Here is a 57429-nt window from a genome sequence, read left to right on the forward strand (position 1 = left end):
GCAGGAAACCCAGCACCTCGGCGCCCGCGCGGGAGTCGAGATTGCCGGTCGGCTCGTCGCCGAAGATGATCTCGGGTCGGGCGGCCAGCGCCCTGGCCACGGCCACGCGCTGCTGCTGGCCGCCGGAGAGCTGGGTGGGCCGGTGCTTGAGGCGGTCGATGAGGCCGACCGTCTCGACGACCCGGTTCAGCCAGGCGGCGTCCGGCTTGCGGCCGGCGATGTCCATGGGAAGCGTGATGTTCTCCAGGGCGTTGAGCGTCGGCAGCAGGTTGAAAGCCTGGAAGATGAAGCCGATCCGGTCCCGGCGCAGCTGCGTGAGCTTCTTGTCCTTGAGCTTGGTGATCTCGGTCTCGTCGAGGTAGATCTCGCCCGACGTGACGGTGTCGAGGCCGGCCAGGCAGTGCATCAGCGTCGACTTGCCGGACCCGGACGGACCCATGATCGCGGTGAACTGCCCGCGGGCGATGTCGACGTCGACATGGTCGAGCGCGACGACGCGGGTCTCCCCGGAGCCGTACGCCTTGACGACCTGCCGCCCTCGCGCGGCGACGGCCGTACGCCCTCCGGTGTCCCCGTGCCGGGGAATGGTCACAGCCGTTGTCACGGTATGTCTCCTAAATCGGTGATGAGTTGGTGTCGCCGCGTACGGTCCGCGTACGGGTGCGAGTACGGATGCGAGTACGGGTTCGAGTCTGTCGGCGGAAGCGGTCCGGCGCGCTGGTGCGCAGCGCAGTCTTGAACCGGGGGTTTTCCCCACCCCCCGGTGGTGCGGGCCTCAGCTGCGGCCTTAAGACCAAGCTAAGGAATTGACCCCCGCCCCCTCGTCGTCCCCCGGGACGAACCACCCCTGGCCATGAGTAAGGAGGAGCCCCTAGGGGGACTCCACCTCCGGGTGGAACGGCACGGGTCGAGCCTGCACCCTCCCCCTGCGTGAGGCTCAAGTGAGAGGCTGTCCCGGGAAATACGTGCAGGGGGAAAGGATTCAGGGGTGAGTGCCACGGGCGGCAGTACGGGCAGTACCGGCGCCGACGGCGAGACATCCGGGGCGGCGAGCGGGGCGGCGGCCGCGGCATCGGAGGCGTCCACGTCGGAGGCATCCGCGGCGACCGCCGCCCCGCGCGGCCGCCGCGGCCGGGTCGTCGCCGCCCTGATGCTCGGCATGGCGCTCGCCGCACTGGACGGCACCGTCGTCTCCACCGCCGTACCGCAGATCGTCGGCGACCTCGGCGGATTCTCGGTCTTCTCCTGGCTCTTCTCCGGCTATCTGCTCGCCGTCACCGTCTCTCTCCCCGTCTACGGAAAACTCTCCGACACCTTCGGCCGCAAGCCGGTACTGATCGCCGGCATCATCCTCTTCCTCGCCGGCTCGCTGCTGTGCGCCGCCGCCTGGAACATGGCCTCGCTGATCGCCTTCCGGGTCGTGCAAGGCCTGGGCGGCGGGGCGCTCCAGGGCACGGTGCAGACCATCGCCGCCGACCTCTACCCGCTCAAGGAACGCCCCAAGATCCAGGCGAAGTTGTCGACGGTGTGGGCGGTCTCGGCGGTGGCGGGGCCGGCGATCGGCGGGCTGCTCGCCGGGTACGCCGACTGGCGCTGGATCTTCCTGATCAATCTGCCGGTCGGGGCAGTGGCGCTGTGGCTGGTCGCCCGCCATCTCACCGAGCCAGTACGGGAACGGGGACCCCGCCCCCGTATCGACTGGCCCGGCGCACTGGCCGTCTTCCTCACCGGCAGCCTGCTGCTCTTCGCGCTCGTGCAGGGCGGTATCGCCTGGCCGTGGCTCTCCACCCCGTCGCTCGCACTGCTCGGCGGCAGCGCGGTCCTCGTCGCCGTGACCGTCGTCATCGAACGGCGGGCCGCGGAGCCGATCATCCCCGGCTGGGTCTGGCGCCGCCGCACGATCGCCGCGGTCAATCTGGCGCTCGGCGCGCTGGGCCTGCTCATGGTGGCCCCGACCGTCTTCCTCCCGACGTACGCCCAGTCAGTACTTGGCCTCGGGCCGATCGCCGCGGGATTCGTACTCTCCGTCATGACACTGAGCTGGCCGATCACCGCGGCGCTGTCGAACCGGGTCTACACCCGGATCGGCTTCCGGCTCACCGCGGTCGTCGGGATCACGCTCGCGATGCTGATCCTGCTGGCCTTCCCGCTGCTCCCCCACCCCGCCGAACCCTGGCAGCCGGCCCTGATCATGCTGCTCCTCGGCGCGGCGCTCGGCCTCTTCCAACTCCCGCTGATCGTCGGCGTCCAGTCGACGGTCCCCTGGGCGGAGAGGGGTACGACAACGGCGTCCGTCCTCTTCTGCCGCCAGGTCGGCCAGAGCGTGGGCGCGGCCCTCTTCGGTGCGATCGCGAACGGAGTGCTGGCGGCTCGCCTCGGCGGCGGCGACCTCGACTCGGTGGCACGCACGCTGGCGACGGACGAGTCGGCGGACAATCTGCGGCGTGCGGTCGCGACTGCGGTCGACTACGTCTACGTGGGCGCGGCAGCGGCGGCCGGAGTCGCCCTGCTGGTCCTGGTGTTCGTCGCCCCGCGCCGCTTCCCGGTCATCGCGGACAAGCCCGAGAAGTAGCCACCGCGTGCGTGCTTCAGGAAACGGCCCGGGGAGGATCGGGTTGTGCGATCTTCGTGAAGTTCTCACCGCTCCGGGCTTGCCCGCTTGCCATTCGCACATGATGCCCGACTACGGTGGAACGGAGTGAAGTCATGCACATCACAAGAGTTATGACGGGGGCAGGCCATGGCGTGGGACGAGTGGGAGCAGGCCAAGTCCGGTTCGGCACAGACACGGCTCAATCAACTGCCCGCCGAGGGCGGCGGCGGAGGCGGCGGGCAGAGTGATCTGACCGTCCACGACGACGAGCTGGGAAAACTCGGCGACATGGCACGCTCCCTGCGCGAGCAGCTGTCGACCGACGGCGACCACGCACGCGTGGCCACGTTCGAAGCCTCCAACGAGCTCTTCAACGGCGGCCTGGACATGGGGGCGGGCCTCCTCGAGGTGCACGACGCCTGGAGCACCAAGCTGGCCACCCTCAAAGAGGCCTGCGGGCACATCTCCAACCACCTCGACTATTCACGCTCCACACATGCAAAGCAGGAGACAAAGATCAACCTGGGGATGCAGGCCCTGGACGGCAAGACGATGACTGTGTCGCGCATCTACGACCAGATCAAGTAAAGACGAGGGCAACGGGGAAACGGGGAGCTCGACATGGTGACGTGCTGGGAACTGCAGGATCTGAACCTCGGCAAACTGAACACCGCGGTCACGCAGTGGCAGCAGATGCTCAACAAGCTGATCACGCTCGCCGACGGGGGCGACGGCGGCATCAACGCCGCCGACCTGGAGCGCAAGGCCAACGCCGCGGACTGGAAGGGCGACAACGCCGCCGTCACAAAGGCGTTCACCACGGCGACGGCGCGCCAGTTCGACGACATGGTCACCGAGGCCCGCAGCATTCACAAGATCCTGCAGGAGGCCCACTCCGACCTCAAGAAGCACAAGGAAGACATGCGGACCACCATCGACAAGTGGTCCAAGAGGCACATCTACATCAATGAAAAGGGCGGAGCGAGCTCCGCCCTCCCGCCGTCCGCCGTCTCGGGCAACGCGAAGCTCGAACCGCCGACCCAGGAGGAGGTCGACACGGCCGCCGCCGAGGTCGGCAGGATCCTGGCCCGCGCGAACGAGACCGACCGGATCGCCGCGCGGGCGCTGCGCGAGCACGCCGAGAGCAAGTACGACTTCGACGAGAAGGGCTTCAAGGGCCTCAAGGACGCCGACCGGCAGCAGGGCATCGAGGACGCCGACGAACTGGCGAGGCTCGCCGCCAAACGCGACAAGATGACCGACGCCGAGCTGAAGCACTTCAACGAGATCGCCAAGTACCAGCGCGACAACCCTGCCTTCGCCGAGCGTTTCGCGACCAAGATGGGCCCCGAGGGCACGCTGCAGTTCTGGCGCAGCCTCGCCGACCCGGGCCATGGGGACACCCCGACCGGCGACCGCGCGAAGATCCTCGCCACGGTGCAGGACAACCTGGGCATCACCCTGGCCACCGCATCGCATGTTGACTCCCGCGACATGCGGGAGTGGAAGGACGGCATCATCGCGGCGGGCGACGACCGCATCAAGCACCCCGGGATCATGAGCGCCCCGTATGGCTACCAGGTCATGAGCAGCCTGATGACCAAGGGCAAGTGGGACACCGACTTCCTCAACACGTACGGCGAGAAGCTGGTCGACTTCGAGCGCAGCAACAGCAAGATGGGCGGCCCGCACTGGGTCTGGGACAACCCCGCCCACCCGGCCCAGCTCAACTACCCGCCCGGCTCCACCAAGCCGGACAGCGACCCGGTCGCCGGATTCCTGGAGGCCCTCGGCCGCAACCCGGAAGCCTCGATGGACTTCTTCAACAGCTCCTCCGGCCGCGGCGCCAAGGACGACCTCGAAACCCTCAGCAACTGGGACTACCTGGTCGACAAGGACAGCCAGGACGCACGCGAGTGGCCGACCGACGACGACGGCAAGACCACGGGATACACCAACCTCGGGCATGCGCTGGAGTCGGCGACGCTGGGGTACGCGTACGACGACAAGAATCCGTCCATCCCGCCGATGGACACCAAGGAACAGATCGCGGCGCGTGACCAGCGGACCGAGCTCATGGAGCGGGTCGTGGACCACTACAAGACGGCCGACACCATCGACAAACAGGATGGAGTCCGCGACAGCCTGGCGAACATGGCGGCCGGGCACATCGACAGCCTGAACTACTCCACTGCCAACTTCGGCGGCAGCGGAGAGCGCTCCGGGCGGGACGACCTCTTCGGCGCCGGCAAGAACCATCTCCGCGACTTCGACTCGATGGACAGCACGAGCTTCTTGAGGGCGCTGGCGTCCGACAAGGATTCGTACGACACGGTGTCCACGGCCCAGCAGATCTACGGCGCCAGCGCGATGGCCGCGCAGGGCGACGACTTGGGCGACGCGAAGCGCGTCGGCATGCACAGCATCAAGATGCACGGGCTGCTGGACGAGGTTCGCTCCGAAAGCATCGGCCAGGAATTCCACGATGTGAAGGAGGACCGGAACAGGGAACTCGAGAAGCAGGGCGAGTGGCGCAATTTCGCGGCCGAGGCCGTCATCGGGACAGCCGCAGGCGTGGGCGCGGCCGTTGTCGTTCCCACCGGTGCCGCCGCGGCCATCGCCGTCCCCCTTGCCTTCGAGGTGGTCGGGGGCGCTGCGGAAACCCAGTTTGCGACCCAGACGATCGACTGGCTCAAGGAGAACGAGTTCGACAACACCGACGAGTCGCTCGAGGGCATCGCCAAGGCGAGGGATGAGGGCGAGCGCAACGCGATGACTCCGCTCCTGAATTGGGCGGAGCAGCACGGCATGTCAAGCGATGACATATGGGATCTGTCGGTCGAAGCGGAGAAGGAACACCAGGCCGGCAGGGCTCGCAGTGACACCGACAACGCCCGAGGATACTGATGTTGAAGACCGTCCGATTCCCCGTCCTGGCGCTCTTGCTGCTGGGTATGACTGCATGCACCGCCGACAAGAGCAAGGACGCTGCAGCCGCCGAGCAGGCCACCTGCAGGGAACTCCTGGGCAGCGCCGGCGTGAACTGGCTGGAAGAGCGTACGGGAGGCCCGGGGAAAGCCCGTATGAAGAGCAACGTCGATCTGAAGAAAGCCCGTTCGTTGTTCTACGAGCAGGTGGGCAATTGGGATCCGGACAGCACCGGGATCCCTTCGTTCGCGGAAGCCGACGTATGCAGGGCGAGTATGGACGTCGATGATCCGGGAAAGGAGCTCGCCATTGAGTACGGCCCCTCCATTCTCGCTTTTGATGTCCCCTTCCCCGATTCCGGGAAGGAGGGCAAACCGACTGTGACACCTGTGAACTCCGACGTGAGACTGATCCGTCGACCTTTCGAGGACGAGGTCCGATACTTCGTGTTCGTCAAGTGCAAGATCCCCGGCACGCCTGCGAAGCAGGAGAACGGCGTACCGATCGAGGGGTCGATGTCGGACACCCTCACCGAGGACACGAGCGCCCGCACCCACTTCACCCACCTGCTGCACTCCGCCCGGGTCGTGGCCAAGTCCTTCGGCTGCCAGAACAAGCCCGTCGTCCCGGTGGAGCCGCCCGCCTCGGTGAAATGACAAGCCCCGCGCAATCGGCGGAGGGCCCCTCAGCCCTCCGCCGCCGCGCGGCCTGTCAGGGCCGCCAGGCTGTTGCTGATGTGCGCCATGTGCGCCTCCATCTCCTCGCGGGACTCCTCGTGTTCCCGCAGCAGCCGCTCCGTCTCGCGCGCGATCCGCTCCGCGCACGCCCGGGCCTCGGCAAGCAGCTCTGCGGCCCGGGCCTCCGCGTCCTCCTGGCCGTGGCGGGTGTGCTCCTCCGACTCGGCGAAGATGCACTTGGCCTCCGAGAGACCCGCCTCCGCGTCAGCGGTGAGTTCGGCGTGGCGCGCGTCCAACTCGGCTGAGCAGTCCGCAAGTTCGCGCTCCAACGCCTCCCAGCGGCCGGCCTGCTCCGTCTCCAGGTCGGCCAGGGCGCTCTCGGTGCGCAGGCGCATCTCCTTCCACGCGGCAACCGCCTCGCCGCGTCGCTCCTTGACCTCGCGGCGGGCCTCGATGCGGGTCTCGTCCGCCGTGGCCTGCGCGGCCAGCAGGATCTGCTGGGCTCGCGCCTCGGCGTCCGCCCGTACCGAATCGGCGTGCTCGCGGGCCGCGTCGCGCATCCGGCGGGCGGCCGCGTCGGACGCCTCGATCACCGCCTGCGCCTCGTCCTGGGACGTGGCCCGCAGTTCCTCGGACGCCTCAACGGCCAGCGCCAGCAGGCACTCGGCGCGTCGGCCGAGCGTCTCGTACGTCGGCGGGGCGAGCGCCGCGACCCTCTCGCGCAGACCGGCCGCCTCCGTCTCCATCTCTCTGGCGAGGACGGTGAGGCGCGCCGCGCGTTCCCAGGCGTCGTCGCGGTCCTGGGACAGGGAGGTGACGTAGGCGTCGGTCTCCTTCAGCGGGTAGCCACGGCCACGTACGGTGGCGAAGCCGTGAGGTGACACCGATGCAGCACTCATCCCAATCTCCTTGCGGGTAAACCCCCGGTTTCAGCCGGGGCGGGAAACGCATCCTTGGCCCGGAGCCGCGAAGCGGCGGTGTGTCGTTGCATCTCTGTTCTGACGCTTCGACCTCTCACCAACTGGCCTATAGTTTGTGAGATATGAAGACCGAGTACGTGAAGCGGGCGTTCAAGTACCGCTTCCACCCGACCGATGCGCAGGCAGCCGAGCTGTCGCGCACGTTCGGGTGCGTGCGCAAGGTCTACAACTTGGCGCTGGAGGCCCGTACCACGGCGTGGTTCGGCGAGCAGCGGCGTGTGAACTACAACGAGACCTCGGCCATGCTCACCGCGTGGAAGAAGACCCGGGAACTGGCCTTTCTGTCCGAGGTGTCGTCGGTTCCGTTGCAGCAGACGCTTCGTCACCTGCAACACGGGTTCTCGAACTTCTTCGAGGGACGGGCGAAGTATCCACGGTTCAAGTCGAAGAAGAAGACACGCCGCTCCGCGGAATACACCCGCTCCGCGTTCAAGTACCGGGACGGTCAGTTGACGCTGGCCAAGGTGGACGGCCCGCTGGCGATCGCGTGGTCGCGTCCCCTCCCGAAGGGTGCTGAGCCGTCCACGGTCACCGTGTCGCAGGACAGCGCCGGGCGCTGGTTCGTGTCCATGCTGTGTGAGGACCCCGGCGTCCAGCCGCTCCCCGCCACGGATACGGCAGTGGGGATCGACGCCGGGATCGCCACCCTCGTGACGCTCTCCACCGGGGAGAAGATCGCCAACCCCCGGCATGAGCGCAAGGACCGCGCCCGACTCGTCAAGGCCCAGCGTGTGCTGGCGAAGAAGGAGAAGGGCTCCGCGAACCGGGCCAAGGCCCGGCGCAAGGTCGCCAAGGTGCACGCCCGGATCGCCGACCGCCGCAGGGACTTCCTGCACAAGCTCACCACTCGACTCGTTCGTGAAAACCAAACGATCGTGGTCGAGGACCTGACCGTACGCAACATGGTCAAGAACCACACCCTGGCCCGCGCGATCTCGGACGCGGCCTGGACCGACATGCGCTCCATGCTGGAGTACAAGTGCGCCTGGTACGGACGGAATCTGGTCGCCATCGACCGCTGGTTCCCCTCCTCCAAGCTGTGCTCCGAATGCGGCACCATCCGAGACACGCTGCCCCTGAACGTCCGGACATGGACATGCGACTGCGGAACAGTCCACGACCGGGACGTGAACGCAGCGAAGAACATACTGGCCGCCGGGCTGGCGGTGACAGTCTGTGGAGACGGTGTAAGACCTCAACGGAGCACTCCTGAGAGGCAACTGTCAGCGAAGCAGAAAGCCCAACCCGCAAGGGAAGGAATCCACCCCCGCCAGGGGGTGGAGGATGTCAACCTTCAAGCCTCTCTCGAGAGTGACAGACAATGACAGACATCGTGATTTGCGCACATCCTGCTGGATCGGACTGAAGTACTCATAACGCAACACTCCACCTCACCACGCTCAGAAATGCGCCATTTGGTGAAAGAAGTCGGAGTCGAGGGCAAACAGAGGGGCGCCCGGTCTGCCGCAGCAGACCGGGCGCCCCGGTGATCCATTACGTCAGCGCCTTACAGCAGTCCGTCCCACATCTGCTCGAGCAGCACCGACCACCAGCTCTCCGGCGACCCCAGCGCCGCCGGGTCCAGCGCGGCGAGCTGCGCCTGGAAGTCGACCGTCCAGCGGCCGGCCTGCTCAGGGTTGAGCCCGAAGCGCAGCCGCCACATCCGGCCGAGCAGCGCCAGGCAGCGGGTGAATTCCGGCAGCCCGCTGTTCACGAACTGCGGCGCCACCGGCTGACCGCCCGGGCCCGCCTCCACCGGCACCGCCACGATGTGCGCCGTGCCGTACTGAACGCAGATCGCGCGGCCGAAGTCGCTGCCCACCACGAGGTACGAACCCGCGTCGGAGGCGGGCTGGATCTGCCGCTGTGCCGCCAGCTCCGCGAGCGTCGGGACGACCGGCTGGGCCGGCTGCGCCCAGAAGAACGGGTTGAAGTCGCCCGGCAGCCCCGCCCACACCAGCGTGGCCGCGACAATCTCCGGCACTCCCTGACGCGAGACGGCCCGCTGGTCGAAGCGGCAGATGCCCTGCGGCCCGAACGCGCCCACCAGTTCCTGCGCGATCCCCTCCGGGGGGATCGGCGGGGCCGGCGCCACCTGCGGCAGCGGCGCCCGCACCGGCGCGGGCCGCGCCGGGCCGTCCGCGACCTGATGCAACTCGCCCTGGTGGGTGAGCAGATGCTGCATGCCCTGCTGCCGGCTGGCGTGATCCCTGCCGTACGGAGCGACAGAGGTGATGCGCACCTGCGGCCAGGTCTCCCGGATCATCCGCGCGCAGTAGGCGCCGGGCAGCTCGCACGACTCCAGCTCGGTGTGCAGCTCCAGCACCTGCTGCGGCGGCACGTTCATGGCGCGCAGCTCATGCAGGATCTGCCACTCCGGGTGCGGAGTGCCGGGCGCCGAACGGCGGATCAGCTGCGCCTCTGAGCCGTCGGGCGCGCGGTAGCGCAGCACGGCCTGGTAGCCGGGGCCGACGGTCGGCATGCCGGACGGCGGCTGCTGCGGATAGCCGTACGCGGGTGGCTGCGGCGCATGCTGTACGGGACCACCGGGCGGGCCGGGAGGCTGTGGCGCACCGGGGCCTGTCTGGGCGGGTCCGGCGAGCATCGTCGCGGCATGGTGCACGCCACCACCGGGCGGACCGGGGGGCGTCGGCGCACCGGGCGGTCCCGGGGGCTGCGGCGCACCCGGGCCCGTCTGAGCGGGTCCGGCGAGCATCGTCGCGGCATGGTGCACGCCACCACCGGGCGGCGGCGTACCACCAGGAGGGCCGGGCGGACCAGGAGGCTGCGGAGCCCCAGGCGCACCCGCAGCACCCGCGGCCCCCGGAGCGCCGGGCGGACCGGGGGGCTGTGGCGCACCGGGGCCCGTCTGGGCGGGTCCGGCGAGCATCGTCGCGGCATGGTGCACGCCACCACCGGGCGGACCAGGGGGCGTCGGCGCACCGGGCGGGCCCGGAGGCGTCGGAGCAGCACCGGGCGGGCCGGGCGGCTGCGGCCCCTCCGCACCCAGTTGCGAGACGAGCTGCGTCGGCAGATAGCCGGCCGCCGGAGCACCGGGAGCACCCGGCCCCGACGGCGGCGGCGTCGCCCCCGGCCGCGCGCCCGGAGTGCCGGGAGCGCCGGGCGGCGGCGGAGTCGTCGGACCGCTTCCGCGCGAGCCACGCGGCGGCAGGACCGCCTTGCTCGTCGCCGCGTCGGCGATGTCGGCCGCGCCCGGACCGGCAGGTCCCCCAGGCTGCTGGTTCAGCGCCGGGGCGACTGCGGTCCGCGGCAGCTGGCTGCCGCCCGACATCAGCGCGGTCGGCGCATCCGGGCCCACCACGGGCGGCGGGGTGTCATCGTCGTCGGTGCCGGAGATCGGCGGCGCGAACACCGTGGCCGGCAGCGGCACGGACGCGTCGTCCGACCCCGCGGCGTTGGTGTCCGTCCACGCAGCGGCCCCGGACGGCGTGGCGGGCACACCGTCGGATGCCGTCGGCTCGTAGTCGCCGCCACCGGCGCTGGGCCACAGCGACCCGCCCTGCGAGGCGTCGCCGCCCGAGGACCCGGCCGCGGGCCACGCCGCCCCGGAGGCGGACGAACTCCCGCCCGCCTGCGACGCGTTGGGGCCGGTGGCACCGGAAGCGGCAGCCGGGGCCGACCAGTCGGCCCCGGACGACGGCGCACCCGCACCCGCCGGTTCCGGCGCACCCGGACCCGAAGCCGAACCCGAAGCCGCCGCGCCGGACTCCGGCGACCGCCGGTCCGGGATCCCCAGCTTGTCCGCCGCCTCCTGGAGCCACTCCGGCGGGCTCAACAGGAACGACGTCTGATTCAGGTCGATGCGCTGCGGCGGCTCGGGCGCGGCAACGGCCTCCTCCTGGATCCCGTACTCCTCCTCGTACCGGCGGATCACCTCACCCACCGGCAGCCCCGGCCACAGCGTCGCCTCACCGCTGTCGCGGGCGATCACCAGCCGCTGCTGCCCGCCGTCGGAACGGGCGCCGCCCTCGCGGTCCTCCGCCCAGACCACGAAGCCCAGCTCGAACTCCCGCACACGCACCTCACGGTGCTGATACGCGGGCACATCGCCGTTGACCCACTCTTCCGCGCGCTCCTGCGCCTGCGCGAAGGTCACCATCGGACCGTCACCCCTCGTCCGAGATCGGGACGGCGTGCGCAAAGCCGCCGTCCACCATCAGGTTCGCCACGGTCTCCAGCTCCGGCGGATTGCCCGCCAGGCGCTGCAGAAAACCGTCGAAGTCGTCGCCGCACGGCAGCAGCAGCCGCTCCACGCGCTCCTGCACGCTCCAGCCGTCCTGGTCCCGTGCGTCGTCGTACGCGCAGAACCACACCGAGCCGACCGCCGAGCCCTTGACCTTCACCGCCAGGATCCCGCCCTGGACGAACGCGACGCCCAGGTAGTCCTTGGTCAGGTGGTCCCGCAGGCACTTGTTGACGTACACCAGGTCATTGGCCCCGGCCTCGTCCCGCACGGTGAAAAACGGCTGGTCGACCAGCAGCCCCAACTCGGCGTCGAGCGCCGCGCCGACCGGGGCGCAGCCGCCCGCCGCCTTGAGGAAGGAGCGGTAGGCGCCCGGCAGGCGGTAACCCAAGTCCTCCTCGACGCCGAGCAGTTGATGCTCAGTCACCGACAGCCCGCCCTTGGGCAGGCCGAAGTGCGCGGGCCGGGTCTCCTGCAGCGGGCGGGTGCCCCGCTTGCTCTGGTCCACCGGTGTCGTCGCCAGGCCGCCGTGATGCCGCAGCAGCGCCTTCACCTCGACCGGGACCAGCTCGAGACGGCGGGTGCCCGGCACGTGGTGCCAGGTCCAGCCGTGCGGCGTGGCGACCGCGGGAATCGTGTCCCACAGCGCATGGCCGTCGGCGTGCAACGCCGCATTCGCCGATACGTAGTCCGTGAGCCGCAGTTCATCGACGCCGAAGCCCTCCGGGGGCTCGGCAATCTGCGCGGCCGCACGCGCGTACGGCGAAAAGTCCGGATAGCCGTTCTCGTCCACGCGCACACCTCTAGGGTGGCGGGAGGCCCGGACCGGATCCGGGAAGTTCACGACCTGCCCGGCGTAGGCCGCGTTAGGTGGCGCGGTTTGTCCCCCGGCCCGGGGGCCGGGAGGTGCCCCCAGCCCTTGCCGACCTGTCGTCATGGCGGTATGCCCCCTGCTGCGTTCCGGCTGGTTCAGGACAGCCTATGCGGTGGGGCAATAGGGAGAACCGGCGCTCCGGTTCCGTCACGAACAGTCACAATCGAGTGACCGTTTGCCGACGGGTCGACACGTTTCAGTGCCCCAGCTTCCGCACCCCCAGCCCCATTTGGCAGGCTGTCCCCGCAACTCGGGGGATTGCAGGGGAGGGGACGACAGCACCATGCACACAGCGCAACCAAGTACGTCTGGCACCTCAGGTGATCCACGCCTCAGTTGGAGCAGCACCGAGGCCCACCGCCCGCCCGCCCTGAACCACCGCCGCGACGGCATCCTGCCCGCCGTCGCCGCGGCACTCTCCGTCCGCGGTGAGACCCTCACCTGCACCGCGGGAAAGGGCGACCAGCCGCCCGTACTTCACGCGCTCGTACAGGATTTCCTCGATACCCTCACCAGCGGCCAGCGCGAACGCTTCACCGGCCGCTGCCCCGAGGCGATCCTGCTCTCGCGCCATCTCACCGCCGCCGAGTCGCAGCGCTCGAAGCGGGCCCAGCGCAAGCCGCTGACCCACAGCGAGGCGCGGCGCACACTCAAACAGTCGAAACTGACCGCGCGCCGCATCCGGGAGGACGGCGACCCGCTGCACGGCAGCTACGCACCGCCCTGCCGTTCCTGTATGGCGATGCTCGACCACTTCGGGGTCCGCCCCGTCGCCCCGACCGCACCCGAGAACGGCTGAACCCGCACCGATGCCCGACCACCTCAGCACCACCCGGTTCCCGGTCGCGGTCGACGCCGCCCTGCGCGAGGCGGGTTGGCAGCCCGGCCGCTGGGACATCAAGCTGGCCGAGCACTGGGCGGACACGCTGCGCGCGTACGCCTCGCCGGCCGGCCACCGGCACGCGGTGTTCCCCGCGGCCGTCGAGGCCTGGGCGGAATTCGGCGGGCTGCGCGTCACGGCGCCCGGCCCCGGCCGGCAGACGGCCCCCACGCCCGTGCGCTTCGACCCGCTGGCCGGGCTCCACCTCGCCCGTACCCTCGCCGATCTGGGGCGCGCGCTGGACACCGAGATCTCCCCGCTCGGGGAGGAGGGCGACAACCAGGCGGTACTGGCCATCGACGTCGAGGGCCGGGTCTACAGCCTCGACCACACCGGCGACTGGTACCTCGGCCCGGACATCGACCAGGCGCTCGCCACGCTGGTCACGGGCGCCCAGCCGGCCCGGCTCACGCTCGGCTGAGCCCGGGGGCCGAACAGGCCCGACGGGGGCCGACCGGGGCCGATCAGTACAGGTCGGTACAGGCCAGTACAGGTCAGAGCTGCTGCTCGCCGTACCCGTCCCGGTCCGGCAGCACCGCCGAGACCCGGAAGCCGCCCACGTCGGTCGGCCCCGACACGAACACCCCGCCCAGCCCAAGCACCCGCTCCCGCATCCCCACCAGGCCGTTGCCGCCGCTCGGCAGCCTCGCGGCCGCTGCCGCACCGTCGGCGTCCGGAGCGCCGTTCTCCACTTGCATGGCGACCTCGGCCCCGCGGTGCGCGAGCCGCACCATCACCTTCGCGCCGGCCGCGTGCTTGTGGACGTTCGTCAGAGCCTCCTGGACCACGCGGTACGCGGTCTGCTCGACCTCCGGCGCGTACTCCCGCCCCTCGCCCTGGACCACGAGCTCGACCACCATCCCCGCCTGCCGCGACTGGCCGACCAGACCTTCCAGGTCGGCGAGACACGGTCCGTCCTCGGCGGCGGCAGCCGCGGCTGCGGCCGCCGCGACGCCCACCGCAGCCAGCGGCACCGGCTTCGCAGCCCGCTGCTCGTCGTCGCCCGCCCGCAGCACGCCGAGCATCTCGCGCAGCTCGGTCAGCGCCTGTCGGCCCATGTCTCCCACCAGCGCGGCGTTCTTCACGGCCTTCTGCGGGTCCTTGAGCGCCACCGCCTGCAGCGCGGCCGAGTGCACCACCATCAGGCTCACCCGGTGGGCCACGACGTCGTGCATCTCCCGCGCGATCCGGGTCCGCTCCTCCGTACGCGCCCACTGGGCCCGCTGTTCGGCCCGGTCAGCCAGCAGCGACAGCTCCTGCTCCAGGCTGTCCGCGCGCTCCCGCAGACTCTCCATCAGCCGGCGTCGGGCCCCTATGTAGAGACCGAGCAGCACCGGCGGCGCGGTCAGGCCGAGCGACATGAAGCCCGCCATCGTCGGTACATACCAGGCGCCGGGCTCCGGATCGAAGTCCGCGGACTGCACCTCCTGGCGTACCCGCACGAACGACACGATCAGCGTCGCGGTCAGCGACATCCCGGCGAGCGTCGCGGTGATCCGGCGCGGCACATCGGACGCGGCGAGCGTGTAGAGCCCGACGATGCCCATCAAGAAGCCCATCTCGGCGGGCGTGGTCGCGATCGACACCAGCACCACGGCGATCGGCCACCGCCGCCGCAGCACCAGCACGGACCCGACGACCAGCCCGAACAGGACCCCGACGGGCACGGGAATCGCGGCCTTGTCCGCGAACCCCACACCCTCCAGAGCGCACTCGAAAGCGGAGACGATCCCCAGCCCCACGTCCAACGCGACACTGCGCCGCCGTCTCCACCACAGCCGGCCACGGGCGGTCGTGCCCGTGCCGGCCTGGTGTTCCCCCGTTGTGGTCATGCCTTCCAGCCTACGGGCGTGTGCGACTCATTTTCCTGGGAGTACGGCAGCACGGAACGAGTTCGAACACGCACGAAACAGGTAGTGATCGCACGATCCGGTGAATCGAGCGGGCTTTCGACCCCGGACGTCCGCATTCCGGACGACGATCGCCGTATGACATCGATCCACGGCAAGTACGCCGACTTCGAGGGCCTCCGAGAGCAGGCGATCGCGCTGCGACGGGAGGGCCTCAGCCGTCGCCAGATCCGCGACCGGCTCTTCGTCGACAACAACGACATCCTGAACCGGCTTCTGGAGGGCGAGCCGTCACCGGAGTGGACGAAGCGCCCGAAGGACGACCTGCGGGAGAAGGCGCGGGAGTTGCGACTCAAGGGCATGACGTACGACCAGATACAGGTCGAGCTGGGTTGCTCGAAGAGCTCGATCTCATTATGGGTGCGGGATCTCCCGAAGCCGCCCCCGCGGCGAACACCTGCCGAGCAGGCGAAGCTCGCCTCCCGCAAGCGCTGGGACCATGAACTCGCCATCCGCGACGCGGAACGGCAGAAGACCAAGCAACAAGCATTCGATCAGATCGGGCGGCTCTCAGACCGGGAACTACTCATCGCCGGGGTCACGCTCTATTGGGCCGAGGGCGGCAAGGACAAGGCCTACGACCGACGCGAGAGCCTCAAGTTCATCAACAGCGACCCAAATGTGATCAAGCTGTACTTGCAGTGGCTCGATCTGCTCCGGGTCCCGCGCGAGCGCTTGCCCTTCGCCGTCAGCATTCACGAATCGGCCGACGTGCCCGCAGCCGAACGGTTCTGGGCGGAGATCGCAAACGTCAGCCCGGAGGCCTTCCGCAAGTCCATGCTCAAGCGGCACAGCCCAAAGACCATTCGCAAGAATACGGGTGAGACATACCGGGGCTGCCTGGCCGTCTACGTGACACAGAGCGCCGATCTCTACCGTCGCGTGGAAGGCGCTTGGTACGGCATAGTGTTGGGTGCCGATCCGGCGACCTGACCTAATGTCCGGTTTAGCTGGATTTCATCCCCCATGGTGTAATCAGGCAGCACTGCGGTTTTTGGTACCGTATGTTCAGGTTCGAATCCTGATGGGGGAGCCCAGACACACGGGTCCTAACCTCCACGGTCAGGACCCGCCCTTATTTCACTCCTGAAACCCCCCGGTATCCTTCGGATGTCCACCACCCGAAGCCGAAGGGCATTCCCGTGAGCGCCAACCGCCCGGCAGCCGTCGTCGTCCTCGCAGCGGGTGAGGGCACCCGCATGAAGTCGAAGACCCCCAAGGTCCTGCACGAAATCTCCGGGCGCTCGCTCGTCGGACACGTCGTCTCCGCCGCGCGCGAGCTGGACCCCGAGCACCTCGTCGTCGTCGTCGGCCACGCCAGTGAGCAGGTCAAGGGACATCTCGCCGAGCAGTACGCCGGCACCCGCACCGCCTACCAGGCCGAGCAGAACGGCACCGGGCACGCCGTCCGGATGGCCCTCGAAGAGCTCGGCCGGACCCCCGAGGGAACCGTCGTCGTCGTGTGCGGCGACACCCCCCTGCTCTCCGGCGAGACGCTCACGGCGCTCGCCGCGACGCACGCCGCCGACGGCAACGCCGTCACCGTGCTGACCGCCGAGGTCCCGGACTCCACCGGCTACGGCCGGATCGTGCGGGACAGCGTCACCGGCGCCGTCACCGCGATCGTCGAGCACAAGGACGCCACCGAGGAGCAGCGCGCGATCCGGGAGATCAACTCCGGGGTCTTCGCCTTCGACGGGCAGCTGCTCGCGGACGCGCTCGGCAAGGTGCGTACGGACAACAGCCAGGGCGAGGAGTACCTCACCGACGTCCTCGGCATCCTGCGCGAGGCCGGTCACCGGGTCGGTGCGTCGGTCGCCGGCGACCACCGGGAGATCCTGGGCATCAACAACCGCGTACAGCTGGCCGAGGCGCGCAAACTGCTCAACGAGCGCCTCCTGGAGCGGGCGATGATGGCCGGTGTCACGGTCGTCGACCCGGCGTCGGTGCTTGTGGATGTGACGGTGACTTTCGAACCGGACGCGATCGTGCACCCCGGGACGCAGCTGCTGGGCGCGACCCATCTCGCCGAGGGCGCGGAGGTCGGCCCCAACTCGCGGCTGAAGGACACCACGGTCGGCGCGGGCGCGCGGGTGGACAACACGGTGGCGGACAACGCGGAGATCGGGGAGTCGGCGTCGGTCGGCCCGTACGCGTATCTGCGTCCCGGCACCCGGCTCGGCCTGAGGGCCAAGGCCGGTACGTACGTGGAGATGAAGAACGCCACGATCGGGGAGGGCACGAAGGTGCCGCACCTCTCCTACGTCGGCGACGCGACGATCGGCGAGTACACGAACATCGGCGCCGCGAGCGTTTTCGTGAACTACGACGGCGAGGCCAAGCACCACACCACGATCGGCTCGCACTGCAAGACCGGCTCGGACAACATGTTTGTGGCTCCCGTCACGATCGGGGACGGCGCGTACACCGCGGCGGGCTCGGTCATCACCAAGGATGTACCGGCCGGTTCGCTGGCCGTCGCCCGCGGCCAGCAGCGGAATATCGAGGGTTGGGTGGCTCGGAAGCGCCCCGGAAGCGCCGCCGCGCAAGCGGCGCAGGTGGCAACGGAACCGGTCGCCGACGAGAACTGACCGGAAACGGGTGCGTCGATCTCGGCGTACCGTGATACGTGCACACAAATTCGGCTGGCTCACGCTCAGTACGCCCGTGGCCAGAGAACACGTCTGAGGAGACAGTGCTGTGACCGGGATCAAGACGACCGGCGAGAAGAAGCTGATGCTCTTCTCCGGCCGCGCCCACCCCGAGCTGGCCGAGGAGGTCGCACACCAGCTGGGTGTCGGCCTGGTGCCGACGAAGGCCTTCGACTTCGCGAACGGCGAGATCTACGTCCGCTTCCAGGAGTCGGCCCGCGGTGCGGACTGCTTCCTGATGCAGAGCCACACGGCTCCCATCAATAAGTGGATCATGGAGCAGCTGATCATGATCGACGCTCTGAAGCGGGCTTCCGCCCGGAGCATCACTGTGATCATCCCGTCGTACGGCTACGCCCGTCAGGACAAGAAGCACCGTGGCCGCGAGCCGATCTCGGCCCGGCTGATCGCCGACCTGCTGAAGACCGCGGGCGCCGACCGTATCCTCACGGTCGATCTGCACACCGACCAGATCCAGGGCTTCTTCGACGGCCCGGTGGACCACCTCTCCGCGCTGCCGGTGCTCGCCGACTACGTGGGCGCGAAGGTGGACCGCAACAAGCTCACCGTCGTCTCCCCCGACGCCGGCCGGGTGCGCGTCGCCGACCGCTGGTGCGACCGCCTCGACGCCCCGCTGGCGATCGTCCACAAGCGCCGCGACAAGGACGTCGCCAACCAGGTGACCGTCCACGAGGTCGTGGGTGAGGTCGAGGGCCGCGTCTGCATCCTCGTCGACGACATGATCGACACCGGTGGCACCATCTGCGCCGCCGCGGACGCGCTCTTCGCGCACGGCGCGGAGGACGTGATCGTGACGGCGACGCACGGCATCCTGTCCGGCCCGGCCGCGGACCGTCTGAAGAACTCCAAGGTGAGCGAGTTCGTGTTCACGAACACGCTGCCCGACCCGGGCGACCTGGAGCTCGACAAGATCACGGTGTTGTCGATCGCGCCGACGATCGCGCGTGCGGTGCGTGAGGTGTTCGAGGACGGTTCGGTGACGAGCCTCTTCGAGGAGCAGGGCTGAAGGACGTACGAGAAAGGGCCGTTCCCGCTGGGAGCGGCCCTTTCTCATGCCCTGCCGGTGGCTGGGCTCGGGACCTCTTGATCGAATTGGGTGGCTCGGGGCACTCCGAGTAGACTGTCGAAGTTGCTCGGCGAGGGAGGCCGCACTTTTCGGTGCGGCGGTCCGTTATCGACGCGCTCTTCGTAGCAGGCCTGTCGTGGCCGGGTGACCGCCACCAGAGTTTTTTCTGCAATACGAGGAGTGCACATGTCCGAGGTGAAGCTCGCCGCCGAGATCCGTACCGAGTTCGGCAAGGGTGCGGCCCGTCGCGTCCGCCGCGAGAGCAAGGTTCCCGGTGTTCTGTACGGCCACGGTTCCGACCCGATCCACATCACGCTGCCGGGCCACGAGCTGCTGCTCGCCCTGCGCACCTCCAACGTGCTGCTCGCCGTGGACGTCGAGGGCAAGACCGAGCTGGCCATCCCGAAGGCCGTGCAGCGTGACGCGATCAAGGGCTTCCTGGAGCACGTCGACCTGCTCATCGTGAAGCGCGGCGAGAAGGTCAACGTCGAGATCCCCGTGCACACCGAGGGCGAGCTGGCCCCGGGTGCGTACCTGGTCGAGCACGTGCTGAACGCCCTGCCGGTCGAGGCCGAGGCCACGCACATCCCCGAGTCCGTCACGGTCTCCATCGCGGGCCTCGCGGCCGGTGACTCCATCCTCGCCAAGGACGTGCCGCTGCCGTCCGGCACGACCCTGGCCGTCGAGGACGACACCGTCGTCCTGCAGGTCCTGGCCGCGCAGGCCGAGGAGCCGAGCGCCGAGGCCGAGGCCGAGGGTGAAGAGGCCGCCGAGGCCTGAGCCGTAAGCTCTGCCTGAGCTTGGCTTGACGGGGTGGCGGGCTGCGGCCCGCCACCCCGTTTCCCTGTGGGTACGAATGCCCTTACGCCTTACGCGAGGAGACGCAGCGCAGATGTCCGAGGTGAACAGCCCCTGGCTCATCGTGGGCCTCGGCAATCCCGGGCCCGACTACGCCGCGAACCGGCACAACGTCGGGTTCATGGTCGCCGACCTGCTCGCGGAGCGCATCGGCGGCAAGTTCAAACGCGCACAGAAGGCGCAGGCGCAGATCGTGGAGGGCCGGATCGGCGCGCCCGGTCCTGAGAACCGGCGGGTGATCCTCGCCAAGCCGATGTCGTACATGAATCTGTCCGGCGGCCCGGTCAGCTCGCTGCGCGACTTCTACAAGGTGCCGGTCTCCAACATCGTTGCGATCCACGACGAGCTGGACATCGACTACGGCATGCTGCGGCTGAAGCTGGGCGGCGGCGACAACGGGCACAACGGCCTGAAGTCCATGACCAAGGCGATGGGCGCGGACTATCACAGGGTGCGGTTCGGGATCGGCCGCCCGCCGGGCCGGATGCCGGTCGCGGACTTCGTACTGAAGGACTTCTCGTCCACGGAACGCAAGGAACTCGGCTACCTGGTGGACCGGGCGGCGGACGCGGTGGAGTGCCTCATGGCGGAGGGCCTGGAGCGGGCGCAAAGTACGTACAACTCCTGATAAGGCCGGGCCCTGGGTTGACCGAGCGCGGTCACATGGCCAAGGATCGCGCGTTGTGAACCGGACTCACTTGCTCCTCTACGGCCGCCGGGCGGCCATGGCCTGTGTCACCGCGCTGCTACTGGTGGCCGGTTTCTGGTCGTCGTGGGGCACGGCCCAGCACGTCCTGCTCGCGAAGGGCCGGGAACACGGCACGCTCACGGTCGCCGGCTGCGGCGCGGACACCTGCACAGGACCGTACGACCCGGAGGGCTCGGCCGCGCCCCGCACAGGCATGACGATCGAGAAGTCGATAGCCGTGAAGAAGGGCGCGAAGCTCCCGGTGGTGGTGAAGCCGGGCACGGAGGAAGTGGTCCGCACAGGCACAGCGGGTGCCCTTCACGCCTGGCTCCCGTTCGGCGGCGCACTGCTCCTCGCCGCCCTTGTCATCGGCGGCGGCCTCAGGCTGACCCGGCTCGCCTGGGCGACTGCGGCGGCGGGCGGCGCGCTGCTCGTGGGAGCGTTCTTCGCGCTCTGAGCCCGGACTCCCGGAGCCCCCAACCCCCTTGCCCGAACCGCGCATTCACCTGATCGTTATCCAGGATTATCGGGACAAGTGCCGACTCTTGGTGCAGATGCGTCAATAGTTGCCTTGACGGGCGCGCGAGTTCACAGGACGCTGAGCCGCCCCCCACGGCACCCATCCTCTCTACACGTTGGATTGCCCATGCGCACCCTTACGTCCACAGGCGCCCTGGTGGCAGCAGCGGCGCTCTCGCTGTCGGCCGCTCCATCCGCGTTCGCCACCCCGCCCGGCGACAACGGCACCGTGAAAATCCACGACGCCAAGACCGGCGAAGAGCTCCGCAAGAACGAGCCGCACGTCTGCTCCTTCTACCTCGACGCCTTCGGTTTCGACGGCGGCCAGGAAGTCGACTGGAAGATCGTCGAGATGCCGCCCACCGGCACCAAGGGCACGGTCGCTGACAGCGGCTCACTGACCCTGGACGGCGAGGGTCACGGCCGCACGGACGACAAGACCCTGCCCGACGGGCACTACAAGCTCGTCTGGAACTTCGACGGTGAGCACGGCAAGGCCAAGCACAAGGTCTTCTGGACCGACTGCGAGGACGACGGCGAGCCGAGCGGGGAGCCGACCGGCAAGCCCTCAGAGGAGCCCTCGGAGGAGCCGACGACGAAGCCCACCTCCTCCACCTCCGCTTCCACGGCTCCGACGGCCGCCCCGTCCCCGTCCCCGGCCGGCGGCGGTGACCTCGCCGAGACGGGTTCGAGCGCCCCGGTCGGCGCGATCTCGGCGGTCGCCGCGGCCCTGGTCGGCGCGGGCGGCTACCTGATCGCGCGCCGCCGCAAGGCCCAGCAGCACTGACGAGTGCCAAAGCACTGACGCGCACCAGGAACGGCCCCCTCCCCGCGCGGGGAGGGGGCCGTTTCGCGTGTCGTCAGCCGGTGTTGCGCAGCCCCGCCGCCACGCCGTTGACCGTCAGCAGCAGCGCACGCGACAGCAGCGGGTCCGGCTCCTCGCCCTTCTGGGCCGCCTGGCGCTGACGCGCCAGCAGCGAGACCTGGAGGTAGGAGATCGGGTCCAGATACGCGTCGCGGATGCCGAACGTCTGCTGCAGCACAGGGTTCGAGCCCAGCAGCCGCTCGCCGCCCGTGACCTTCAGGACTTCGCTGACCGTCAGCGCGTGCTCCGCCTCGATCGTGGCGAAGACATGCTTCAGGTCATCGGGGACGAGCGTGTCCACGTAGTGCCGGGCGATCCGCAGGTCCGTCTTGGCCAGCGTCATCTCGACGTTCGCGATGAAGTTCTGGAAGAAGTGCCACTGCTCGTGCATCTCGTCCAGGACCGTGTCCAGACCCGCCTCACGCAGCGCCTTCAGGCCCGAGCCGACGCCGAACCAGCCCGGCACGATCTGCCGCGACTGCGTCCAGCCGAAGACCCACGGGATGGCCCGCAGACCGTCGAGGCCCGCCCCCGAGTCCGGCCGGCGGGACGGCCGCGAGCCCAGGTGCAGATCCGCAAGCTGGTCCACCGGCGTGGAGGCGAAGAAGTACGCGGGCAGGTCCGGGTCCTCGACCAGGCGCCGGTACGCCGAGTGCGCCGCGTCCGAGACCGTGTCCATCGCCGCGTCCCAGCGCGCCAGCGCCTCGTCCGACTGGCGCGGGGCCGTGTGCAGCGCGGACGCCTGCAGCGTCGCCGCGACTGTCAGCTCCAGGTTCTCCCTGGCCAGCGACGGGATCAGATACTTGTCGGAGATGACCTCGCCCTGCTCGGTCACCTTGATCTCGCCCTCCAGCGTGCCCCACGGCTGCGCGAGGATCGCGTCGTGCGAGGGGCCGCCGCCGCGGCCGACCGTGCCGCCGCGGCCGTGGAAGAGCCGCAGCCGTACGCCGTACCGGTGCGCCACATCACGCAGCCTGCGCTGCGCGCGGTGGATCTCCCACTGCGAGGTGGTGATGCCGCCGAACTTCGACGAGTCGGAGTACCCGAGCATGACCTCCTGGACATCGCCGCGCAGCGAGACGAGCCGCCGGTACGAGGGGTCCGCCAGCATGCCGTCGAGGATGACGTCCGCGGCCTTCAGCTCGTCCGTGGTCTCGAGGAGCGGCACGATGCCGATCTTCGCCCAGCCCGCGTGCAGATCGATCAGTCCGGCCTCGCGCGCCAGCACCGCCGCCGCGAAGACATCGTCCGCGCCCTGGCACATCGAGATGATGTACGACTCGATGACCTCCGGCCCGAAGCGCTCGAAGGCCTCCTTGACGGTGTGGAAGACCCCCAGGGTCTTCTCCCCCGCCGCGTCCAGCGGCGCGGGCGTCGGCGCCAGCGGCCGCCGCGAGCGCAGCTCCTTGGCGAGCAGCTTCTGCCGGTAGTCGCGCGGCATGTCGGCGTAGCGCCAGGATTCCTCGCCGAGGCGGTCGAAGAGCTGCCCGAGCGCGTGGTGGTGAGCGTCCGCGTGCTCGCGTACGTCCATCGTCGCCAGCTGCAGTCCGAAGGCCGCGAGCGTACGGATCGTGCGGTCCAGGCGGCCGTCGGCGAAGAGCCCGCCGCGGTGCGCGCGCAGCGAGGTCTGGATCAGGGTGAGATCGTGCAGCAGCTCGGCAGTGCCGAGGTAGTCGCGGCCCTGAGCGTGCGGTGTGCCCTTGGCGAGGCGCTCGCGGGTGTTGACGAGCTTCTGCCGGATGCAGGTGGCCTTGAGGCGGTACGGCTCCTCGGCGTTCAGGCGCTTGTAGCGGGGGCTGATCTCCGGCAGCAGCTCCAGGTCCCGCTGGAGCGAGCTCAGCAGCTCCTCGGTCGCGCCGGTGTAGCGGATGGAGTTGGAGAGCAGTCCGCGCAGGCCGTCGATGGCGTCGAGCGCGTCGGTGATTCCGTGCTCGTGCTGGAGGATCAGCACCTCCCAGGTCACCGCGGGGGTGACATTGGGGTTGCCGTCACGGTCGCCGCCGATCCAGGTGCCGAAGGTCAGCGGCCGGGTGCCCGCGGGCAGTTCGACGCCGACCCGCTCCAGCTCGGCGGCCAGGTCCTCCAGGACGTCACCGACGGCGCCCGCGTGCAGCTCGTCCAGGTAGTAGATCGCGTTGCGTGCCTCGTCGGCCGGCTCGGGCCGCACCACCCGCAGCTCGTCGGTCTGCCAGATCAGATCGATGTTCTCGGCGAGCCGCAGATCGTGCCGCCGCCGGTCGGCGGGGCTGACCGGGGTCTCCAGCAGCTCGGCGATCCGGCGCAGCTTGTTCAGTACGGAACGCCGGGCGGCCTCGGTCGGGTGGGCGGTGAACACGGGCCGGACGTTCAGATTCCTGACCGTCTCGCGCAGATGCTCGGGGTCGGCGTCCTTGAGCCGGTCCGCGGTACGGGCCAGCAGCCCGCCCTCGGCGGCCCGCCGCTCACGCATCTCATGGCCGCGGTGCACCTGCTCGGTGACGTTCGCCAGATGGAAGTAGGTGGAGAAGGCGCGCACCAGCTTGGCCGCGGTCTCCAGGTCGGTGTCGCCGAGCAGCTCGGCGGCGGCCTCACCGTCGCTGCGCGTCAGGGCCCGGACCCGCTCGACGAGCTCCAGGAGTCCGGGGCCCTCCTGGCGGACGAGGGTCTCGCCCAGAAGGTCGCCCAGTCGGCGGATGTCGGCGCGCAGTTCGGTACTGGCGGTGGGAGTCTGGTCGGCACTGCTCACAGGTGCGGCTCCTTGCAGTGTTTGAGCACGTCTGGAGGGGTCTGGAGGCTGCGGACCGCGCTGTCCGACGACACCCAGGATAGGTGTCCATTTCCCTGACGTTATCCACAGGTCTCTTGCTGCGAGGCTGCACACTGCCATACTTACGATGCCGTAGGTTACGCATCCGTAACGCGGTATCTGTTGTGATCTCTCACCCCACAGGGGACCCCATGACGACAAGCCCCGATCTGCTGAACGACGCCCCCGAGACGCCGTCGGCCGACCTCCCCTACGCAACGCTCAGCGGGGACAGCAAGCGGTCGATCGAGCAGATCGCCCTGCTGCTCTTCATCACGGTGCCCTTCGTCGCCCTGCTCGCGGCCGTGCCGCTGGCCTGGGGATGGGGGGTGAGCTGGCTCGATCTCGGCCTGCTCGTGGCCATGTACTACATCGGCTGCCACGGCATCACGATCGGCTTCCACCGCTATTTCACCCACGGCTCCTTCAAGGCGAAGCGCCCGCTGCGGATCGCGCTCGCGGTCATGGGCTCGCTGGCCGTCGAGGGCCCGCTGGTGCGCTGGGTGGCCGACCACCGCAAGCACCACAAGTTCTCCGACGCCGAGGGCGACCCGCACTCGCCCTGGCGTTTCGGCGAGAGTGTCCCCGCGCTGATGAAGGGCCTGTGGTGGGCACACATCGCCTGGATGTTCGACGAGGAGCGGACGCCCCAGCACAAGTACGCGCCGGATCTGATCAAGGACCCTGCCCTGCGCCGGATCTCCCGCGACTTCATCTACTGGACGATTCTCTCGCTGGCCGTCCCGCCGCTGGTCGGCGGTCTGGTCACAATGTCGTGGTGGGGGGCGTTCACCGCCTTCTTCTGGGGTTCGCTGGTCCGCGTCTGCCTGCTGCACCACGTCACGTGGTCGATCAACTCCATCTGCCACGCGGTCGGCAAGCGCCCCTTCAAATCCCGTGACCGCTCGGGCAATGTGTGGTGGCTCGCGGTGCTGTCCTGCGGCGAGTCCTGGCACAACCTGCACCACGCCGACCCGACGAGCGCACGCCACGGCGTCCTGCGCGGCCAGATCGACTCCAGCGCCCGGCTCATCCGCTGGTTCGAGCAGCTGGGCTGGGCGTACGACGTGCGCTGGCCCGATGCGTCCCGCATCGACGCCCGCCGCAAGAGCGACACCGCCGACGCGGCATGATTGAAGACGTGGCGATCGACGGCAGTACCAGCAAACCGGACAAGAGCCGGCCCTCCGGGAGCCGGCGCGCGCGCCGGGTCCGGATGACCGGGGCGGAGCGCCGGGAGCAGCTGCTGGACATCGGCCGCACCCTGTTCGCCGAGAAGGGTTTCGAGGGCACGTCGGTCGAGGAGATCGCCGCGAAGGCGGGCGTCTCCAAGCCGGTGGTGTACGAGCACTTCGGCGGCAAGGAGGGGCTGTACGCCGTCGTGGTGGACCGCGAGATGCGCCAACTGCTCGACATGGTGACGAGCGCGCTGACCGCGGGGCATCCGCGGGAGCTGCTGGAGCAGGCGGCGTTTGCGCTCCTCGACTACATCGAGAGGTATACGGACGGGTTCCGCATCCTCGTCCGGGACTCTCCGGTCGCCCAGTCGACCGGCACCTTCGCCTCGCTGATCAGCGATATCGCCACCCAGGTCGAGGACATCCTCGGCCTCGAGTTCAAGGCCCGGGGCTTCGACCCGAAGCTCGCCCCGCTGTACGCGCAGGCGCTGGTCGGCATGGTCGCGCTGACCGGCCAGTGGTGGGTGGACGCCCGTCGGCCGAAGAAGGCGGAGGTCGCGGCACATCTGGTGAATCTGGCGTGGCACGGCCTGGACGGTCTTGAGCAGAAGCCGCGACTGATAGGGCACCGCAAGAACTGACGCCCCTTCGGACCCCTGTCCATCTACCGGCCCGGATTCCACAGTTGTAGAATTTGCGATTATCCGGGGAACGGTTCGCCACTCAAAAAGAGCAACTGCGAACGTCTTCAACCCGGTTCCACCATTTTCCCCAGGGGGGGACCTTGTCTTCAGTGGAACCCGGCCGTCCCGTCGGCGTGCGCTTCAGACGCGCCCGCAGGATCGCGGCCTGCACGGCACTCGCCGTCTCGGCAGGCATGCTACTCGCCGTCCCTGCGGCGGCGGACGACAGCGTGCCGCCGCCCGCGCCGGTCGAGCAGACCAGGCCGAGCATTGAGCAGCCGAAGCTGACGCTTCCCGAGCACGGCGCCAAGCAGCACTCCGCGGCGGACGCGGCCGACGTCCCGGTCGCCAAGCCGCGGAGCGACATCGACGGCGACGGCTTCACCGATCTTCTCTACCGTGCCGGCAACGGCAGGATCTATGTGGCGCCGACCAGCGGTACCACTTCCTACGAGTACCTCTTCGACACCAGTGAGGCTGCGAACGAGACGTTCAAGGACGTCTTCTCGGTCGCCGGTCTCGAGGCGGCAGGACCGGTCCACTTCACCCTGCTGTCGAGCGGCCGGCTCTCGGCCTACCGGAGCTCCCCCGACCACGGCACGATCATCTGGTCCGGAGTGGGCTGGCAGGCGTACAACAAGGTCTTCTCGCCCGGCGACCTGACCGGCGACGGCAGCGGCGACATCCTCGCGCGTACGCCGTCGGGCGACCTGTATCTGTACCGGACGACCCCGGGAGCAGCCGCCCCCATGGCCGCCCGGGTCAAGGTCGGCTCCGGCTGGGGCGGGTACGACCAGCTCATCGGCGTGAACGACGTCAACAGCGACGGCATCGCGGACCTCTTCGCCCGTACACCCGGCGGCGAGCTGTTCTTCTACTCCGGCAACCCCAACCCCGACTCGCCCTTCAAGGGCCGCGTCAAGGTCGGCAACGGCTGGAACGGCTACAACCAGATCCTCAGCCTCGACGACCAGAGCGGCGACGGTCTCGGCGACCTCGTCGCCCGTACGCCTTCGGGCCTGCTGTACACCTACGAGTCCACGGGGACGGGCGCGTTCCTCCCCCGTGTGTCGGGTGGGTCGGGCTGGAACGCGGTGGCGCAGTTCGCCGGCGCGGGCAACAACCCGCACCTGGGCAAGGACGAGGTCCTCGGGCTGGACACCAACGGCACGCTGTTCACCTACTACGCGCTGAACAACGGTCTGCTCAGCGCCCGTGACCAGGTCAGCGAGATCGGCGGTTTCAAGGGGACGAAGCTCACCTTCACCTCCTCGCTCGACTCCAACGGCTTCGCCGACCTTCTCGAGCTGTACAACGGCACGCTGTACAACCTCAGCCACTCGTCGGGCGAGGTCCACGTCATCGGCAGCGGCTGGGGTGTCTACAACCTCCTCACCGGCCCCGGCGACCTGAACGGCGACGGCAAGGGCGACCTGCTGGCGCGTGACGGCTCCGGTGCGCTGTATCTGTACCGCGGCGACGGCACCGGTTCGAAGTTCGCCGCCCGGCTCAAGATTGGCACCGGCTGGAACGGGTTCAACAAGCTGGTCGGCGCCGGTGACGTCAACGGCGACGGCCGCAGCGACCTGATCGCCCGCGGCACCGACGGCAGGCTGTATCTGTACGCCGGTACGGGCGTCGCCTCGGCGCCGTTCAAGGCGAGGACGCTGATCGGCTCGGGCTGGAACACGTACACCAAGCTGTCGTCCCCCGGCGACCTCGACGGCGACGGACGCGCGGACCTGGTCGGCGCCAACGCGGCGGGAGAGCTGTACCGCTACACCGCAAAGGCCACGGGCGGGTACAACACCAAGGCCAAGATCGGCAACGGCTGGAACACGTACACCAATCTGTACTAGAGAACACCGGAGCGCCCCGTCTCACGGTCTACGACCGGGGGCGGGGCGCTCCCGCGTGCTCAGCACGCCGTCACACGGTCGACGATCGGCATCACGACCCCCTTCGTGCGACGGCGAAGATCCGGCGGAACGGGAACACCGTGCCGTGCGGGCCCGGCGGGTATGCCTTGCGGAGCAGATCGCGGTACTGGGCGAGGAATTCGTCCGCGGCGTCGGGCTCGTCCGCGAGCTCGGTGAGGACCGGGCGCAGGGCGGTGCCCTTGACCCAGTCCAGCACCGGGTCGTCCCCGGTGAGGAGTTGGTAGTACGTGGTCTCCCAAGTGTCCGTCCGGCAGCCGAGGTCAACCAGGCGGGCGAGATAGTCGGCGGGCTCCAGTATGTGTACGAAGCGGCGACCGTGGTCGCCGAGGCGGGCGCGCCACTGCGGGGTTTCGCAGAGCTCGCCGAGGAGTGCGTGGCTGGGTGAGGTGAAGTTGCCGGGGACCTGGAAGGCGAGGGTGCCGCCCGGGGCCAGGTTCTCGATCCAGAGAGGAAACGATTCGGGGTGGTTGGGCACCCATTGCAGGGCCGCGTTGGAGACGATCAGGTCGTAAGGCTCGTCGGGTGTCCAGTGCGCGGCGTCGGCGGGCCTGAAGTCGAGCCAGCCGCCGCCGAATGTGGTGCCGGCGTGCTCTTTGTCGGCGATGGCGAGCATCTCGGGCGAGAGGTCGAAGCCGGTGATGTGGGCGGTGGGCCAGCGGTCGGCGAGGAGTGCGGTGACGTTTCCGGGGCCGCAGCCGATGTCCGCGATACGGGCGGGCATATCGCGATTCGGTAGCTGCGGTATCCGGGCGAGCAGATCGATGAACGGGCGGGTGCGATGCCCGGCGTGTCGCAGGTATTGATGTGGATCCCAGGTTGGTACGGAATGCATGTTCGAGCCCCCTTGCAGGAACGGTGCGCCGAAACGGAACGATGTCCCGGCCCGACCATGCCCAAGCCTGAACCCGAATATATCTTGATGTCAAGAGACTTCACATCGACAGACCCTCTACACTGATCGACATGGAGGACGAGGTCGATCGACTGGTCGCAGCATGGCGCCGTGAGCGCCCCGACCTCGACGTGGAACCGCTTGAGGTGCTCAGCCGCGTCTCCAGACTCGCCCGCCACCTCGACCGGGCCCGTCGGCTCGCCTTCGCCGAGCACAATCTCGAGCCTTGGGAGTTCGACGTACTGACCTCGCTGCGGCGCGCGGGGGCTCCGTACCAGCTCTCACCCGGCCAGTTGCTGACCCAGACGCTGGTCACCTCGGGCACCATGACCAACCGCATCGACCGGCTCGCCAAGAAGGACCTGGTGGAGCGACTGCCGGACCCCTCCGACCGGCGCGGGGTGCTGGTGCGGCTCACGCCCGAGGGGCGGGACCGTGCGGACCAGGCGCTGGCCGGGCTGCTCGCGCAGGAACGCGCGATCCTGGCGGAGCTGTCGCGGGCGCAGCGGGCGGAACTGGCGGCGCTGCTACGCCAGTTGACCGCCCCGTTCGACAACATCCCCGGCTAGGTCGACCGGGCCGACGCCGGCGCGGCGGGCGAGGGCGACCGCGGCGAGCGTGGAGTGCACGCCCAGCTTCCCCAGAACGTTCTGCATATGCGTCCGGACGGTGTGCGGGGACAGGAAGAGGCGCTCGGCCACGGCTTTGCGCCCCAGACCGGCGACCATGCAGCGCAGTACCTCGCGCTCGCGTGGCGTGAGCGACTCCACGAGCCGCTCACTCTCGGTGCGGTGCTTGCGCGCCGCGGTCAACTCCCGCAGTACGCCGGTGAGCAGGGCGGGCGGCAGATGCGTCTCGTCCCGCAGGACGCCTCGTATCACCGCGAGCAGCCGCTGCAGGGAGCAGTCCTTGGCGACCCAGCCGGAGGCGCCGGCCTGGAGCGCGAGAGCGGCACGACGTGGGTCGTCCTTCTCGGCGAGCACGACGGTACGGACCGCGAGCTGGCCGGAACGGACGCCCACGACCAGGGATATGCCGTCGACGAGGCCGTCCTCGCCGTTGTCCGGCACGGCGCGGGCGACGACGGCACGGGCGCCGGGCACGACCTGGGCGCCGAGGTCGGCGTCGACGAGCATGACGTCGAACCTGCGCCCTTCGGCGGCCGCCCGCTCCAGACACCGCATCGCGGCGGGGCCGCTGCCGGCCGCGGCGACGTCGACATCGGGCTCGGCCGCGAGGGCGGCAGCGAGCGACTCGGCGAAGATCCGGTGGTCGTCCACCACCAGGACCCGGATACGAACCACAGATACCCCCAGTGTCGGAGGAGAGACGGGCGCGGGTACGGCGCCCGGAGAATTGGGGTAGTACAGCGGTCGCTCGGCCGCCGCCGTGCTGTGACTGATACCCCGCCCCGGGCGTCGTACCCGACTGTCTCGCCCCCTGATCGACACCGGCCCCCACCGGTGCTGAGCATCAGACTACGGCCGGGTGGCTGGAGCGGAAGGCTATTTGCAGAACTGATTGGCCAGGGTGTTTAGGGTGTGCCACATGTTTCGTATTGAGGCGGAAGTCGACAAAGATCGACGCAGGCTGCTCGGTGAACGGCTGGAGTCCGACAACGCGGAACGGTCCCTGGCGATACGCAGGTTGCGGGGTACGCCGCACGAGGAGGAAGTGCCGCTGGAGGTCTGGGCGGTGGAGGACAGGACGGGCGAACTGGCCGGCGGACTGACGGCCCTGACGTGGGCGCGCTGGCTCCACGTGGACCTGCTGTGGGTGGCCGAGTCGCACCGGGGCGCGGGGCTGGGCAAGCGCCTGCTGGGGGAGGCGGAGCGGCTGGCGCGGGAGGAACGGGGGTGCGGGCACGCGCGGCTGGAGACGTGGGACTTTCAGGCGCCGGGGTTTTACCGGGGGCAGGGGTATGAGGTGGTGGGGCGGGTGGAGGAGTATCCGCCGGGCGCGACCGAATTCTTGCTGGTGAAGCGGTTGGGTGACGGTGGTTGAGGGGGCGGCGTTCTCCCCTTCCCGCCCCTTCCCGAACCGGGGGCAAGCCCCCAGACCCCCGAGGGGGTACGAGGCCGGCGGGGTCTGACGCCCCCAGACCCCCCAGACCCCCGAGACGCCGGCTTCGCGGCTCGAGCGGAAGCCCCCGCACGCGTGCCGCCGGCGGCGCGAAGCCGCAGCAACACGGCTGCCAAATGTGCCGGGGCGCCGAGCCGCCGCAACAAGCCCCGCGGTGCGAAGCCGCAACTCGGCACCACGCGGGCTCCCCCGGAGCGAAGCTGCCGCGGTCGGCGAGCGCATCCACCCGGCGCGAAGTTGCACCACGGCGCAGAGCCGCAAACGGACGCGCTCTGCCCCGCGGGGGGCGAAGCTGCCGCGGCTCCCCGCAGGGGCGCGGGGGGCCGCCCCTGCCTTAAGGGCGGGTGGGTGGGAGCGTCCCCCTCAGGACACGCGGCGCGCTCCCGGGGACGGGGTTGCCGGGAAGATCCGTGGCTCCTCGTAACCCGTCGACGCGAACGCCTCCAGGAGCGACTTCTTCAGCGTCGTCGACGTCGCCGTCGGCGTCAGGACGATCGCCGAGCCGCCGAAGCCGCCGCCCGTCATCCTCGCGCCCAGCGCGCCCGCCGACAGCGACGCCTCGACCACCAGGTCCAGCTCCGGGCAGGAGACGCGGAAGTCGTCCCGCAGTGACGCGTGGCCCTCGGTGAGGACCGGGCCCATCGCGTCGGCCTCGCCCGCCTCCAGCAGGGCGATCACCCGTTCCACCCGGTGGTTCTCGGTCACGATGTGGCGGACCAGGGCGCGTACTTCCGGGTCGTCCAGCAGGGACAGGGCCGCCGCGAGGTCCGGGTACGGGACGTCCCGCAGTGCAGGGACCCCCAGCGCCGCCGCGCCCGCCTCGCAGCCCGCGCGGCGTTTGCCGTACTCGCCCTCGCTGTGGGCGTGTTTGACCCGGGTGTCGACCACCAGGAGTTCCAGGCCGAGCGCCGCCGGGTCGAACGGGATATGGCGCTGCGACAGGTCCCGCGTGTCCAGGTGCAGCGCGTGGCCCGCGGTGCAGCACGCCGAGGCCGTCTGGTCCATGATCCCGGTGGGCGCGCCGACGTAGACGTTCTCGGCGCGCCGGCACAGCCGGGCCATCCGCCCCCGCTCCAGGCCCAGTTCGTACAGGTCGCTCAAGGCCAGGGCCGTGACGACTTCGAGTGCGGCGGAGGACGAGAGCCCCGCGCCTGCCGGGACCGTCGACTCGTAGTGGAAGTCCGCGCCGCCCACCGCATGGCCGGCGTCCCGCAGCGCCCACACCACACCCGCCGGATAGTCGGTCCAGCCGCCCGGCCCGCGCCCCGGTGCGAGGTCGTCGACGCGCAGTTCGACCGTGCCGCCCGGGACGTCCGCCGAGTGCAGCCGCAGTACGCCGTCGTCCCGGCGGGCCGCCGTCGCGACCGTGGTGTGCGGCAGCGCGAAGGGCATCACGAAACCGTCGTTGTAATCGGTGTGTTCACCGATCAGATTCACCCTGCCGGGTGCCGCCCACACACCTTCGCTCATGACACGTTCTCCCTCCCCCGGGCAAAGTCCCAGGCGTCCGACACGATGCCCGCCAGGTCCGCGCGGCTCGGCCGCCAGCCCAGCCGCTCACGCGCGATGGCCGCGGAGGCGACCAGCACCGCCGGGTCGCCTCCGCGGCGCGGGGCCACGACCTCCGGGACCGGGTGCCCGGTGACCTTGCGTACGGTCTCGATGACCTCGCGCACCGAGAACCCGTTTCCGTTGCCGAGGTTGCAGATCAGATGCTCCCCCGCCGTCGCCGCGCCCAGCGCCAAAAGATGCGCCTCGGCGAGGTCCGCGACATGGATGTAGTCGCGTACGCAGGTGCCGTCCGGCGTCGGATAGTCGTCCCCGAACACCGAGATCGACTCGCGCCGTCCGAGCGCCACCTGCAGCACCAGCGGGATGAGATGCGACTCGGGGTCGTGGCGCTCGCCGCAACTGCCGTACGCACCCGCCACGTTGAAGTACCGAAGGGACACGGCCGCCAGACCGTGCGCCGCCGCCTCACCCGTGATCATGTGGTCGACGGCCAGCTTCGACGCACCGTACGGGCTGGTCGGCGCGGTCGGGTCGGTCTCGGTGATCGGGGCCCTGACCGGCTCTCCGTACGTCGCCGCGGTGGAGGAGAAGACCAGTTTGCGCACCCCCGCGGAGCGCATCGCCGCGAGCAGTTCCATCGTTCCGCCGACGTTGTTCGCCCAGTACTTCTCGGGGTGCATCACGGACTCGCCGACCTGCGAGAAGGCCGCGAAGTGCAGTACCGCGTCGTACGAGGCGTCGAGCCACTTGGTGGCGTCGCGGATGTCGCCCTCGATGAAGGCCGCGCCCGCGGGCACGGCCTTGCTGAAGCCGGTGGAGAGGTTGTCGAGGACGGTCACCTCGTGCCCCGCCTCCAGCAGGTGCTGCGCCACCACGCTGCCGACGTATCCGGCCCCGCCCGTCACCAAGTACTTGCTCACTCGCTCGCTACCTCTCGCAGTCGCTCGGCCGCGGTTTCCGGCGGCACGTCATTGATGAACACGCTCATACCGGACTCGGAACCCGCGAGGAACTTCAGCTTGCCGGAAGTCCGTCGAATGGTGAAAAGCTCGAGATGCAGCCCGAAATCACTCCGGTCGACCTCACTGAAGGGCGCCTGGTGCCAGGCGGCGATGTACGGCGTCGGCGGCTCGGCCTCCCCGAAGATCCGGTCGAAGCGCCTCAACAGTTCCAGATAGATCTGTGGGAACTCTGTGCGCGCCGCGTTTTCCAGTGCCCGAAGGTCCGGCACGCGCCGCCGAGGGTAGAGGTGCACCTCGTACGGCCAGTGCGCGGCGTACGGCACGAAGGCCACCCAGTGTTCACCCGCCAGTACCACCCGTGCGCGCTCGGCGCGCTCCCGCTCGACGATGTCGTCGAAGAGGTTGCGGCCGGTCCTCGCCCGGTGCTCTGCGGCCGAGCGCAGCATCAGCGCGGTGCGCGGCGTGACGAAGGGGTACGCGTAGATCTGGCCGTGCGGGTGCCCGAGCGTCACGCCGATCTCCGCGCCCCGGTTCTCGAAGCAGAAGACCTGCTCCACCTGCGGGAGTTCGGCGAGCTCGGCGGTGCGGTCGGTCCAGGCCTCCAGCACCAGCGCGGCCTGCTCCACGCTGAGGTCGGCGAAAGAGGCGTCGTGGTCGGAGGTGAAGCAGACGACTTCGCAGCGGCCGGAGTCGCCGGCCAGGGAGGGAAAGCGGTTCTCGAAGACGGCGACGTCGTAGTCGGCGGCCGGGATCTCGCTGAGGCGGCCGTCCCGGGACGGGCAGAGCGGGCATTCGTCGGCCGGCGGGTGGTAGGTGCGGCCCTGGCGGTGTGAGGCGATGGCGACCGAGTCGCCGAGCAGCGGGTCACGGCGGACCTCGGAGGTGGTGGAGATGGGATCGAGCGGCCGCCGGTCGACGGCGTCCCGTACGGCGTCGTCGCGGGAGTCGTAGTAGAGCAGCTCACGACCGTCGGCAAGCCGGGTCGACGTCTTCTTCACCGTGGAGCCCCTCACTCCCACCAAACAGAACCGCACATAACAAACCACGAGCCAACAGTGACGTCAATGGGTGGGCGGGACACGGAGAGAGCGCTTGCACGCAGCTACGAACAAGAGGTCAGATCAGAACCCCCAGGAGTGAACTGGGTTCAAGGACCGAAGGCCGCATCCCGCCTGTCCGCGCACGAAGAGGCTCCTCCCGCCGAATGAATCCCTGAACGTAGGCCTGGCCGGCGCGGGTGGGGCGGCAAGGGTCCCGTTCCTCCCCCTCAACGTCTGCTGGACGGCGGAGGCCGGAACGGTGGTGCCGGGAAACCGGGATCGGGGCGTTACGTCAGCCTGTGCTCGAGGCGGGCCTGATCGGCCTGATGGCCATCCCCTCCGGCCTAAATAGCAGCCAATATCCGATAATGAGGATATGGTCAACGCTTTCGACCGATCCGGGGGTCCGCCCGTCCGCCTCGGCATGTTCTCCCTCGGACTCGAGCCCGTGAGCGTGAGCGGCCTGGCCGACCGCCGGCTTCCGGTCGGACTCGGAGCGGCGGCCGCCGCGCTCGCCCTGGCCACCGCCGTGACTGCACTGCTGCGCAAACGGCTGCGGCGCCGGACACACGGTCCAGATCCGGCCGGGACGGCCCGAACCTACGAGCACGCGGTGCTCCACTCCGTCCGCGAAGGTGTACTGGTCACCGACGGGGACCGGCGGCTGATACTCGCCAATGAAGAGGCCCGCCGACTGCTCCAGCTGCCGCCCGACGCGGAGGGACGTCACGTCAGCGAACTCGGCCTCGCCCCGACGCTGGCCGCTCTGCTCGCCTCGGAGCGCGAGGCCATCGACGAGGTGCACTCGGGCCATGACCGGCTGCTGGCCGTCAACCACCGGCCGACCGACCGGGCCGGCGGCCCGCCCGGTGGCGTCGCGACATTGCGCGATGCCACCGAGCTGGGTGCCCTCTCGGGCAAGGCCGAGCTGGCGCGCAGACGCCTGAAGCTGCTGTACGACGCCGGGGCGGTGATCGGCACGACGCTCGACGTGCGGCGTACGGCGGAGGAGCTGGCGGAGTACGTCGCCCCGGGGTTCGCGGACTTCGTCACCGTCGACCTGTTCGAGAACGTGCTGCGGGGTGAGGATCCGCCGACAGGGGTGGGCGACATGCTCCGCACCGCACTCAGCGGAGTCGCCGAGGACCATCCCCTCCTCAAGGTGGGCGACCTCGTCCCATACGGGCCGCCCGGGATGCCCTGGGATCTCCTGTCCGGGGAGCCGGTCGTCATCCCGGACCTGAGCGGCCCGGCTTGGGCACTGTGGCGAAAACCGCATCCCGAGCGTGCCGCGAGGATGATCGACTACGGCCTCCACTCGACGATCTCCGTTCCGCTGCGCGCCCGGAACGTCGTGCTGGGCACGACCAACTTCTACCGCTTGACGGGGAGGGAATCGTTCGTGCCCGACGACATGTCGTTCGCCAGGGAGCTGGTCGCCCGCGCGGCGGTGTCCATCGACAACGCCCGCCGCTACACGCGCGAGCACAGGATGGCCGTGACACTGCAGCGCAGTCTGCTGCCCCGCGGCCTGCCCGAGCAGAACGCCGTCGACGCCGCCTACCGCTATCTGCCCGCGCAGGCGGGGGTGCGCGGCGACTGGTTCGACGTCATTCCGCTGCCGGGCACGCGCGTTGCGCTGATCGTGGGCGATGTCGTCGGGCACGGGCTGCACGCGGCCGCCACGATGGGACGGCTGCGTACGGCGGTGCACAACTTCTCCTCGCTGGACCTGCCGCCCGACGAACTCCTCTCACACCTCGACGAACTGGTCGCCCGGATAGACCAGGACGAGACGGCGACCGACATCGGCGGCGCCGACCACAGTGACGAGCAGGGCGCCGCCGACGGCGGCGTCCTGGGCGCCACCTGCCTATACGCGATCTACGACCCGGTCTCCCGCCGCTGCACCGTGGCCAGTGCCGGACATCCGCTGCCCGCGCTCGTCCATCCGGACGGCACCGTGGAATTCGCCGAGCTGCCCGTCGGCCCGCCTCTCGGCCTGGGAAGCCTGCCCTTCGAGGCGGCGGAGCTGGAGCTGCCCGAGGGCAGCCAGTTGGTCCTCTACACCAACGGGCTCATCGAGAGCCGCAACCGGGACCTCGACGTCGGACTGGAGCTGCTGCGCAGTGCCCTCGCCAGTGCGGAGCGGCCGCCGGAGGAGACCTGCCGGGTGGTGCTCGACGCCCTGCTGCCCCCACGTGCCGCCGACGACATCGCGCTGCTCGTCGCCCGTACGCGCGGGCTGAGCCCTGACCAGGTGGCCGACTGGGACGTGCCGTCGGATCCCGCGGCGGTGGCGGGCATGCGCGCCGAGGCCACCCGGCAGCTGGAGGAATGGGGCCTGGAGGAGGTGGAATTCACGGCCGAGCTGATCCTCAGCGAGCTGATCACCAACGCCATCAGGCATGCCACGGGCCCCATCCGGGTGCGGATGCTGCGCGACCGGACGCTGATCTGCGAGGTCTCCGACACCAGCAGCACGTCACCGCATCTGGGCTACGCCGCCGTCACGGACGAGGGCGGCCGCGGGCTCTTCCTCGTCGCCCAGACAGCCGAGCGCTGGGGGACGCGGTACACCGCAGAGGGCAAGGTGATCTGGGCGGAGCTGGCCCTGCCGACGCGGGAACTCGAGCGGCTGGTGCCGCAGTTCGTTCAACCGACGCGCAGGGCCTGACAGCCCGGCGGGAGACCTGCTGGGCCTCGGCGCTCCGGAGAACGCGGGGCTCTCACCGGTGGACCGGGGCAAGCGCCCGGGTCCAGGCCGGCAAGCACTGGGTGATCGAGCGCCCGCACTCCTGGATGCGGTCGGTCCTAATCCGCCGTTTGACCGGGCACCGACGAGACGATCGCCGCCCGGTCCAGCAGCCCGGTGCGCGCGGCCAGCGCCGCCGCCTCAAGGCGGGAGCCGACCCCCAGCTTCATCAGTACCCGCTGCACATGCGTACGGGCCGTGCTCGGCGCGATCCCCATGCCGGCCGCGATGAGCCGGGTGTCCTCGCCCTCCGCGACCCGCACCAGCACCTCGACCTCGCGCGGGGTGAGCAGCTGCAGCAGCCGCTGCCCCTCGTCGTCCGGCTGCGCGACCGGGTTGAGCAGCTCCGCGAACGCACCCTGCAGCAGCTGCGGCGCCACCACCGCCTCGCCCGCCCGGGCCTTGACCATGGCGCGCTCGACGCCCTCGATGCGCTCGTCGTGGCGTACGTAACCGGAGGCGCCGGCCGCGAAGGCCGCGGCGATCCCGCGCGGACTCGGCACCGGACCGAGCACCACCACGGCCACCTGCGGACGCTCCCGCTTTATCTTGACGATGGGGTCGAACGCGCCCGGCTCCGCGGGCGTCGCGGTGCCCAGCAGGCACACCTCGGGCGCCCTGCTGACCACCAGGTCGGCGGCGCCGGCCGCGGGGGCCGCCGCCGCGAGCACCCGGTGCCCACGCAGCTTCAAGGCCGAGGCGAGTGCCTCGGCGAGCAGTCGGTGATCATCGAGCACCATGAGCCGCACGCCCATCGAGCAACCCTCCCCCTTGGAGCAGGCCCCCCGGCCCTCCTGCCCCGGCAAGCTACACGCTTGTTCGACATCGCGCTCCCCTAACTCGGCAAAAGCCCCCCAGAGTGCCGAATTCTTCTCCAAACAGGGCTACTTATGGCCGTGGCCCGGCACATCGGAAACCGATGTGCCGGGCCACCTGCCCAGTTGTCCGGAAATCAGTCGGCCGTGCTGAAGGCGACAGCCAGGTACTTCTTCCCGAAGGACGACGAGGAAGACGACGGCTTGCTCATCAGAACCGCCCCGACATACAGCCGCCCATTGGCATAGCGGTACTCGGCGTGGTCCGAGGAGAAGCTGGTCTCCGCCTCGCGTACCGCCTTGTCGGCCGGATTCTCCATCAGGACCGTCTGCTTGAAGGTGCTGCCGTCGATGCTGACGACCTGGCCGCCCTTGTCGTAGGGAGGCCACTTGTACGCGATGAGGTTGCCGCCGTCCATGCGCACCGGGAACATCGTGTACCGGTCGCCCGCGTCCGCCCGGCCGCTGATCGGCTTTCCGGTGGCGAGGTCGAAGGAGACGATCTCGTTGGTGTCGCCGTACTCCCCGGTGCCCTCGTGGTCCGCGGTCGGCAGATACAGCCGGCCGTTGCCGACGACGGCCTTCTGGCAGGTCTCGACCTCGGTGGAACCGCACCGCGCCTGGTACTTGTCGCCGGTGGCCGGGATCTTGGCGCGCAGCGTCCCGCTCTTGTCGTCGAGCGAGAAGAAGTCCGAGATACCGCCCGAGCCCGTGTCGCCGACGTCTGCGGCGACGACCAGCGGCTTGCTGGAGAGGATGCTCGCGTACTCCACGCCGGCCGGCATCTTGTACGAGAACGCCGGGGTGCCGTTGTCCGGGTTCAGGCCCTGGATGATGACCTGCGGGCTGTCGTACGAACCGCACTTGCGGACCGCGACGAGCGCCGGGCCGCCGCCGTACCCCATGTCGTAGCAGCCCTCGGCGTTGGCCGTGGGCTTCCAGCGGACGGCGCCGCTGGTGAGGTCGAAGGCCGCGCCGCCGTCGGTGCCGCCCGCGGCGACCGCGGTGCCGCTCTGGGTGACCTCGCTGAACCTGATCTTCTCGTCGCCCCGGGACGTGCCCTTGACGGACTTGCTCCACAGCAGCTTGCCGGCGCTGAGGTCGACGACGCCGACCTCGGTGCACGGCTGGTAGTTCTTCGGCGGGACCCGCTTGGTGGCCTCGAAGACGATCGCGGCCTTGTTGTCCTCGGACACATGGCGGGACGCCGCGCAGATCTGGCCCGGCAGCGGGAGGGTCCACAGCGGGGTGCCCTTGGCCGCGTCGTAGCCGACGAGGGAGTTCACGCCGGGCTTGACGTAGGCCTTGTCGGTGACCCAGGAGCCCTTGACGCTGGTGAGGTCGGTGCGCGCGGGCTCCGGCAGCTGGAAGGCCACCTTGGAGTTGACGTTCGCGGGCGCCTTCTCCTTGCCGGGGCCGTCGGCGGCCTTTCCTCCGCTGTCGCCGCCGGTGGAGCCCGCGGGTCCGGCGTCCGAGCTGTTCTTGCTCTCGTCCTTCTTGCCGCCGCCCCCGTCGTCGGAGGAGGCGTACCAGATGCCGCCGGCGACGATCAGCACCACGGCGAGGGACGCCGCGATGATGATCTGCATCTGCGTGCTGAGCTTCTTACCGCCGCCGCTGCCGGGGCCGCCGGGCTGGGGCGGCATGTACTGAGGCTGCGGCTGCATGGGCTGGGTCGGGTAGCCGTAGCCCGGCTGGGCAGGCGGCGGACCCTGCGGGTAGCCGTAGTTGGGGGGCTGGCCGGGCGCCTGGCCCGGTGCCTGGCCCGGTGCCTGGCCCGGTGCCTGCGGGTAGCCGTAAGCGGGCTGTCCCGGCGGCGGGCCCTGCGGAGGCTGAGCGGGCGGCGGCGTCTGCGGATAGCCGTACGAAGGGTTCTGCGGGGGCGGGGGCGTGGGGGCTCCGAAGCCTCCCGGCGGAGGGTCCTGGGGCGCCCCGAACCCTCCCTGCGGGGGCTGGTTCGGCGGCGGTGGCGGCTGCGTCATGGCGTGCTTACCTCGAAAGGATGCGTGGAGAAGGGAAGTGGGTCGGAAGGCTCAGGACGCGTCACTTGCCGAAGGCCATCATGGTCTTCGTCTCCTTCTCCTCCGCGTCGTTGCTGGCGCTGACCCGGCCGCTGGCCATGAAGAACCGGCCTTCCGAGTACACCAACTTCGGGGAGTAGAAGGAGCTCTCGATCTGGGCGGTCGAGGCCGGGTGCTGCAGCAGCACCTTCGGCGCGCCACCCGTCGGTGCGATCGTGGCGACCGCACCGCCCGCGTCGTACGACGCGTTCATGTAGACGAGAACGTTCCCGTCCTCCGTGCGCAGCGGCGTCATCTGGCGCTTGCCGTCGGCGGACGAACGCCACTTGGCCTTGCCGGTGTCGAGGCTGAAGGCGACGACCTCGTTGGCGGTGCCGTAGGCGGTCTCGGTGGCCATGTAGAAGTTCGTGGCGTCGGCGGCAACACCGGTGCAGCCCTCGAGGTTCTGGCCGAAGATCACGAACGCGCCGCCGCAGCGCGGCTGGAACTTGTCCTTGCCGCCGTCGATCTGCGAGCGCAGCGTGCCGTTGTCCTTGAGCGCGACGATCGACCACTTCTTCGGCTCACGCTGCGTCAGGGAGACGACGAGCGGGCTGGCGGAGAAGACCTTGTCGATCTCCCAGCCGGCGGGGGCGTTGTACGTCCACTTGGCTTTGCCGGTGGTGGGATCGACCTCCGACAGCTGGTGCTTGGGCTTGTTGTAGTCCGACGTCGGGCAGCTGGCGGCGGCGAGCAGCTTGGGGCCGCCGGCGAAGGCGAACGGCTTGCAGCCCTCGGTCGGTCCCTTGAAGAGCTGACGGCCGTCGGCGATCGAGAAGCCGTAGGAGTTGCCGGTGCCACCGGCAGCAAGGGTGTTGCCACTGATCGAAAGGGTGAAGTCGGAGAGCGAGCTGAAGGCGCCGCTGGCCTTCGGTATCGGCTTCTTCCAGCCCGCCTTGCCGGTCTTGAGATCGATCATCTGCAGATCGAGGCACTTGGACTTCTCGGTGAGGCCGTCCTTGATGCCCACGACAATCTTGCCGTCGACCGTGGTCTGGCTCGGCGCGGAGCAGATCTCGGTGCCGAGCGGCAGGGTCCACTTCTTCGTGCCGTCGGTCGCCGAGTAGCCGACGACCTCCTTGTACATGCCCTTGACGACGGTGTCGCCGACCACCCACGGGCCGAACACCTCGGCGCCGTTGCGCGGCAGGTCGACGTCGTTCTTCGTAAGGAACATGACCTTCGCCTCGCCCGGCTTGCGCCCGGCGTTCAGGTCGTCGTTGGCCTCGCGGCCGTCACCGCTGCCGTCACCCTGGTCGACGGACTCCGAGCCGGAGGGCTTGGGGTCATCGCTCTTGCTGACGTTCTTGTCGTCCTTCTTGTCGTCACCGCCGCTGAGCGCGAACCAGGTGCCGCCGCCGATCACCAGCAGTCCGGCCACAGCCGCGGCGATGATGATGCCGGGCTTGCTCGTGAAGAAGTTGCCGCCGCCGCTGCCGCCGGGCGGGACGGGCGCGCCCGGATACTGCGGCTGCGTCGGGTAGCCGGAGTAGGGACCCGGCTGCTGGTTGTACGGGCCGGGCGGCTGGTTGTACGGACCGGGCTGGCCGGGGGCCTGCTGCGGGTAGCCGTAGCCGGGCTGTCCGGGCGGCGTCTGCGGATATCCGTAACCGGGAGCCGGTGCCGGAGCCGGAGCGTCGGCCGGCGGCGTGGGCGGCATCTGCGGCGGGCCCTGGGGAGCGGGCGGCATCTGCGGCGGCTGCGCGGGCGGTTGGGGCACGCCGGGCGGAGGGCCCTGAGGAGCTCCCCCGTAGCCTCCCTGCGGCGGTTGCTGGCTGGGCGGCTGAGTCATCAGCGCTTCCCCCTTCATACGGTCCGTTGCCCGGCCGGTCTCCCCCGCTATTCCGGCAGGCACTTGACCCGGAAAGGAGCGTTTCGGACATGGATCCGCTGTATCAAGTCAGTCGAGCGGGGCTTATTTCTATCACTCGGGGTCCCTACAACGAGGGGCCGGTCCGCCCCTGTTCCCAAGGGAGGACCGGCCCGTGATGCCCTCGTTACGAGACCTGCACGCCGCCTCTACGCATCCTCGGCCAGCTCCAGCCAGCGCATCTCCAACTCGTCGCGCTCGCGGATCAGTTCACGCAGTTCCGCGTCCAGTTTCGCCACCTTCTCGAAGTCGGTGGCGTTGTCCGCGATTTGGGCGTGCAGGCCGGTCTCCCGGTCGGAGATCTTGTTCAACTGCCGCTCGATCCTCTGAAGTTCCTTCTTCGCGGCGCGCACGTCCGCCGCGGACTTCTCGGACGTCGGCGCGGCGGGCGCGGCGGCCGGCGCCGGGGCGGCGGCCTCGATCATCTTCTGCCTGCGCTCCAGGTACTCGTCGATGCCGCGCGGCAGCATCCGCAAAGTGGCGTCGCCCAGCAGCGCGTACGTCTTGTCCGTCGTCCGCTCGATGAAGAACCGGTCGTGGGAGATGACGACCATCGAACCCGGCCAGCCGTCGAGCAGGTCCTCGAGCTGGGTGAGGGTCTCGATGTCGAGGTCGTTGGTGGGCTCGTCGAGGAAGAGGACGTTCGGCTCGTCCATCAGCAGCCGCAGGATCTGGAGCCGGCGGCGCTCACCGCCGGACAGGTCGCCGACGGGCGTCCACTGCTTCTCCTTGGTGAAGCCGAACTGCTCGCACAGCTGGCCCGCGGTCATCTCCCGGCCCTTGCCGAGGTCGACGCGGTCCCGTACCTGCTGTACGGCCTCCAACACCCGTAGGGCGGGGTTGAGTTCGCCGACCTCCTGCGAGAGGTAGGCCAGCTTCACCGTCCTGCCGACGACGATCCGCCCGGCCGCGGGCTGCACATCGCCGCCGCTGCGGGCGGCCTCGGTGAGCGCGCGCAGCAGCGAGGTCTTGCCCGCGCCGTTGACGCCGACCAGACCGATGCGGTCGCCGGGGCCGAGCTGCCAGGTCAGACGCTTCAGCAGCAGCTTCGGCCCGGCCTGGACGGTCACGTCCTCCAGGTCGAAGACGGTCCTGCCGAGGCGGGCGTTGGCGAACTTCATCAGTTCGCTGGTGTCCCGGGGCGGCGGCACATCGGCGATCAGCTCGTTGGCGGCCTCGATGCGGTAGCGCGGCTTGGACGTACGGGCAGGGGCGCCGCGCCGCAGCCAGGCCAGCTCCTTGCGCATCAGGTTCTGCCGCTTGGCCTCTTCGGTGGCGGCGATGCGCTCGCGCTCGGCGCGCGCGAAGACGTAGTCGCTGTAGCCGCCCTCGTACTCGAAGACCGAGCCGCGCTGGACGTCCCACATCCGCGTGCAGACCTGGTCGAGGAACCAGCGGTCGTGGGTGACGCAGACGAGCGCCGAGCGGCGCGTCCGCAGATGCTTCGCCAGCCAGGCGATGCCCTCCACGTCGAGGTGGTTGGTGGGCTCGTCCAGGACGATCAGGTCCTGCTCGGCGATGAGGAGCTTGGCGAGCGCGATACGGCGGCGCTCTCCGCCGGAGAGCGGGCCGATGACCGTGTCGAGCCCCTGCTCGAAGCCGGGCAGGTGCAGATCGCCGAAGAGCCCGGTGAGGATGTCGCGGATCCGAGCGTTGCCGGCCCACTCGTGGTCGGCCATGTCGCCGATGACCTCGTGCCGGACGGTGGCCGCCGGGTCGAGGGAGTCGTGCTGCGTGAGCACCCCGAGCCGCAGCCCGCCGCTCTGGGTGACCCGTCCGGTGTCGGGCCCCTCCAGCTTGGCGAGCAACCGGATGAGGGTGGTCTTGCCGTCGCCGTTGCGGCCGACGACGCCGATGCGGTCGCCCTCGGACACGCCGAGGGAGACCCCGTCGAGCAGGGCACGTGTTCCGTACACCTTGCTGACTGCCTCGACATTGACCAGGTTGACGGCCATTTCACTCCTGTACGGGGGGACGGATCGACGTCCCAGCGTAGTCGCCGCGGGCGGGGCTCAGGAGCGGCGGCCTCGGCCCGCCCGTTCGACGAGCAGCCAGCCGATCAGCGCCATCGCGACCGCGGCGGGCGCGCTGACGCGTACGGCGACGAGCATCGCGGTCTTCCCCTCCAGCATTCCGCCGAAGCCGACCATCGACAGGCCGAGCACTCCGAACAGGCAGAGAGTGATGCCGAGGGCGGCGACCGGGCCCGAACCGGTGGCCGGGGTGGTCTGCACCGGGCGTTCGAAAGTGCGGAAGGCGGCGACCAGCAGCGCGGTCAGGGCGGCGGCCACGGCGATACGGAGCGGCACCTGGGCCCACCAGGCGGCGGAGGCGGGCTCCGGCAGTGGGACGTCGAGGGCGAGCAGCGCGCCGTACACGCCGAGCATCGCGGTCAGGTGCCACAGGAACGCGGTCATCGCGATGCCGTTGGCGGCGACGACGGCCCGCCACACCCCGGCGCGCCGGAGCAGACGGGTGCCGGGCGTACGGAGCAGCTCCACCGCGCCGACCAGCCACAGGCCGTGGCAGAGGAGGGCGAGAGTGGGCGGGGCCATGTTGGAGACCTTCTCGCCGGGCATCCCGACCATGCTCAGGGGATACGGGCCGAGGGCGACGAGCCCTGTGGCGGCCACCAGTCCGCTCGCGGCGAGCAGCGACGGCATGCGGATCCGGCCGTCGGCGCGCAGGAAGCCGAGCTGGTGGACGGCGAGCCAGACGAAGGCGAAGTTCAGGAACTCCACAAAGGGCACGTGGGCGACGAACCGCAGCCCGTCGACGAGGGCGGCGCCCGCGACGAGCGCGCCGAAGGCGCCCCAGCCGTAGCGCTCGTGCAGCTTCAGCAGCGGCGGGGTGAAGGCGACCATCGCCAGGTAGATCCCGATGAACCAGAGCGGCTGGGCAACGAGGCGCAGGGCCACTGCGGTCAATCCGCCGTCCCCGCCGAGGAGTTGAACGATCAGCGCGGCGGCGCCCCAGACGAGGATGAACACCATGGTGGGCCGCAGCAGCCGCTGGAGGCGGGCCCGCAGAAAGGCGGAGTAGACCGATCCGCCGGGCTGCCTGCGGCGCAGGGAGCGGTAGGAGAGGGCGTGCGAGAAGCCGCCGACGAAGAAGAAGACGGGCATGATCTGCAGGCCCCAGGTGAGCAGCTGCAGCTCGGGCACGACGGCGAGGAGATTCCCGACGCCGTCGCCGGTGACGACGGCCATGAGCCAGTGCCCGAGCACGACGGTCCCCAGCGAGGCGACCCGCAACAGGTCGATGTACCGATCCCGCGTACCGGGCGTGGCGGCGGCGAGCTCACGAACGCTTGATCCCATGGGGGTACGGTGCCGTGGGGGTGGGGGGTGGGTGAAGGGCGGTTGTACTCAGGTTGGGGGTGAGTACGGGTGCGTGGGGGTGTGGCCGGGGAGGTTCCCCTACCCCCTCCCCCGACGCCCTGGCCGGCTTGGGGGCCCACTTCCCGAACTGGGGGCAAGCCCCCAGACCCCCGTAACGCCCTTCGGGCGTTGTCCTCGCGGAGCCCCAGTCACGGGAAGGGGCGGGGTGGGGAAAAGCCCACCGCCCTACACCAGCACCGCACCCACCGCCGGCGACACCGCCCCCCTCGCCGCCCTGCACGTGCCCGAGCGCAGCAACGCCTCCGCCACCGCCCCCGCCGACTCCTCGTCCTTCGTCAGGAACGCCGTCGTCGGGCCCGAGCCCGAGACCAGGGCCGCCAGCGCGCCCGCCGACGTGCCCGCCGTCAGGGTGTCGGCCAGGGACGGGCGCAGCGAGAGGGCCGCCGACTGTAGATCGTTCGTCAGGGCCGCCGCCAGGGCACTCGCGTCGCCGGTGCGGAGGGCCTCGAGCAGGGGCGCGGACGCGGCCGGGGCGGGGACCGCGACGCCCTCGTTGAGGCGGTCGAACTCGGCGTACACCGCCGGCGTCGACAGGCCACCGTCCGCCACCGCGAACACCCAGTGGAACTCTCCGCCGACCTCGAGCTCGGTCAGCTGCTCGCCACGGCCCGTGCCCAGCGCCGCACCGCCCACCAGACTGAACGGCACGTCGCTGCCCAACTCGGCGCAGATGGCGAGGAGTTCGGCGCGCGGCGAGTCAAGACCCCACAGCGCGTCGCACGCGAGCAGCGCGCCCGCGCCGTCCGCGCTGCCGCCCGCCATGCCGCCCGCGACCGGGATGTCCTTCGCGATGTGGATGTGGACGGAGGGATCGATGCCATGGCGGGCGGCGAGGAGTTCCGCCGCGCGGGCCGCCAGGTTCGTACGGTCCAGCGGGACCTGCGACGCGTCCGGGCCGGAGCACGTGATCGTCAGCGACTCGGCCGGTGTCACCGTGACCTCGTCGTACAGGCCGACGGCCAGAAAGACATTGGCGAGGTCGTGGAAGCCGTCGGGGCGCGCCGCGCCGACCGCCAGCTGGACATTGACCTTCGCCGGCACTCGTACCGTGACGCTCACGCCTTGGCCTCCGCGATCCGTGCGAACTCCTCCACCGTCAGGGACTCGCCGCGCGCCTGTGGCGAGATCCCCGCCGCGACCAGTGCGGTCTCCGCGGCGGCGGGCGACCCCGCCCAGCCCGCAAGCGCCGCCCGCAGCGTCTTCCGCCGCTGCGCGAACGCGGCGTCGACCACCGCGAAGACCTCCGCCTTCGTGGCCGATGTCGTCGGCGGATCGCGGCGCACCAGCGAGACCAGACCAGAGTCGACATTGGGCGCGGGCCAGAAGACATTGCGCCCGATCGAGCCCGCCCGCTTCACGTCCGCGTACCAGTTGGCCTTGACCGACGGGACCCCGTAGACCTTGTTCCCGGGCTGCGCCGCGAGCCGGTCCGCGACCTCCGCCTGCACCATCACCAGCGTGCGCTCGATCGTCGGGAAGCGGTCCAGCATGGTGAGGAGGACCGGCACGGCGACGTTGTACGGAAGGTTGGCGACCAGCGCGGTCGGCGGCGGTCCCGGCAGCTCCTCGACGAGCATCGCGTCGGAGTGCACCAGCGAGAAGCGCGCGGCCCGCTGCGGCATACGGGCCAGGATCGTCGACGGCAGCGCGCCCGCAAGCACATCGTCGATCTCGACGGCGACGACCCGGTCAGCCGCTTCCAGCAGGGCGAGGGTCAGCGACCCGAGCCCGGGGCCGATCTCGACGACCACGTCGTCCTCGCGCACCCCGGCGGTACGGACGATCCTGCGGACCGTGTTGGCGTCGATGACGAAGTTCTGGCCGCGCTGCTTGGTGGGGCGTACGCCCAGCGCTGCGGCCAGTTCACGGATGTCGGCGGGGCCGAGGAGTGCGTCGGGCTCAGTGGTGCTCACTGATACAGCCTACGGCCGCAGTGCGGCCACGGACTCGCCCCCCGTTGCACGTAGAGCTTCTTGGCCCGGTACGTCTGTTCCTCGGGGGGCGCGTCCTGCGGCCGCCCGCTGCCGCCCAGCGACCGCCAGGTCCCGGTGTCGAACTGGTACAGCCCGCCGTACGTCCCCGACGGGTCGACCGCACCCGCCCGCCCGCCGGACTCGCAGTGCGCGAGAGCGCCCCAGTTCAGCCGGTCCGCACCCGCCACCGAGTTCGGCAGCGGCTCGGTGCCCACCTTCACCCGCTGGACGACCGGCTCCCGCACCACCTCCTCGGCGACCTTCTGCGGCTTCTGTTTGACGCCGTTGACGGTGCGCAGGGTGTACGTGACCCGCCGCGCGCCCGGTCTGCCCTGCTGTACGACGACCTCCGTGCCGGAGAACAGCGAGGGGTCCTCTGCCTTCTCGACGTCGAAGTCGATGTGCTCCTCGCGCACCTCCCTGGTGCCGGTGATCCGCATGACGGTGACGGTCTGTCCGTCGCGCGGGAAGCTGTCGGGGGGAACGGACGTGGTGTCCTCGCCGCGCAGCGCGATCCCGGCCTTGTCCAGGGCCTCACGCACGCTCGCCGCGTTCGTACGGATGGTGTGCTCGCGCCCGTCGGCCATGAAGGTCACGGTCCGCTCGGTCCGCACATCGAGGGCAAGGCCGTCGCGGGAGATCGGCATGGAGCGCGAGACGGACACATACGCGCCCTGAGCGCGCACCCCGAGCTGGCGCAGTGCGCCGTCGACCGTGCGGGCGGTGGTCCACACGCGTTGGCGCTGCCCGTCCAGGGTGAGGATGACGGGCCGGCCGTAGCGGACGACGATCTCGTCACCGCTGGCGAGGGCCGCGGCGGGGGCGGGGGCCACGATGTCGTGCGCGCTGACGTCGAGCCCCTCGTCGTCGAGGAGCTCCCGCACATCGTCGGCGAAGGTGTGCATGGTGCGCGGTACGCCGTCGACGGTGAGCCGCACCGCCTTGTCGCTGGCGACGAACGCCGAGGTGCCGCCGGCCAGGAAGGCGACGACGAGGGCATGCGGGACGAGCCGGCGCAGGGTGTCGGGCGTCTCGCCTGCCTTGCGGCGGCGGGCGGCCCGGCGGGCTTCGGCGCGGCCGCCGGTCCCGGAGACTGCCGGGGCCGAGACCGGGGCCGGGGCAGAGCCCTGGCGCGGCAGCGTCGGCACTGTGGGCACGATGGGCGGCGGGTAGGTCTCGTACGACGTCTCGGGCGCTTCGTACGGCTCTGCTGTCCCGGTGGCGGCGCTCAGACCGCCGCGTACGGCATGGTGACTGCCCTGCGAATTGCTCACGACGCTCCGTAAGGTCCGGTCCGCCTGATGGCGCTGCGGGCCGGGACACTAGCGGACCTCGGTCACTCTCCAAAGCAATTCGACTACGCAGCGTCGCGACGCTACCCTGTCCGCCGCTGCCTCTCAGTAACCAAACGCTTCCGCCGTATTGGCCGAGATCGCCGCGGCCAGCGTGTCCTCGTCGAGCCCCTTCACCGCCGCCATCGCGCGCAGCGTGACCGGAATGAGATACGGCGCATTGGGCCGTCCGCGGTACGGCGCCGGCGTGAGGAAGGGCGCGTCCGTTTCGACGAGTACGAGTTCCCGCGGGGCGGCGGCGAGGGCGTCGCGCAGCGGCTGGGCGTTCTTGAAGGTCACATTGCCGGCGAAGGACATGAAGTAGCCCGCTGCCGCGCACACTTCGGCCATTTCGGCGTCACCGGAATAGCAGTGGAAGACGGTCCGCTCGGGCGCGCCCTCCTCGGCGAGGATCCGCAGCACGTCGGCATGCGCATCACGGTCGTGGATGACCAGGGCCTTGTCGTGCCGCTTGGCGATCTCGATGTGCGCACGGAAGGAGCGCTCCTGGGCGGCGATGCCCTCGGGGCCCGTACGGAAGTAGTCCAGGCCCGTCTCGCCGACGGCGCGAACCTGCGGGAGGGCGGCCAGCCGGTCGATCTCGCCGAGCGCGTCGTCGAGGGCGCTGTCGCCACCGGCCTCGCGGGCGCCCTGCCGCGACCGGCCTCCCCCGGCCCCAGGGGGCTGGGAGGTGCCCCCATGGTCCCCCAGCACGATGCGCGGGGCCTCATTGGGGTGCAGGGCCACCGCGGCGTGCACGCTGTCGTGGGCCGCAGCGGTCTGTGCAGCCCAGTGGGAGCCCTTGATGTCGCAGCCGACCTGTACGACGGTCGTCACCCCGACCGCGGCGGCCCGGGCGAGCGCCTCCTCGACCGTGCCCTCCTGCATGTCCAGGTGGGTGTGCGAATCGGCGACCGGCACGCTGAGCGGTTCGGGCAGCGGCGGCGGGGCGGACTTCGAACTCATGGGCGCGATCCTACGAGGCTCGCGCCCAAGGCCTCACTTGCGGAAGGGATGCAGAAGGTCGGAGAGATGCCAGTGGTGAGGCGCTTCGGCCGACTCCGGCTGTCCGGCGGCCGGCTCCGGCTGCGCGGACTGCTCGGGCTCCGCGGACCGCTCGGGCTGCGCGGACCGCTCGGACTGCGCGGACTGCGCGGACTGCGCAGGCTGATCGGCACGCTCGGCGGGCCCCGGCCGGTCGGCGGCCTCTGCCCCGGTCTGCGACACGGGCTTCTTCGCAGTGCTGGGGTTCAGCATGTTCATCCACGAGTCCCGGACCGAGGAGACCTGTCCCGCCCTCATGATCCGTACGACATGTTTGCCACAGGTGGGGCAGGTCGGGCTCGAAAGCGGGGACGGCACCCGCCGGCCGTCGGCCTTGTAGACAACGTATTCCTGGCCCGAGCCGTCGATGTGGTGCTCAATCTCGTAGGACTGCTCCCAGCCGTGCCCGCAGCGCATGCAGGCGAAGGCGTACGCCTCGTGGACCTTGGCGGGGCCTGTGATCTCACTCATGCCAGCTCCTCTCCACTGATTCAGTGGACGCCCGTTCCGGCGGGAGCGCATCAGCGCCTGTCGATTATTGGTGTGGTCTTTGGCGTTCCCATGCCGGCAAGGCCCAGGACGCGGTCTGCGCTTTGCTTTTCACGATAGACCTTTACCGTCTGCGGGGGCCGGTCGATCCGCATTCTTTGCCGCGACGACGGCATCGAACACCTCGCGTTTGGGAAGCCCCGCCTCCGCGGCGACCGCCGCGATGGCTTCCTTGCGCCGCTCCCCCGCCTCCTCGCGCACCCGCACCCTGCGCACCAGTTCGGCCGCGTCGAGCTCGCCGGGTCCGGCCTCCGGCGCGCCCTCGACAACGACGGTGATCTCGCCGCGTACGCCGTCGGCGGCCCAGGCGGCCAGCTCGCCGAGGCCGCCACGCTTGACCTCCTCGTATGTCTTGGTCAGCTCGCGGCAGACAGCGGCGCGGCGCTCGGCGCCGAACACCTCGGCCATCGCGGCGAGCGTGTCGTCGAGCCGGTGCGGCGCCTCGAAATACACCAGAGTCCGCCGCTCCTGCGCGACCTCCCGCAGCCTCCCGAGGCGCTCGCCCGCCTTGCGCGGCAGGAAGCCCTCGAAGCAGAAGCGGTCCACAGGCAGCCCGGACAGGGCGAGCGCGGTCAGCACGGCGGACGGTCCGGGTACCGCGGTGACCTTGATGTTCTTCTCCACGGCGGCGGCGACCAGCCGGTAGCCGGGGTCGGATACGGACGGCATTCCGGCGTCGGTGACCAACACCACCCGGGCGCCGCCGGCCAGCGCCTCGACCAGCTCAGGCGTACGGGCGGACTCATTGCCCTCGAAGTACGACACGACCCGCCCCTGCGTGTGCACACCGAGGGCCTGGGTGAGCCGGCGCAACCGCCGGGTGTCCTCCGCGGCCACGATGTCGGCGCTCTCCAGCTCGGCGGCGAGCCGGGGCGGCGCGTCCGCGACATCGCCGATGGGGGTCCCTGCGAGTACCAGCGTTCCGTTCACGTACGCCATCCTCGCAGGACCGGACGTACGACTCGCACAGTCGCGTTCCCTACGATGGCGCGGTGACCAGTACCGCGCCACAGACCCTTCAGGGCAAGGACGCCGATCCACAGCCGCCCGGCTGGCAGCAGCGGCTGCGCAGATTCGGCTACGCGCCCCGGCCCGTGATCGGGCTGCGCGAACGCCTGGAGCCGCCATACACGCGCCCCTCCGAGCGGGTGTGGCCCGTCTTCGGCATCCCGCCGACGGTGGTGAACCCGCTCCTGCGCATGGCGGCTTGGGGCGGGCCGCTGCTGGTCGCGCTCGTCGCGGGCGTGCTGCGGTTCTGGAATCTGGGCAAGCCAGATGCGGTGATATTCGACGAGACGTACTACGCCAAGGACGCGTGGGCGCTGATCAATCAGGGCTACGAGGCCAGCTGGCCGAAGGACATCGACAAGGCGATCCTGGCCAACCCGGACAAGGTCACCATCCCGACCGACCCCGGCTATGTGGTGCATCCACCGGTCGGCAAATGGGTCATCGGCCTCGGCGAGCACTTCTTCGGCTTCACGCCGTTCGGCTGGCGCTTCATGGTCTTCGTGCTCGGCACGCTGTCGGTGCTGATGCTGTGCCGGATCGGCCGCCGGCTGTTCCGCTCGACGTTCCTGGGCTGCCTGGCGGGCGCGCTGCTCGCGGTGGACGGGCTGCACTTCGTGATGAGCCGCACCGCGCTGCTCGACCAGGTGCTGATGTTCTTCGTGCTGGCCGCTTTCGGCTGCCTGCTCATCGACCGGGACTGGGCGCGCAGACGCCTCGCCACGGCGCTTCCGACCGACGAAGAGGGCGTGCTGCGCCCGGACGCCACGGTCGCAGAGACTCTGCGGCTCGGCTGGCGTCCGTGGCGCCTGGCGGCGGGCGTGATGCTCGGCCTGGCGGCTGGCACCAAGTGGAACGGCCTCTATGTGATGGTCGCGTTCGGCCTGCTGACGGTGGCGTGGGACGTGGGCGCGCGCCGGACGGCGGGCGCGGTGCAGCCGTACAAGGCGGTGCTGAAGAAGGACGTCGTACCGGCCTTCGTGTCGACGGTGCCGGTCGCGATCGTCACGTACATCGCCTCCTGGACCGGCTGGATCGTCACCGACAAGGGCTACTACCGGAACTGGGCGCAGACGGACGGCAAGGGCGGCAGCTGGACCTGGCTGCCGGACTGGCTGCGCAGCCTGTGGCACTACGAGAACGAGGTCTACGAGTTCCACGTCAACCTCACCTCTGGCCACACCTACCAGTCGAACCCGTGGAGCTGGATCGTCCTGGGGCGCCCGGTCTCGTACTTCTACGAGGACCCGAAGGCGGGCGTGGACGGCTGCCCGTCGGACGCGGCGGACAAGTGCGCCCGCGAGGTCCTGGCGCTCGGCACGCCGCTGCTGTGGTGGGCGGCCTGTTTCGCGATCTGCTACATCCTGTGGCGCTGGCTGTTCCGCCGCGACTGGCGCGCGGGCGCGATCGCCTGCGCGATCGCGGCGGGCTGGGTGCCCTGGTTCTTCTACCAGGAGCGCACGATCTTCCTGTTCTACGCGGTCGTGTTCGTGCCGTTCCTGTGCCTGGCGGTGGCGATGATGATCGGCGCGATGCTGGGCCCACCGGGCTCGGACGAACGACGGCGGGCGCTGGGGGCGATCGGCGCGGGCGTGCTGGTGCTGCTGATCATCTGGAACTTCATCTACTTCTATCCGCTGTACACGGGCACGACGATCCCGCTGGAGGACTGGCGGAACAGAATGTGGCTGGACACCTGGGTCTAGCTGGAAGCCCGCTCTTGCGGCGGCCGGCATCATCCCCCGGCCAAAAGACCCCGGGTTTGCCCTGCGGACGTACACGCATCTCATGCCGAGCAGCGAGGGGCGCACGCGGAAGGCAGTAGACAGCCTCTTCAGATCCCATTGAGCTTTCGAGTGACGGACTCCCCAACTGACGGCTAATCGCGACGAGGGTTGCCTTGCAGGCCATCCAAGCAACCCTCGTGCCAGCCCTCCGGCTGAAGCTCACCGTCACTGATGAAGACAGCCGAGGCAGAGCGATTGCACGTTCGCTGCGCTTCCTGCCGATCGGGGGAGGAGAGACCCATCTGGTTCATCTCGCGGCCATCCTCGTACCCCTGCGCGTAGCCAGGCAGATCGATGCGTGGCGTCTCATCACTGCTCATGTCAGCCAACGCTCCCCCAACTACCCACACGAGGGCGAGCACTGAGGCTGCCATCATGATTCGCCCAGCCGTTCGGTCGCGAAGTGTCGGGGGCAGGAAGCTCTGCCACCTGTAGTGAGGGGATGTCATCAGGCTCTCTCCCGTCATCGCGGTCCTTGCTGCCGGACTTTGCAGCGGCCATTGTGTCGGGATTGCTCGCCAATCTGGATGCCAAAGTTGACCACAGCGGGCCTGATGCTCCGCCAGACTGGGGGCTCCATCGTCCCGGGGTGCCCGGGACGATGCACGCCACCTGAGGGGAAGCATCATGCACGGGAATCGAGAGCTACTCCTTGAGCTGATGGCTGGGCCTCTTCCGACGCTCAGAATCTCCCTGCACGGACTACGCCTGAACTTGGGACATCAGCGCTTGGGGTCACGGGTGGTTGAAGACATCTCCCGTGAGCTGCACGAGCGCGGGAAGCGCCACCTGCCAGCCCGGATTCCTAGGGATCAGAACCGGCACATCCTGATCTGGACAATCGGTCAGCCAGGTACGGAGATCCTTGATCTGACCCTGCGGCTGGACGAAGCGGCAGGCGGGAGCGAGCTGACGGACGCCGACCTGGAGTTGCTCGAAGCGACCGTCAGGCTTGCAGAACGAGCGGCCATGGAAATGGAAGAAGAAGCTGCCTAACGCTTGCCCTCTGCCAGCGGGCCCTACACCCAAGTCAGGTCGTGGACTTGGCCCAGTAGTCCTCAAGCATTTCCGCGGGCCAACTGGGCTCGCGTACCTCGCCTTGGGGGCCCATTTCCTTGAAGTACGGGGCCAGGTCGTAGATCGGCGTGCCGTCGATGGCGTCGAGGTAGGCGACGTGGAGGTCAAGGCCGTCGACCTTGAGCAGGCGCGGGAACGACTCGGCGAGTTGGTTCGGGCGGCGGTGGTTGCGGTGGACGAAGGTGCCTGTGGCGGGCCACTTGGGGTTGTTGCGTGGGCTGCGGGCGTGCAGGGCGACGTCGTCGGGTGATGCCTTGTGGAAGTGCCAGACGACGAGGAGGTGTGAGAACTCCTCGAGCCCCTGGACCACTTCGACGGGGTAGTCGGGGTTGAGGCGGATGATCGCGGTCTCGCCCCAGTGGTCATCCGTTGGCTCGACGCGTCCGCCCACCACGATGCCGATGGGCTTGATCTCCAGCGACTGCGTCATGAGCTTCCCCTCATCCCGTGGCGTGACGCGATCAATCTACTTGGGTGAGGTAGGCCATTGCGCGGGAGTCCAGCGCGGTGACGGCAGGGATGCCGCGGCGTCGGTAGGGGGACAGCAGGTGTCGCATGTCAACGACGGCCTGGCGGGCTCGCCCGGAGTAGATCCCGTCCTCCATCGAGTCCAGAACGCTGCCCCAGGTTGCGCATGCCTCCTCGACGCTCCCGCCGACGATCTGCGTCGCGCCGAGGTATCCGAGCGTTACCGCATGGGTACGGCGGAACGCTGCGCCGCGGGTGCGGACGGAGTGGCGGAACTCTCGAATGGCCCGAGGCCGGTCGCCCAGGTCCCGCAGTGTGCAGGCCGTCTCGTGCGCAAGTGCCGCCTCGCCGAAGAAGAACGTACGGTTCGGCTCCCGTATCCTTTCGCTCGCCGCGGCCAGGTCGTCCTCGGCGCGCAACAGTGCCTTCGCCGCAGACTGCTTCTTCCCGTTCGCGGCCAGACCGCGCGCGTGGATCACGCCGAGCAGAGCTCGCTCCCTGGGGGTGGCAGCTGCGTACCGCTCGCCGTGCACGGAGGCCTCCGCGAGCTGGAGACCTTCGCGAGCGAAGCCGAGATCGATGGCCTGGTGCGCCATGGCGCGCAGAATGTGTCCGGACAGAGGGGCGTCGTCGGCACGCGCGGCGAGCTTCACGGCCAGGACGAAGTACTTCTGGGCTACGGCGTGCTCGCCGTTGTCGAATGCCATCCACCCGGACAGGTACGACAGCTCGGCGGCGGCGGAGAACATCTCGCGCCTGACGCGCTCGTCGGGGAAGCGGCCGTGCAGGAAGTCTCGGACGTCGGAGTGCAGGTACTGCACCAGGGCCTTGCGTCCGTGGCCGCCTCCGCGGCTCTGGTCCATACGTGAGAACGCCACAGTCAGTTCCTGAACCGTGGCCACATCGCCGCGGCCGACGCACTGTTTCCCAACCGCACGCTCGGCGGGTGGCTGCGCCATCGACGCCCACCACGCATCGTTCGGGAGTGCCAGGGCCGCGGTCGAGTACACCGCACTCGTCAGCAGGTTGCGTCGGTCCGCGTCCAAGTCGGATCTCCCCAAGTCGGTCAGCGCGACCAGAGGATCGACGCGCCATTCCGGCGCCCCCTGCGCCGGCGAGGTGGGAACTGCGAGCCCGATCTCTTGTGGTATCACGACACGCTTCAGACGACGGGACAGTGCCTGGCTCAAGATTAGGGGTGCGGGCCCTGAGGGCTGGGTGCCGCCTACCCACATGCTGATGTGCGAGCGGCCGATCTTCGCGTGATCGCTCAGGTTGTTCTCTAACGCCACGCGGTTGTACGCGCTGGCCGCTTGGGCTCGTGACCAGCCTGCTTCTCCGAGCAGCGCGGCGAGACTCTCGTTTCGTTCGCGCGCCATGTTGCGCCCCCGATCGCTAAACGATCTTTGATCACTTTGACCTACCTGCGACTGTGGCATCCCCACACCCGTGCCGTTGACCAACGTTACGAGCAACACCTTGGCAGCCGGACGAGTCTGACAGGGAGTCATTCGCGAGAGGGAGTCTGCGAATGATCTTTGATCACTTTGACCACCCCCAGAGCCTTGAGCCATACCCAGGGCATGCGTGATCGCGGTTTCCTCTTTGTGTCCGCCAACTACTCGGTTGAGGGATCAACCCGGCCGCTCGGTCCGCGCAGCGTGACGACTGCCGAGCACTCGTTGCGTCGATTGGATCGGGCACAGATGCCCTCGGAGGGAGGCCACACATGATGAGGACCAGCGGTACGGAGCAACGCCCGTTGATGACTCTCCGGATTTCCCGTGATTCCGGGAAGACGTGGGAGCAGTCATCGATCGTGTGTGAGGGCGAGCCGGTGGTGCTCATGAATGAGCCGACGCGCTACCCGGAGTGTGAGTGCGCTCGGTGTGTGGGTCGGCGGACAGTGCCCGCGCGGTCGCTGTCCCCGCTGAAGTCTGAGCGGGGGCGGGCGTTATGACAGGCCAGTGGGTGCCTCTCGCGGCGGCGTCTGATGCGCGTGGACGGTTCGCCGAGAACTCTGGCGGGCGTCTCCGGGAGGTGGCGCAGTGAAGCGCTTCTGGTCCTCCCTGTGCCGCTTCGCCGGCCCGCTGCTGATCATCGCCATCAGCAGCTCGTGCGGCTTCGTGCTCGGCGCAGGGATGGCCATGGCGTCGTACCCCTAGACCGCCCCGGTCTCCCGGCCAACGACCGCGGCGGATGAACAGCAGGTCGAGATGAGTGGAGGAGAGTTGAGCATGGACAGGTGGTTCAGCAACGGTGGCGGCGGTGGAGGCGGCGACGGGCTTCCGGGCCAGCCCTGGCCGGTCCCGCCCACGCCGCCTTCGCCCGACGGTGGCCCGAGCTCGGTGGCCTGACCGGTGACGACGTTCGACTTCGACGGGGGGCGGGCCGCCCTGGGCCGCTCCCTGCTCGCTTCCAAGGTTCTGTCCTCGGATTGGGTGCCGACCTTCGCGGCGGTACCCCGCTCAGCCTTCCTCCCGGATGTGATCTGGCCGCATGA

The 57429-nt window shown here is 69.7% G+C and carries 48 protein-coding genes, 1 tRNA gene and 1 pseudogene (2 of these 50 running past the window's edge); 25 read left to right on the forward strand and 25 right to left on the reverse strand.

Translation table 11 applies throughout. From position 1 onward, the window contains the following. A protein-coding gene (locus ACH492_RS14970; RefSeq protein WP_356225148.1) for an ABC transporter ATP-binding protein crosses the window boundary here: on the reverse strand, positions 1 to 604 show its 5' portion. The gene continues 185 nt to the left of window position 1, outside the view; 604 of the gene's 789 nt are visible here — the first part of the coding sequence; it begins with the start codon at positions 602 to 604; the stop codon falls past the left edge of the window. Positions 605 to 988: 384 nt separating this feature from the next. Here ACH492_RS14970 and ACH492_RS14975 point away from each other — a divergent pair, with 384 nt between their 5' ends. The 4 genes from ACH492_RS14975 to ACH492_RS14990 all read left to right on the forward strand — a co-directional run bounded on the left by ACH492_RS14975 (position 989) and on the right by ACH492_RS14990 (position 6177). Beyond that, entirely contained in the window at positions 989 to 2572 is a 1584-nt protein-coding gene (locus tag ACH492_RS14975) for an MFS transporter (protein WP_398986496.1), read from the forward strand. A gap of 168 nt (positions 2573 to 2740) precedes the next feature. Continuing rightward, positions 2741 to 3181, forward strand: a complete 441-nt coding sequence (locus ACH492_RS14980; RefSeq protein ID WP_398986498.1) for a hypothetical protein — start codon at positions 2741 to 2743, stop codon at positions 3179 to 3181. A 33-nt stretch (positions 3182 to 3214) separates the two neighbouring features. Then, positions 3215 to 5500, forward strand: coding sequence for a DUF6571 family protein (locus ACH492_RS14985; RefSeq protein WP_398986500.1), 2286 nt, complete (start codon positions 3215 to 3217; stop codon positions 5498 to 5500). Beyond that, positions 5500 to 6177 carry a hypothetical protein gene (locus tag ACH492_RS14990; RefSeq protein WP_398986502.1) on the forward strand — a complete coding sequence of 226 codons (678 nt, stop codon included), beginning with the start codon at positions 5500 to 5502 and terminating at the stop codon, positions 6175 to 6177. The genes ACH492_RS14985 and ACH492_RS14990 overlap by 1 nt, the downstream gene beginning before the upstream one ends. 29 nt (positions 6178 to 6206) lie before the next feature. Here ACH492_RS14990 and ACH492_RS14995 read toward each other — a convergent pair whose 3' ends face one another. Further along, positions 6207 to 7097, reverse strand: coding sequence for a cellulose-binding protein (locus tag ACH492_RS14995; protein ID WP_398986504.1), 891 nt, complete (start codon positions 7095 to 7097; stop codon positions 6207 to 6209). Between the two features lie 143 nt (positions 7098 to 7240). Here ACH492_RS14995 and ACH492_RS15000 point away from each other — a divergent pair, with 143 nt between their 5' ends. Continuing rightward, positions 7241 to 8503 (forward strand): RNA-guided endonuclease InsQ/TnpB family protein, encoded by a 1263-nt coding sequence (locus ACH492_RS15000; protein ID WP_398986505.1) that lies wholly within the window; start codon positions 7241 to 7243, stop codon positions 8501 to 8503. A gap of 182 nt (positions 8504 to 8685) precedes the next feature. Here the strand turns inward: ACH492_RS15000 and ACH492_RS15005 are convergent, their stop codons facing one another. Continuing rightward, positions 8686 to 11298 carry an SUKH-4 family immunity protein gene (locus ACH492_RS15005; RefSeq protein WP_398986507.1) on the reverse strand — a complete coding sequence of 871 codons (2613 nt, stop codon included), beginning with the start codon at positions 11296 to 11298 and terminating at the stop codon, positions 8686 to 8688. A 7-nt stretch (positions 11299 to 11305) separates the two neighbouring features. Continuing rightward, the gene (locus tag ACH492_RS15010; RefSeq protein ID WP_398986510.1) at positions 11306 to 12319 is read right to left on the reverse strand and encodes an HNH endonuclease; all 1014 of its coding nucleotides are present in this window, start codon (positions 12317 to 12319) and stop codon (positions 11306 to 11308) included. Positions 12320 to 12539: 220 nt separating this feature from the next. On the opposite strand from ACH492_RS15010, the gene ACH492_RS15015 reads away from it, so the two are divergent. Continuing rightward, positions 12540 to 13055, forward strand: a complete 516-nt coding sequence (locus ACH492_RS15015) for a YwqJ-related putative deaminase (RefSeq protein WP_398986512.1) — start codon at positions 12540 to 12542, stop codon at positions 13053 to 13055. Between the two features lie 10 nt (positions 13056 to 13065). Next, the gene (locus ACH492_RS15020) at positions 13066 to 13557 is read left to right on the forward strand and encodes an SUKH-3 domain-containing protein (protein WP_398986514.1); all 492 of its coding nucleotides are present in this window, start codon (positions 13066 to 13068) and stop codon (positions 13555 to 13557) included. Positions 13558 to 13630: 73 nt separating this feature from the next. On the opposite strand, the gene ACH492_RS15025 is transcribed toward ACH492_RS15020, so the two are convergent. Then, the gene (locus ACH492_RS15025; protein WP_398986516.1) at positions 13631 to 14968 is read right to left on the reverse strand and encodes a sensor histidine kinase; all 1338 of its coding nucleotides are present in this window, start codon (positions 14966 to 14968) and stop codon (positions 13631 to 13633) included. Positions 14969 to 15124: 156 nt separating this feature from the next. On the opposite strand from ACH492_RS15025, the gene ACH492_RS15030 reads away from it, so the two are divergent. The 8 genes from ACH492_RS15030 (at position 15125) to ACH492_RS15065 (ending at position 21636) form a co-directional block, all read left to right on the forward strand. Continuing rightward, on the forward strand, positions 15125 to 15979 hold the full coding sequence (locus ACH492_RS15030; RefSeq protein WP_398987322.1) for a hypothetical protein: 855 nt from the start codon (positions 15125 to 15127) through the stop codon (positions 15977 to 15979). 27 nt (positions 15980 to 16006) lie between these two features. Further along, a tRNA-Gln gene (locus ACH492_RS15035) sits at positions 16007 to 16079 on the forward strand. Positions 16080 to 16188: 109 nt separating this feature from the next. Continuing rightward, on the forward strand, positions 16189 to 17637 hold the full coding sequence (glmU, locus tag ACH492_RS15040; protein ID WP_398986518.1) for a bifunctional UDP-N-acetylglucosamine diphosphorylase/glucosamine-1-phosphate N-acetyltransferase GlmU: 1449 nt from the start codon (positions 16189 to 16191) through the stop codon (positions 17635 to 17637). Positions 17638 to 17746: 109 nt separating this feature from the next. Then, positions 17747 to 18724 (forward strand): ribose-phosphate diphosphokinase, encoded by a 978-nt coding sequence (locus tag ACH492_RS15045; protein ID WP_307662944.1) that lies wholly within the window; start codon positions 17747 to 17749, stop codon positions 18722 to 18724. Positions 18725 to 18970: 246 nt separating this feature from the next. Next, a complete protein-coding gene (locus tag ACH492_RS15050) occupies positions 18971 to 19564 on the forward strand; it encodes a 50S ribosomal protein L25/general stress protein Ctc (protein ID WP_398986520.1) in 594 nt (197 codons plus the stop codon). Positions 19565 to 19676: 112 nt separating this feature from the next. Next, positions 19677 to 20270 carry an aminoacyl-tRNA hydrolase gene (pth, locus tag ACH492_RS15055; protein ID WP_398986522.1) on the forward strand — a complete coding sequence of 198 codons (594 nt, stop codon included), beginning with the start codon at positions 19677 to 19679 and terminating at the stop codon, positions 20268 to 20270. A gap of 97 nt (positions 20271 to 20367) precedes the next feature. Next, positions 20368 to 20787 carry a hypothetical protein gene (locus tag ACH492_RS15060; protein ID WP_398987324.1) on the forward strand — a complete coding sequence of 140 codons (420 nt, stop codon included), beginning with the start codon at positions 20368 to 20370 and terminating at the stop codon, positions 20785 to 20787. A gap of 189 nt (positions 20788 to 20976) precedes the next feature. After that, on the forward strand, positions 20977 to 21636 hold the full coding sequence (locus ACH492_RS15065; protein WP_398986524.1) for an LPXTG cell wall anchor domain-containing protein: 660 nt from the start codon (positions 20977 to 20979) through the stop codon (positions 21634 to 21636). 73 nt (positions 21637 to 21709) lie between these two features. Here ACH492_RS15065 and ppc read toward each other — a convergent pair whose 3' ends face one another. Further along, a complete protein-coding gene (ppc, locus tag ACH492_RS15070; protein WP_398986526.1) occupies positions 21710 to 24439 on the reverse strand; it encodes a phosphoenolpyruvate carboxylase in 2730 nt (909 codons plus the stop codon). Between the two features lie 212 nt (positions 24440 to 24651). On the opposite strand from ppc, the gene ACH492_RS15075 reads away from it, so the two are divergent. The 3 genes from ACH492_RS15075 to ACH492_RS15085 all read left to right on the forward strand — a co-directional run bounded on the left by ACH492_RS15075 (position 24652) and on the right by ACH492_RS15085 (position 28219). Then, entirely contained in the window at positions 24652 to 25632 is a 981-nt protein-coding gene (locus tag ACH492_RS15075) for an acyl-CoA desaturase (RefSeq protein WP_398986528.1), read from the forward strand. Then, entirely contained in the window at positions 25629 to 26318 is a 690-nt protein-coding gene (locus tag ACH492_RS15080) for a TetR/AcrR family transcriptional regulator (protein ID WP_398986530.1), read from the forward strand. Before ACH492_RS15075 ends, ACH492_RS15080 begins: the two co-directional genes overlap by 4 nt. A gap of 152 nt (positions 26319 to 26470) precedes the next feature. Further along, positions 26471 to 28219 (forward strand): FG-GAP repeat domain-containing protein, encoded by a 1749-nt coding sequence (locus tag ACH492_RS15085; protein ID WP_398987326.1) that lies wholly within the window; start codon positions 26471 to 26473, stop codon positions 28217 to 28219. A 91-nt stretch (positions 28220 to 28310) separates the two neighbouring features. On the opposite strand, the gene ACH492_RS15090 is transcribed toward ACH492_RS15085, so the two are convergent. Further along, entirely contained in the window at positions 28311 to 29132 is an 822-nt protein-coding gene (locus tag ACH492_RS15090) for a trans-aconitate 2-methyltransferase (protein ID WP_398986532.1), read from the reverse strand. Positions 29133 to 29263: 131 nt separating this feature from the next. On the opposite strand from ACH492_RS15090, the gene tamR reads away from it, so the two are divergent. Further along, positions 29264 to 29761: a MarR family transcriptional regulator TamR gene (gene tamR / locus ACH492_RS15095; protein WP_307662936.1), complete on the forward strand. Its 498-nt coding sequence runs from the start codon at positions 29264 to 29266 to the stop codon at positions 29759 to 29761. Here tamR and ACH492_RS15100 read toward each other — a convergent pair. Next, positions 29720 to 30496: a LuxR C-terminal-related transcriptional regulator gene (locus ACH492_RS15100; RefSeq protein ID WP_398986534.1), complete on the reverse strand. Its 777-nt coding sequence runs from the start codon at positions 30494 to 30496 to the stop codon at positions 29720 to 29722. The two genes, tamR and ACH492_RS15100, sit on opposite strands and share 42 nt — an antisense overlap. Before the next feature lie 244 nt (positions 30497 to 30740). Here ACH492_RS15100 and ACH492_RS15105 point away from each other — a divergent pair, with 244 nt between their 5' ends. Next, complete coding sequence (locus ACH492_RS15105; protein ID WP_398986536.1) at positions 30741 to 31196, forward strand: GNAT family N-acetyltransferase; 456 nt, start codon at positions 30741 to 30743, stop codon at positions 31194 to 31196. A gap of 441 nt (positions 31197 to 31637) precedes the next feature. Here the strand turns inward: ACH492_RS15105 and galK are convergent, their stop codons facing one another. From galK to galT, 3 genes are read right to left on the reverse strand one after another with little or no spacing between them, the layout of a single operon-like run. Next, positions 31638 to 32744, reverse strand: a complete 1107-nt coding sequence (gene galK, locus ACH492_RS15110) for a galactokinase (RefSeq protein WP_398986538.1) — start codon at positions 32742 to 32744, stop codon at positions 31638 to 31640. After that, a complete protein-coding gene (gene galE / locus ACH492_RS15115) occupies positions 32741 to 33706 on the reverse strand; it encodes a UDP-glucose 4-epimerase GalE (protein WP_398986540.1) in 966 nt (321 codons plus the stop codon). The genes galK and galE overlap by 4 nt, the downstream gene beginning before the upstream one ends. Next, complete coding sequence (gene galT, locus ACH492_RS15120; RefSeq protein WP_398986542.1) at positions 33703 to 34746, reverse strand: galactose-1-phosphate uridylyltransferase; 1044 nt, start codon at positions 34744 to 34746, stop codon at positions 33703 to 33705. The genes galE and galT overlap by 4 nt, the downstream gene beginning before the upstream one ends. 418 nt (positions 34747 to 35164) lie before the next feature. Here galT and ACH492_RS15125 point away from each other — a divergent pair, with 418 nt between their 5' ends. Continuing rightward, positions 35165 to 37465 (forward strand): SpoIIE family protein phosphatase, encoded by a 2301-nt coding sequence (locus ACH492_RS15125; protein WP_398986544.1) that lies wholly within the window; start codon positions 35165 to 35167, stop codon positions 37463 to 37465. Between the two features lie 137 nt (positions 37466 to 37602). Here the strand turns inward: ACH492_RS15125 and ACH492_RS15130 are convergent, their stop codons facing one another. The 11 genes from ACH492_RS15130 to rsmI all read right to left on the reverse strand — a co-directional run bounded on the left by ACH492_RS15130 (position 37603) and on the right by rsmI (position 51525). Further along, positions 37603 to 38298: a LuxR C-terminal-related transcriptional regulator gene (locus ACH492_RS15130; protein WP_398986546.1), complete on the reverse strand. Its 696-nt coding sequence runs from the start codon at positions 38296 to 38298 to the stop codon at positions 37603 to 37605. A 197-nt stretch (positions 38299 to 38495) separates the two neighbouring features. After that, positions 38496 to 40340 (reverse strand): PQQ-binding-like beta-propeller repeat protein, encoded by a 1845-nt coding sequence (locus ACH492_RS15135; RefSeq protein ID WP_398986548.1) that lies wholly within the window; start codon positions 40338 to 40340, stop codon positions 38496 to 38498. Positions 40341 to 40401: 61 nt separating this feature from the next. Then, on the reverse strand, positions 40402 to 42210 hold the full coding sequence (locus ACH492_RS15140; protein WP_398986550.1) for a PQQ-binding-like beta-propeller repeat protein: 1809 nt from the start codon (positions 42208 to 42210) through the stop codon (positions 40402 to 40404). 227 nt (positions 42211 to 42437) lie between these two features. Continuing rightward, positions 42438 to 44243: an ABC-F family ATP-binding cassette domain-containing protein gene (locus tag ACH492_RS15145; RefSeq protein ID WP_398986552.1), complete on the reverse strand. Its 1806-nt coding sequence runs from the start codon at positions 44241 to 44243 to the stop codon at positions 42438 to 42440. Positions 44244 to 44300: 57 nt separating this feature from the next. Then, positions 44301 to 45608 (reverse strand): acyltransferase, encoded by a 1308-nt coding sequence (locus tag ACH492_RS15150; protein ID WP_398986554.1) that lies wholly within the window; start codon positions 45606 to 45608, stop codon positions 44301 to 44303. A gap of 246 nt (positions 45609 to 45854) precedes the next feature. Continuing rightward, entirely contained in the window at positions 45855 to 46748 is an 894-nt protein-coding gene (locus ACH492_RS15155) for a 4-(cytidine 5'-diphospho)-2-C-methyl-D-erythritol kinase (protein ID WP_398986557.1), read from the reverse strand. Next, positions 46745 to 47602: a 16S rRNA (adenine(1518)-N(6)/adenine(1519)-N(6))-dimethyltransferase RsmA gene (rsmA, locus tag ACH492_RS15160; protein WP_398986559.1), complete on the reverse strand. Its 858-nt coding sequence runs from the start codon at positions 47600 to 47602 to the stop codon at positions 46745 to 46747. The genes ACH492_RS15155 and rsmA overlap by 4 nt, the downstream gene beginning before the upstream one ends. Further along, on the reverse strand, positions 47599 to 48936 hold the full coding sequence (locus ACH492_RS15165; RefSeq protein ID WP_398986561.1) for a ubiquitin-like domain-containing protein: 1338 nt from the start codon (positions 48934 to 48936) through the stop codon (positions 47599 to 47601). The genes rsmA and ACH492_RS15165 overlap by 4 nt, the downstream gene beginning before the upstream one ends. Positions 48937 to 49059: 123 nt before the next feature. Continuing rightward, positions 49060 to 49959 (reverse strand): TatD family hydrolase, encoded by a 900-nt coding sequence (locus tag ACH492_RS15170; RefSeq protein ID WP_398986563.1) that lies wholly within the window; start codon positions 49957 to 49959, stop codon positions 49060 to 49062. 33 nt (positions 49960 to 49992) lie between these two features. Next, positions 49993 to 50508 carry a hypothetical protein gene (locus tag ACH492_RS15175; RefSeq protein WP_398986565.1) on the reverse strand — a complete coding sequence of 172 codons (516 nt, stop codon included), beginning with the start codon at positions 50506 to 50508 and terminating at the stop codon, positions 49993 to 49995. Positions 50509 to 50637: 129 nt separating this feature from the next. Continuing rightward, a complete protein-coding gene (gene rsmI / locus ACH492_RS15180; protein ID WP_398986568.1) occupies positions 50638 to 51525 on the reverse strand; it encodes a 16S rRNA (cytidine(1402)-2'-O)-methyltransferase in 888 nt (295 codons plus the stop codon). A gap of 53 nt (positions 51526 to 51578) precedes the next feature. Here rsmI and ACH492_RS15185 point away from each other — a divergent pair, with 53 nt between their 5' ends. Then, positions 51579 to 53300, forward strand: a complete 1722-nt coding sequence (locus ACH492_RS15185) for a dolichyl-phosphate-mannose--protein mannosyltransferase (RefSeq protein ID WP_398986570.1) — start codon at positions 51579 to 51581, stop codon at positions 53298 to 53300. A gap of 1 nt (position 53301) precedes the next feature. Continuing rightward, positions 53302 to 53442: pseudogene (locus ACH492_RS15190) on the forward strand (site-specific integrase); the annotation flags it as partial. A gap of 31 nt (positions 53443 to 53473) precedes the next feature. Here the strand turns inward: ACH492_RS15190 and ACH492_RS15195 are convergent. Further along, positions 53474 to 53701 carry a hypothetical protein gene (locus ACH492_RS15195; RefSeq protein ID WP_398986572.1) on the reverse strand — a complete coding sequence of 76 codons (228 nt, stop codon included), beginning with the start codon at positions 53699 to 53701 and terminating at the stop codon, positions 53474 to 53476. 421 nt (positions 53702 to 54122) lie between these two features. Here ACH492_RS15195 and ACH492_RS15200 point away from each other — a divergent pair, with 421 nt between their 5' ends. Continuing rightward, positions 54123 to 54377, forward strand: coding sequence for a hypothetical protein (locus ACH492_RS15200; RefSeq protein ID WP_398986574.1), 255 nt, complete (start codon positions 54123 to 54125; stop codon positions 54375 to 54377). Positions 54378 to 54411: 34 nt separating this feature from the next. Here the strand turns inward: ACH492_RS15200 and ACH492_RS15205 are convergent, their stop codons facing one another. Continuing rightward, entirely contained in the window at positions 54412 to 54888 is a 477-nt protein-coding gene (locus ACH492_RS15205) for an SAM-dependent methyltransferase (RefSeq protein ID WP_398986576.1), read from the reverse strand. 31 nt (positions 54889 to 54919) lie between these two features. Next, complete coding sequence (locus tag ACH492_RS15210; RefSeq protein WP_398986578.1) at positions 54920 to 55972, reverse strand: Tat pathway signal protein; 1053 nt, start codon at positions 55970 to 55972, stop codon at positions 54920 to 54922. Positions 55973 to 57286: 1314 nt separating this feature from the next. Between ACH492_RS15210 and ACH492_RS15215 the strand changes: the two genes are divergently transcribed. Further along, positions 57287 to 57429 carry the 5' end (the start) of a protein-L-isoaspartate(D-aspartate) O-methyltransferase gene (locus ACH492_RS15215; RefSeq protein WP_398986580.1) on the forward strand. Its footprint extends 1039 nt past the window's final position, so 143 of the gene's 1182 nt are visible here — the first part of the coding sequence; its start codon is at positions 57287 to 57289; its stop codon lies off the right edge, out of view.

Source organism: Streptomyces sp. NPDC019443 (assembly GCF_044389785.1).
Classification (GTDB): Bacteria; Actinomycetota; Actinomycetes; order Streptomycetales; family Streptomycetaceae; genus Streptomyces.

Excerpts from the sequence above, each read along its gene's own strand:
- ACH492_RS14980 (WP_398986498.1), top strand. The coding sequence starts at position 2,741 with ATGGCGTGGGACGAGTGGGAGCAGGCCAAGTCCGGTTCGGCACAGACA.
- ACH492_RS14985 (WP_398986500.1), top strand. The coding sequence starts at position 3,215 with ATGGTGACGTGCTGGGAACTGCAGGATCTGAACCTCGGCAAACTGAAC.
- ACH492_RS14990 (WP_398986502.1), top strand. The coding sequence starts at position 5,500 with ATGTTGAAGACCGTCCGATTCCCCGTCCTGGCGCTCTTGCTGCTGGGT.
- ACH492_RS14995 (WP_398986504.1), bottom strand. The coding sequence starts at position 7,097 with ATGAGTGCTGCATCGGTGTCACCTCACGGCTTCGCCACCGTACGTGGC.
- ACH492_RS15000 (WP_398986505.1), top strand. The coding sequence starts at position 7,241 with ATGAAGACCGAGTACGTGAAGCGGGCGTTCAAGTACCGCTTCCACCCG.
- ACH492_RS15005 (WP_398986507.1), bottom strand. The coding sequence starts at position 11,298 with ATGGTGACCTTCGCGCAGGCGCAGGAGCGCGCGGAAGAGTGGGTCAAC.
- ACH492_RS15010 (WP_398986510.1), bottom strand. The coding sequence starts at position 12,319 with ATGACGACAGGTCGGCAAGGGCTGGGGGCACCTCCCGGCCCCCGGGCC.
- ACH492_RS15015 (WP_398986512.1), top strand. The coding sequence starts at position 12,540 with ATGCACACAGCGCAACCAAGTACGTCTGGCACCTCAGGTGATCCACGC.
- ACH492_RS15020 (WP_398986514.1), top strand. The coding sequence starts at position 13,066 with ATGCCCGACCACCTCAGCACCACCCGGTTCCCGGTCGCGGTCGACGCC.
- ACH492_RS15025 (WP_398986516.1), bottom strand. The coding sequence starts at position 14,968 with ATGACCACAACGGGGGAACACCAGGCCGGCACGGGCACGACCGCCCGT.
- ACH492_RS15030 (WP_398987322.1), top strand. The coding sequence starts at position 15,125 with ATGACATCGATCCACGGCAAGTACGCCGACTTCGAGGGCCTCCGAGAG.
- ACH492_RS15050 (WP_398986520.1), top strand. The coding sequence starts at position 18,971 with ATGTCCGAGGTGAAGCTCGCCGCCGAGATCCGTACCGAGTTCGGCAAG.
- pth (WP_398986522.1), top strand. The coding sequence starts at position 19,677 with ATGTCCGAGGTGAACAGCCCCTGGCTCATCGTGGGCCTCGGCAATCCC.
- ACH492_RS15060 (WP_398987324.1), top strand. The coding sequence starts at position 20,368 with ATGGCCTGTGTCACCGCGCTGCTACTGGTGGCCGGTTTCTGGTCGTCG.
- ACH492_RS15065 (WP_398986524.1), top strand. The coding sequence starts at position 20,977 with ATGCGCACCCTTACGTCCACAGGCGCCCTGGTGGCAGCAGCGGCGCTC.
- ACH492_RS15075 (WP_398986528.1), top strand. The coding sequence starts at position 24,652 with ATGACGACAAGCCCCGATCTGCTGAACGACGCCCCCGAGACGCCGTCG.
- ACH492_RS15080 (WP_398986530.1), top strand. The coding sequence starts at position 25,629 with ATGATTGAAGACGTGGCGATCGACGGCAGTACCAGCAAACCGGACAAG.
- ACH492_RS15090 (WP_398986532.1), bottom strand. The coding sequence starts at position 29,132 with ATGCATTCCGTACCAACCTGGGATCCACATCAATACCTGCGACACGCC.
- tamR (WP_307662936.1), top strand. The coding sequence starts at position 29,264 with ATGGAGGACGAGGTCGATCGACTGGTCGCAGCATGGCGCCGTGAGCGC.
- ACH492_RS15105 (WP_398986536.1), top strand. The coding sequence starts at position 30,741 with ATGTTTCGTATTGAGGCGGAAGTCGACAAAGATCGACGCAGGCTGCTC.
- galK (WP_398986538.1), bottom strand. The coding sequence starts at position 32,744 with ATGAGCGAAGGTGTGTGGGCGGCACCCGGCAGGGTGAATCTGATCGGT.
- ACH492_RS15125 (WP_398986544.1), top strand. The coding sequence starts at position 35,165 with ATGGTCAACGCTTTCGACCGATCCGGGGGTCCGCCCGTCCGCCTCGGC.
- ACH492_RS15130 (WP_398986546.1), bottom strand. The coding sequence starts at position 38,298 with ATGGGCGTGCGGCTCATGGTGCTCGATGATCACCGACTGCTCGCCGAG.
- ACH492_RS15135 (WP_398986548.1), bottom strand. The coding sequence starts at position 40,340 with ATGACGCAGCCGCCACCGCCGCCGAACCAGCCCCCGCAGGGAGGGTTC.
- ACH492_RS15140 (WP_398986550.1), bottom strand. The coding sequence starts at position 42,210 with ATGACTCAGCCGCCCAGCCAGCAACCGCCGCAGGGAGGCTACGGGGGA.
- ACH492_RS15145 (WP_398986552.1), bottom strand. The coding sequence starts at position 44,243 with ATGGCCGTCAACCTGGTCAATGTCGAGGCAGTCAGCAAGGTGTACGGA.
- ACH492_RS15150 (WP_398986554.1), bottom strand. The coding sequence starts at position 45,608 with ATGGGATCAAGCGTTCGTGAGCTCGCCGCCGCCACGCCCGGTACGCGG.
- ACH492_RS15170 (WP_398986563.1), bottom strand. The coding sequence starts at position 49,959 with ATGAGTTCGAAGTCCGCCCCGCCGCCGCTGCCCGAACCGCTCAGCGTG.
- ACH492_RS15175 (WP_398986565.1), bottom strand. The coding sequence starts at position 50,508 with ATGAGTGAGATCACAGGCCCCGCCAAGGTCCACGAGGCGTACGCCTTC.
- rsmI (WP_398986568.1), bottom strand. The coding sequence starts at position 51,525 with ATGGCGTACGTGAACGGAACGCTGGTACTCGCAGGGACCCCCATCGGC.
- ACH492_RS15195 (WP_398986572.1), bottom strand. The coding sequence starts at position 53,701 with ATGAGCAGTGATGAGACGCCACGCATCGATCTGCCTGGCTACGCGCAG.
- ACH492_RS15205 (WP_398986576.1), bottom strand. The coding sequence starts at position 54,888 with ATGACGCAGTCGCTGGAGATCAAGCCCATCGGCATCGTGGTGGGCGGA.